This window comes from Pedobacter psychrodurus (assembly GCF_032678585.1).
In the GTDB taxonomy this organism is placed as follows: Bacteria; Bacteroidota; Bacteroidia; order Sphingobacteriales; family Sphingobacteriaceae; genus Pedobacter; species Pedobacter psychrodurus_A.
In genome coordinates, this window is the sequence record NZ_JAVTSN010000007.1 from 57,672 (window position 1) to 115,342 (window position 57,671).

General features: G+C 39.6%; 50 protein-coding genes, 2 tRNA genes and 1 pseudogene (2 of these 53 cut by a window edge). 18 read left to right on the forward strand and 35 right to left on the reverse strand.

What is annotated here, in order from left to right; all coding sequences use genetic code 11:
• Window positions 1–765, forward strand: the 3' portion of a protein-coding gene (locus R2S57_RS06465; RefSeq protein WP_316844233.1) for an SDR family oxidoreductase. Its footprint begins 42 nt before the window's first position; 765 of the gene's 807 nt are visible here — the last part of the coding sequence; its start codon lies off the left edge, out of view; it ends in the stop codon at window positions 763–765.
• A gap of 88 nt (window positions 766–853) precedes the next feature.
• Here R2S57_RS06465 and R2S57_RS06470 read toward each other — a convergent pair whose 3' ends face one another.
• From R2S57_RS06470 to R2S57_RS06525, 12 genes are all read right to left on the reverse strand, one after another.
• Window positions 854–4,267, reverse strand: coding sequence for a DEAD/DEAH box helicase (locus tag R2S57_RS06470; RefSeq protein WP_316844234.1), 3,414 nt, complete (start codon window positions 4,265–4,267; stop codon window positions 854–856).
• Between the two features lie 27 nt (window positions 4,268–4,294).
• Window positions 4,295–4,600 (reverse strand): helix-turn-helix transcriptional regulator, encoded by a 306-nt coding sequence (locus R2S57_RS06475; protein ID WP_316844235.1) that lies wholly within the window; start codon window positions 4,598–4,600, stop codon window positions 4,295–4,297.
• A complete protein-coding gene (locus R2S57_RS06480; protein WP_316844236.1) occupies window positions 4,581–4,934 on the reverse strand; it encodes a type II toxin-antitoxin system RelE/ParE family toxin in 354 nt (117 codons plus the stop codon). The genes R2S57_RS06475 and R2S57_RS06480 overlap by 20 nt, the downstream gene beginning before the upstream one ends.
• Window positions 4,935–5,215: 281 nt before the next feature.
• Window positions 5,216–6,247, reverse strand: coding sequence for a GntR family transcriptional regulator (locus R2S57_RS06485; RefSeq protein WP_316844237.1), 1,032 nt, complete (start codon window positions 6,245–6,247; stop codon window positions 5,216–5,218).
• Window positions 6,248–6,289: 42 nt separating this feature from the next.
• Window positions 6,290–7,675 carry an FGGY-family carbohydrate kinase gene (locus tag R2S57_RS06490; RefSeq protein ID WP_316844238.1) on the reverse strand — a complete coding sequence of 462 codons (1,386 nt, stop codon included), beginning with the start codon at window positions 7,673–7,675 and terminating at the stop codon, window positions 6,290–6,292.
• Between the two features lie 14 nt (window positions 7,676–7,689).
• Window positions 7,690–8,970: a TIM barrel protein gene (locus R2S57_RS06495; RefSeq protein WP_316844239.1), complete on the reverse strand. Its 1,281-nt coding sequence runs from the start codon at window positions 8,968–8,970 to the stop codon at window positions 7,690–7,692.
• Window positions 8,971–9,316: 346 nt separating this feature from the next.
• Complete coding sequence (locus tag R2S57_RS06500; protein WP_316844240.1) at window positions 9,317–11,437, reverse strand: bifunctional aldolase/short-chain dehydrogenase; 2,121 nt, start codon at window positions 11,435–11,437, stop codon at window positions 9,317–9,319.
• 28 nt (window positions 11,438–11,465) lie between these two features.
• On the reverse strand, window positions 11,466–12,560 hold the full coding sequence (gene rhaT, locus R2S57_RS06505; RefSeq protein WP_316844241.1) for an L-rhamnose/proton symporter RhaT: 1,095 nt from the start codon (window positions 12,558–12,560) through the stop codon (window positions 11,466–11,468).
• A 498-nt stretch (window positions 12,561–13,058) separates the two neighbouring features.
• Window positions 13,059–13,910, reverse strand: a complete 852-nt coding sequence (locus tag R2S57_RS06510) for an alpha/beta hydrolase (protein WP_316844242.1) — start codon at window positions 13,908–13,910, stop codon at window positions 13,059–13,061.
• Between the two features lie 18 nt (window positions 13,911–13,928).
• On the reverse strand, window positions 13,929–14,396 hold the full coding sequence (locus R2S57_RS06515) for a nucleoside triphosphate pyrophosphohydrolase family protein (protein ID WP_167293229.1): 468 nt from the start codon (window positions 14,394–14,396) through the stop codon (window positions 13,929–13,931).
• Window positions 14,397–14,502: 106 nt separating this feature from the next.
• Window positions 14,503–15,237 carry a LytTR family DNA-binding domain-containing protein gene (locus R2S57_RS06520; RefSeq protein WP_316844243.1) on the reverse strand — a complete coding sequence of 245 codons (735 nt, stop codon included), beginning with the start codon at window positions 15,235–15,237 and terminating at the stop codon, window positions 14,503–14,505.
• 87 nt (window positions 15,238–15,324) lie between these two features.
• Window positions 15,325–16,332 carry a sensor histidine kinase gene (locus tag R2S57_RS06525; protein ID WP_316844244.1) on the reverse strand — a complete coding sequence of 336 codons (1,008 nt, stop codon included), beginning with the start codon at window positions 16,330–16,332 and terminating at the stop codon, window positions 15,325–15,327.
• Window positions 16,333–16,537: 205 nt separating this feature from the next.
• Between R2S57_RS06525 and R2S57_RS06530 the strand changes: the two genes are divergently transcribed.
• On the forward strand, window positions 16,538–18,955 hold the full coding sequence (locus R2S57_RS06530; RefSeq protein WP_316844245.1) for an outer membrane beta-barrel family protein: 2,418 nt from the start codon (window positions 16,538–16,540) through the stop codon (window positions 18,953–18,955).
• 163 nt (window positions 18,956–19,118) lie between these two features.
• Here R2S57_RS06530 and R2S57_RS06535 read toward each other — a convergent pair whose 3' ends face one another.
• The 9 genes from R2S57_RS06535 to R2S57_RS06575 all read right to left on the reverse strand — a co-directional run bounded on the left by R2S57_RS06535 (window position 19,119) and on the right by R2S57_RS06575 (window position 32,157).
• Window positions 19,119–20,414 (reverse strand): esterase-like activity of phytase family protein, encoded by a 1,296-nt coding sequence (locus tag R2S57_RS06535; RefSeq protein ID WP_316844246.1) that lies wholly within the window; start codon window positions 20,412–20,414, stop codon window positions 19,119–19,121.
• A gap of 365 nt (window positions 20,415–20,779) precedes the next feature.
• Complete coding sequence (locus R2S57_RS06540) at window positions 20,780–21,682, reverse strand: metallophosphoesterase (protein WP_316844247.1); 903 nt, start codon at window positions 21,680–21,682, stop codon at window positions 20,780–20,782.
• A 125-nt stretch (window positions 21,683–21,807) separates the two neighbouring features.
• Window positions 21,808–23,667, reverse strand: a complete 1,860-nt coding sequence (locus R2S57_RS06545) for an alkaline phosphatase (protein ID WP_316844248.1) — start codon at window positions 23,665–23,667, stop codon at window positions 21,808–21,810.
• Window positions 23,661–25,184, reverse strand: coding sequence for a RagB/SusD family nutrient uptake outer membrane protein (locus tag R2S57_RS06550; RefSeq protein WP_316844249.1), 1,524 nt, complete (start codon window positions 25,182–25,184; stop codon window positions 23,661–23,663). The genes R2S57_RS06545 and R2S57_RS06550 overlap by 7 nt, the downstream gene beginning before the upstream one ends.
• A gap of 15 nt (window positions 25,185–25,199) precedes the next feature.
• On the reverse strand, window positions 25,200–28,502 hold the full coding sequence (locus tag R2S57_RS06555; RefSeq protein ID WP_316844250.1) for a TonB-dependent receptor: 3,303 nt from the start codon (window positions 28,500–28,502) through the stop codon (window positions 25,200–25,202).
• Window positions 28,503–28,663: 161 nt separating this feature from the next.
• Window positions 28,664–29,611 (reverse strand): FecR family protein, encoded by a 948-nt coding sequence (locus R2S57_RS06560; RefSeq protein WP_316844251.1) that lies wholly within the window; start codon window positions 29,609–29,611, stop codon window positions 28,664–28,666.
• A gap of 63 nt (window positions 29,612–29,674) precedes the next feature.
• On the reverse strand, window positions 29,675–30,238 hold the full coding sequence (locus R2S57_RS06565) for an RNA polymerase sigma-70 factor (protein WP_316844252.1): 564 nt from the start codon (window positions 30,236–30,238) through the stop codon (window positions 29,675–29,677).
• A gap of 290 nt (window positions 30,239–30,528) precedes the next feature.
• Window positions 30,529–31,533, reverse strand: a complete 1,005-nt coding sequence (locus R2S57_RS06570) for an LLM class flavin-dependent oxidoreductase (RefSeq protein ID WP_316844253.1) — start codon at window positions 31,531–31,533, stop codon at window positions 30,529–30,531.
• 141 nt (window positions 31,534–31,674) lie between these two features.
• Entirely contained in the window at window positions 31,675–32,157 is a 483-nt protein-coding gene (locus tag R2S57_RS06575; RefSeq protein ID WP_316844254.1) for a GNAT family N-acetyltransferase, read from the reverse strand.
• Window positions 32,158–32,405: 248 nt separating this feature from the next.
• Between R2S57_RS06575 and R2S57_RS06580 the strand changes: the two genes are divergently transcribed.
• Window positions 32,406–33,008, forward strand: a complete 603-nt coding sequence (locus tag R2S57_RS06580; protein ID WP_316844255.1) for a hypothetical protein — start codon at window positions 32,406–32,408, stop codon at window positions 33,006–33,008.
• Window positions 33,009–33,074: 66 nt separating this feature from the next.
• On the opposite strand, the gene R2S57_RS06585 is transcribed toward R2S57_RS06580, so the two are convergent.
• Window positions 33,075–34,676, reverse strand: a complete 1,602-nt coding sequence (locus R2S57_RS06585) for a S41 family peptidase (RefSeq protein ID WP_316844256.1) — start codon at window positions 34,674–34,676, stop codon at window positions 33,075–33,077.
• 282 nt (window positions 34,677–34,958) lie between these two features.
• On the opposite strand from R2S57_RS06585, the gene R2S57_RS06590 reads away from it, so the two are divergent.
• Together R2S57_RS06590 and R2S57_RS06595 are read left to right on the forward strand one after the other, a co-directional pair.
• On the forward strand, window positions 34,959–35,315 hold the full coding sequence (locus R2S57_RS06590) for a DUF1801 domain-containing protein (RefSeq protein ID WP_316844257.1): 357 nt from the start codon (window positions 34,959–34,961) through the stop codon (window positions 35,313–35,315).
• Between the two features lie 17 nt (window positions 35,316–35,332).
• On the forward strand, window positions 35,333–35,776 hold the full coding sequence (locus R2S57_RS06595; RefSeq protein ID WP_316844258.1) for an SRPBCC domain-containing protein: 444 nt from the start codon (window positions 35,333–35,335) through the stop codon (window positions 35,774–35,776).
• Window positions 35,777–35,830: 54 nt separating this feature from the next.
• Here R2S57_RS06595 and R2S57_RS06600 read toward each other — a convergent pair whose 3' ends face one another.
• The 5 genes and pseudogenes from R2S57_RS06600 to R2S57_RS06620 all read right to left on the reverse strand — a co-directional run bounded on the left by R2S57_RS06600 (window position 35,831) and on the right by R2S57_RS06620 (window position 38,031).
• Window positions 35,831–36,763: a HipA domain-containing protein gene (locus R2S57_RS06600; RefSeq protein WP_316844259.1), complete on the reverse strand. Its 933-nt coding sequence runs from the start codon at window positions 36,761–36,763 to the stop codon at window positions 35,831–35,833.
• Window positions 36,756–37,016, reverse strand: a pseudogene (locus tag R2S57_RS06605) (HipA N-terminal domain-containing protein); the annotation flags it as partial. The pseudogene R2S57_RS06605 and the gene R2S57_RS06600, both read right to left, overlap by 8 nt.
• A 61-nt stretch (window positions 37,017–37,077) precedes the next feature.
• A complete protein-coding gene (locus R2S57_RS06610; RefSeq protein ID WP_316844260.1) occupies window positions 37,078–37,335 on the reverse strand; it encodes a helix-turn-helix transcriptional regulator in 258 nt (85 codons plus the stop codon).
• Between the two features lie 173 nt (window positions 37,336–37,508).
• Window positions 37,509–37,581: transfer RNA gene (locus R2S57_RS06615), tRNA-Phe, on the reverse strand.
• A gap of 377 nt (window positions 37,582–37,958) precedes the next feature.
• Window positions 37,959–38,031, reverse strand: a tRNA-Phe gene (locus R2S57_RS06620).
• Window positions 38,032–38,260: 229 nt separating this feature from the next.
• On the opposite strand from R2S57_RS06620, the gene R2S57_RS06625 reads away from it, so the two are divergent.
• Genes R2S57_RS06625 through R2S57_RS06635 form a run of 3 tightly spaced genes read left to right on the forward strand, consistent with a single transcriptional unit; the run spans window position 38,261 to window position 40,951 of the window.
• Window positions 38,261–39,556 carry a (Fe-S)-binding protein gene (locus R2S57_RS06625; protein ID WP_316844261.1) on the forward strand — a complete coding sequence of 432 codons (1,296 nt, stop codon included), beginning with the start codon at window positions 38,261–38,263 and terminating at the stop codon, window positions 39,554–39,556.
• A 9-nt stretch (window positions 39,557–39,565) separates the two neighbouring features.
• Complete coding sequence (locus R2S57_RS06630) at window positions 39,566–40,117, forward strand: TPM domain-containing protein (RefSeq protein ID WP_316844263.1); 552 nt, start codon at window positions 39,566–39,568, stop codon at window positions 40,115–40,117.
• 45 nt (window positions 40,118–40,162) lie between these two features.
• A complete protein-coding gene (locus R2S57_RS06635; RefSeq protein ID WP_316844264.1) occupies window positions 40,163–40,951 on the forward strand; it encodes a (Fe-S)-binding protein in 789 nt (262 codons plus the stop codon).
• 171 nt (window positions 40,952–41,122) lie between these two features.
• On the opposite strand, the gene R2S57_RS06640 is transcribed toward R2S57_RS06635, so the two are convergent.
• On the reverse strand, window positions 41,123–41,629 hold the full coding sequence (locus tag R2S57_RS06640; protein WP_316844265.1) for a hypothetical protein: 507 nt from the start codon (window positions 41,627–41,629) through the stop codon (window positions 41,123–41,125).
• A gap of 50 nt (window positions 41,630–41,679) precedes the next feature.
• Here R2S57_RS06640 and R2S57_RS06645 point away from each other — a divergent pair, with 50 nt between their 5' ends.
• The 3 genes from R2S57_RS06645 (at window position 41,680) to R2S57_RS06655 (ending at window position 44,968) form a co-directional block, all read left to right on the forward strand.
• Complete coding sequence (locus tag R2S57_RS06645; protein ID WP_316844266.1) at window positions 41,680–42,159, forward strand: ABC transporter ATPase; 480 nt, start codon at window positions 41,680–41,682, stop codon at window positions 42,157–42,159.
• A gap of 6 nt (window positions 42,160–42,165) precedes the next feature.
• The gene (locus tag R2S57_RS06650) at window positions 42,166–42,453 is read left to right on the forward strand and encodes a YciI family protein (protein WP_316844267.1); all 288 of its coding nucleotides are present in this window, start codon (window positions 42,166–42,168) and stop codon (window positions 42,451–42,453) included.
• A gap of 100 nt (window positions 42,454–42,553) precedes the next feature.
• Window positions 42,554–44,968 (forward strand): AsmA family protein, encoded by a 2,415-nt coding sequence (locus R2S57_RS06655; protein WP_316844268.1) that lies wholly within the window; start codon window positions 42,554–42,556, stop codon window positions 44,966–44,968.
• 67 nt (window positions 44,969–45,035) lie between these two features.
• Here the strand turns inward: R2S57_RS06655 and mtgA are convergent, their stop codons facing one another.
• Window positions 45,036–45,764, reverse strand: a complete 729-nt coding sequence (mtgA, locus tag R2S57_RS06660) for a monofunctional biosynthetic peptidoglycan transglycosylase (RefSeq protein ID WP_316844269.1) — start codon at window positions 45,762–45,764, stop codon at window positions 45,036–45,038.
• 64 nt (window positions 45,765–45,828) lie between these two features.
• Between mtgA and R2S57_RS06665 the strand changes: the two genes are divergently transcribed.
• From R2S57_RS06665 to R2S57_RS06675, 3 genes are read left to right on the forward strand one after another with little or no spacing between them, the layout of a single operon-like run.
• Entirely contained in the window at window positions 45,829–46,545 is a 717-nt protein-coding gene (locus R2S57_RS06665) for a hypothetical protein (RefSeq protein ID WP_316844270.1), read from the forward strand.
• 37 nt (window positions 46,546–46,582) lie between these two features.
• Complete coding sequence (locus R2S57_RS06670) at window positions 46,583–47,392, forward strand: DUF1080 domain-containing protein (protein WP_316844271.1); 810 nt, start codon at window positions 46,583–46,585, stop codon at window positions 47,390–47,392.
• Between the two features lie 30 nt (window positions 47,393–47,422).
• Window positions 47,423–48,121, forward strand: coding sequence for an SDR family oxidoreductase (locus tag R2S57_RS06675; protein WP_316844272.1), 699 nt, complete (start codon window positions 47,423–47,425; stop codon window positions 48,119–48,121).
• 346 nt (window positions 48,122–48,467) lie between these two features.
• Here the strand turns inward: R2S57_RS06675 and rplI are convergent, their stop codons facing one another.
• The 4 genes from rplI to R2S57_RS06695 form a co-directional block, all read right to left on the reverse strand.
• Window positions 48,468–48,911, reverse strand: a complete 444-nt coding sequence (rplI, locus tag R2S57_RS06680; RefSeq protein ID WP_025144599.1) for a 50S ribosomal protein L9 — start codon at window positions 48,909–48,911, stop codon at window positions 48,468–48,470.
• A gap of 12 nt (window positions 48,912–48,923) precedes the next feature.
• On the reverse strand, window positions 48,924–49,187 hold the full coding sequence (gene rpsR / locus R2S57_RS06685; protein WP_010599582.1) for a 30S ribosomal protein S18: 264 nt from the start codon (window positions 49,185–49,187) through the stop codon (window positions 48,924–48,926).
• On the reverse strand, window positions 49,187–49,543 hold the full coding sequence (gene rpsF / locus R2S57_RS06690; RefSeq protein ID WP_316844273.1) for a 30S ribosomal protein S6: 357 nt from the start codon (window positions 49,541–49,543) through the stop codon (window positions 49,187–49,189). The genes rpsR and rpsF overlap by 1 nt, the downstream gene beginning before the upstream one ends.
• Window positions 49,544–49,806: 263 nt before the next feature.
• Entirely contained in the window at window positions 49,807–50,400 is a 594-nt protein-coding gene (locus tag R2S57_RS06695; protein WP_316844274.1) for a hypothetical protein, read from the reverse strand.
• A 181-nt stretch (window positions 50,401–50,581) separates the two neighbouring features.
• Between R2S57_RS06695 and R2S57_RS06700 the strand changes: the two genes are divergently transcribed.
• The 4 genes from R2S57_RS06700 to R2S57_RS06715 all read left to right on the forward strand — a co-directional run bounded on the left by R2S57_RS06700 (window position 50,582) and on the right by R2S57_RS06715 (window position 56,406).
• Complete coding sequence (locus tag R2S57_RS06700; RefSeq protein ID WP_316844275.1) at window positions 50,582–51,445, forward strand: AraC family transcriptional regulator; 864 nt, start codon at window positions 50,582–50,584, stop codon at window positions 51,443–51,445.
• A 75-nt stretch (window positions 51,446–51,520) separates the two neighbouring features.
• Window positions 51,521–53,605, forward strand: coding sequence for a TlpA disulfide reductase family protein (locus R2S57_RS06705; RefSeq protein WP_316844276.1), 2,085 nt, complete (start codon window positions 51,521–51,523; stop codon window positions 53,603–53,605).
• 11 nt (window positions 53,606–53,616) lie between these two features.
• Entirely contained in the window at window positions 53,617–54,372 is a 756-nt protein-coding gene (locus tag R2S57_RS06710; RefSeq protein WP_316844277.1) for a DUF1570 domain-containing protein, read from the forward strand.
• Between the two features lie 219 nt (window positions 54,373–54,591).
• Window positions 54,592–56,406 (forward strand): DNA polymerase III subunit gamma/tau, encoded by a 1,815-nt coding sequence (locus tag R2S57_RS06715; RefSeq protein ID WP_316844278.1) that lies wholly within the window; start codon window positions 54,592–54,594, stop codon window positions 56,404–56,406.
• Between the two features lie 35 nt (window positions 56,407–56,441).
• On the opposite strand, the gene R2S57_RS06720 is transcribed toward R2S57_RS06715, so the two are convergent.
• Window positions 56,442–56,852, reverse strand: coding sequence for a hypothetical protein (locus R2S57_RS06720; RefSeq protein ID WP_316844279.1), 411 nt, complete (start codon window positions 56,850–56,852; stop codon window positions 56,442–56,444).
• Window positions 56,853–57,355: 503 nt separating this feature from the next.
• Window positions 57,356–57,671, reverse strand: the 3' end of a protein-coding gene (locus R2S57_RS06725) for an NADP-dependent isocitrate dehydrogenase (protein ID WP_316844280.1). It continues 1,904 nt past the right edge of the window; the window shows 316 of its 2,220 coding nt (coding positions 1,905–2,220); its start codon lies beyond the right edge, outside the window; the stop codon is at window positions 57,356–57,358.

The following is a 57,671-nucleotide window of genomic DNA, read 5'->3' on the forward strand; positions in this document are numbered from 1 at the left end:
GGCTGGTTTGGTTTTGCGCTGGCAAAAAAACTAATCGGGCTAAATTATACGGTTAAAGGTTCTACCACAAGTCCGGAGAAATTGGCCACGATTTCAGCTGAAAAAATACAACCGTATTTAGTTAATTTCACAGCAGAAAACATTGAAGCAGATCCGGTTTTTTTTGAGGCAGATACCCTGTTTATCTGCATTCCCCCAAAGCGGAACTCAACTGAACTTCTTGATTATCCGCAAAAGATAAATTCAATTTTAGCAGCTGCAAAAGATAAATCGAAACATGTAGTGTTGATCAGTTCGACGAGTGTTTATGCGGATGAGAATAAAATAGTAAATGAAACCAGCGAAACAAATCCCGATACTGATTCAGGAAGAGTGGTTTTAGCTTCAGAAATGCTATTTAAGGAACTATTCCCCGAAAACTGCACAATAATCCGCTTTGCGGGCTTAATTGGCCCTAATCGTAACCCTGCTAGGTTCTTTGCCGGAAAAAGTGATGTGCCAAATGGTTTAGCACCTGTAAACCTGATTCATCAAACAGATGCTGTAGGGATTGCAGTCAAACTTTTGGAAAAACAAGCATTCGGCAAAACCTACAATGCCTGCTCGCCAAATCATCCTGCAAAAATGGATTTTTACATCAACGCTGCTAAAACTACAGGACTCCCCGAGCCTGATTTTATTGCAGAAAAGAAAGATTGGAAAATTGTAGAAAGCTTAAATGTACCTGAGTTTTTGGGTTACAAATTTGAGGTGTATTTAATCTGACAACCTATAGTAGTAAGATTTCTTCCCCGAAAAGTCGGGACAGGCTGTCGGCTGAAAAAGCCTTCCCGCAATGACGAATTGTAGTAACCTAACTCAGCAATCCCAATAATTCTTTTTTGGTTAAATTCTTAAACAAACTTCCATCGGTCTGGATCAGGTCTTTTACCAGATCTTTTTTAGTGGCCTGAAGTTTCATGATTTTTTCTTCAATGGTATCCGGGCAGATCAAACGCACGGCCATTACATTTTTATGCTGACCAATCCGGTAGGCCCGATCTATGGCCTGGTTTTCTACAGCAGGATTCCACCAGGGATCAACCAGATAAACATAATCGGCTTCAGTTAGGTTCAGTCCTGTTCCACCAGCTTTTAAACTGATCAGGAAAACCGGAATATCGGCATTCTGCTGAAAAGAGGTTACTACTTCTGCCCTTTTACGTGTTTGTCCGGTAAGGTATTCGTATCTGATTCCACGGCTCTCCAATTGTTTTTTGATGAGATCGAGCATGGTTACAAACTGAGAGAAAACCAATATCTTATGATTCCCGGCTTTGCTTTCGATCTGCTCCATCAGCACATCAATTTTTGAAGACGCCTGTAAATACGATTTCCCATCGGCCAATAATGCTGCAGAATTACAGATCTGGCGCAGCGTAGTAATACTCTTCAGCACATGCATCGAACTTTTTGGCAATTCATCTTCCTGTTTACCCAAAATAAAATCCTGTATTTCCTTTTTATTGGCTTCGTACACTTCGCGCTGCTCGGCTCCCATTTCGCAATACAGTACAATTTCTGTTTTATCGGGAAGTTCCTTTGCCACCTGTTCTTTAGTCCTGCGGAGAATAAACGGCCTGATTTTTTTCTGCAGCTCCTCTGCCCTTCTGCTATCCTTAAACTGATCAATCGGGGTCGAATATAAATCGGCGAACTGCTGTTTACTGCCAAACAAACCCGGACAGGCGAAAGAAAGCTGCCCATATAAATCAAAGGTATTGTTCTCTATCGGTGTTCCCGTCATGGTTACTTTGTTGCGCGACTGCAACATGCGAACGGCTTTATAACGTTGCGAATCGGGATTTTTGATCAGTTGCGATTCATCTAAAAAGATGTAATTAAAACGGTAATCCTTTAAAAAACGGATATCAGATAACAGCGTTCCGTAAGAAGTTAAAATGATTTCATAATCATCGAAGGTATCAGTCGTTTTGGTACGTTCGCCTGCGTAAATGGTTTTCACTTTTATAGAAGGTGCAAATTTCTCCACTTCAGCCTTCCAGTTAAAAATTAATGAAGCCGGAACCACCACCAGGTTGGTATTGTGTTTTACTTTTTCGCGTTGCGATAAAATGAAAGCCAAAACCTGAATGGTTTTACCCAATCCCATATCATCGGCCAAACAAGATCCGAAATTAAAATCATCCAAAAAGTTGAGCCAGTTTAAACCGTCTTTCTGGTAATGACGCAGTGTTGCAGTTAAACCTTTCGGTACTTCAACTTCCTGAATCGAATCAGTCCCTTCAAACTTCTGTTTATACAATTTCAGCTCGTTTTTTACATCCCCATCCAATAAAGCATCTTCATAAAGATCGTTTATAGAAGCAAATTTAATTTTTGGGGTAAGGATGGTATCTTCAGTTACTTCACCAGCACTAAAATAAGCCGCAAATTTTTCGATCCACTCATGTGGCAAAATACCCTGCGTTCCATCATCAAGGGTTACAAACTTACTTTTGTTTCTGATTGATTTATGGAGGAGTTTCAGCGCAACCTCTTGTTTGCCAAACTTCACTTTTACTTTGGTCTCAAACCAATCCGTTCCACTTAATACCTCAATATTAATTTTAGCCTGAAATTCGCTCAATTTATTGTTCTTCAATTGATTGAATCCTAAAATATGAATGTCTTTGTTGCGCCATCCTTCAAAAGCTTCAAGAAACCAGGCTTCTTCTAAAAAACGTTTGCGGTGCAGGTAAAATGAATCGTAATTATTTTGCACAAATAAGAAATCGTTTTCCATCTGTTCATAAAAGTACGAATGCGACCTGATCACATTTGAAATAAATTGAAGTTCTGCTTTTTCATCACGGTCAAGCTTAAAAACATTTCCCAATTTATCTTTCGCCTGGATCTGCTTTTTAGACAGCACAGGGATTTCCAGGTTTCCATACCGCATTACCGGCGTAAGAAGGATAAAATCTTCAGATTCTGAAAGATAAATCAACTGTTCATTTTCGAGATCGAAACCTTTTTCTTCAATCTGACTTTTGGTAGCCGGTTTTAGATAAGAATAATCTACGTGAATGCTTCCTTCTAAAGGCACGAGAATGGCTTTTTGAAATTCTTGATACTTGGTTTTATGCAGGATTATTCGATTGCTCTGTTTTTTGAAAAATCCGATTACGCGCAAAAAATCCAGTCTGCCAATTAAATAAAGCTGATCGTTAAGTTTAACAAAGTACTGGTGTACCAATACCAGGTTATCGAGTTCGTAAGGTTTACCTTCAATAATCAGCCGGCCTGTAATTTCGTAATAATCATCGCGCTGGTTTACCGACAGGCGTAAATCGACATCCAATAAATGGACATCAACAGCTGCAATAGTGGAAGCTTGTATTGCTACAGACTGTTTGCTATCCTGCAAATAAAATGGAATTTGCCTGGGATTTTTTACAATCGCTTTTAAGGCTTCTACTTCGGCCTCACTTTGATCGTTATTGTAATTCTGCTGAAAAGTGGTAATGCCGCTGTAAAACTTAACCAACTCATTATCATTTGATTTAAAGAGCAGATCTGCCGGATTAATTCCTTTTATTGGATTTTTAACCTTCCCATTTTTAGTGGTTTCGGCTTCGAACAATTCAACGGTGAGATTATTGTAATAGCGATGCTGACCAAAAACCAAGATCATTTTACCCTGATCATTTTTAGACTGTAATTTCGCTTTAGGCTTTGTTGATGGCAGTAAAAGTTCCTGTAAATTTTGCTGGGCTTCTTTATTGAATGGTTGCAGGGCATCCATTTTTGGACGGATAGCTACCTGACCATTTTCATAGCGGAGATTAAACAGAAGATCAAGATTTTCTTCCTTTTCCAATCCATAATCGGCTGCAATTTTTAAAAGCTTTTGCCTCCTCAGGTTAGCATCAAAGAATATCAATAAATCCTGCCGTTGGAGAATATTATATAAAACCCTTGCCTGGTGTTCGCAGAGTTTATGTTTTGGTGTGGCGCAACGACAAGAAAGTTTTACCGAATTTGAGTGCTGTTGCAGCTGAACAATTGGAAATGTTAATCCAGATGCTTCATCGCTAAAAGCAGCAAAATCGATTTCAATCTGCTCGGGAAACAGCTGGTAAAAGCCTTTAACATCCGTATGGATCAATCCGCCTAAATGTTTGAGGATCACAATCTGGCTCAGATTCTTCAGATTAAAATCTTTTAAGATATAATCATAAGGATTTTGTTCTGATACGAGATGCGCGCTTACCTGTTCACTCATTTAAACTAAAATAGGAAATTCTGTCTTTTATAAACTTACATTTAGATTTAAGTGCCCACCAAGTCCAACCTTGATTATTCTCATTAACGTCGATAATCTAATGTCGCTTGCATTATTTTCGATTCGAGAAATATAGGTTTTAGTTGTACCACATTTTTCGGCAAGCTGTTCTTGCGTCATACCTTTTTCTTTGCGAAGTTCTTGAAGCATGGCTCCTAGTTTAAAACTTTCAAATTCTTGTTCGTAAACTTCTCTATTTTCAGTTCCACGTTTACCATATTCACTGTCCAGGTGATCAGCAAATGATGTAAATTTATTTTTTGTCTTTTCCATCGAAATATTTCTTTTTAAGTTTTTCGGCAAGCTCTATTTCGTTTTTAGGTGTTTTTTGGGTCTTCTTTTGGAATCCATTTACAAGAATGATTAGTTTTCCCTTGTCGAAAAAACTAAACACCCGAAAAATATCCGAACCAACTTCAACCCTAATTTCAAAAATCCCTGTCGAACCAGTAATGTGCTTAAAATATTTCTCAGGAACTTTTTCAAGTGTAGCGATTAATTGTAGTGTCCAATTGAATTTTTTCTTCACGCCAGGCTTAAGCTGTTCGTAAAAATCCAAATAGTACTCTTCAAAATAGAAAATGTCTCTGATAAATCCTTCGTTCATTAACCAATTTTAAGCTAAACAAAGTTAGCTAATTAGATAACAAATTCCAAACGGATATGATTTATAAAGCCTGCTAAAATATATAAAGGAATTGAACGACAACTCCTTATCTTTTGCCAACCGTTAGAAGTCTTCAACGGTACTATCCATTGACAGATTCAGCCGAAGGATCGTCATCTGAACTGGAGCATAGTAAAGTGCCTGCCCGTACAGGCGGGGAAAGATTTATGCGCCATATGGATAGATTTCTCGGCTGCGCTCGAAATGACGACTCTCCTATTTTACAGCGATTTACGCAGATTCAAATAAAAAGGCACCTCAATCTTTTCGGTTTTACCCGATAGGATAAACTCGGCTGCCTGTACACCCAGTTGGCTGAAATCAGTGGAAATGGTGGTAATTCCATCTAAAATAATCCTTTTTAAGGGTGTTTCGTTATAAGAAATTACCCCAACATCTTTCCCAATTTTAAGTTTTTGTGCAATCAGGCGCTCAATTAACATCACCAAATCATCTTCCATGAGGTTGATATATACTTCACCCGGATTAATTTCTTCGTCTTTGATGTTGTGGATTACTTTATGATCAAAAGCATATTGCTGGCAAAACCTGTAAAAACCTGTGAGTATTTCGTGTGGGAAATAACTGTTTTTTGGAAAGATAATTTTCAGGGTACGGTAATGAGAGAGCCGATCCAGCGCCTGCTCCAGGGCAGCATAAATATCCTGCGCAAAGTTTTCATAAGCCGCAGCATAATCGCCTGTTACCCCAGGCAATAATTTATCGAGGATAACAAGTTTTTCTTTAGGTATCGTATTGATAATTTCGTGCGCATTTTCTCCCCCTTCTATAAAATGTGGAATAATTACAAAGTGCGAATAATCATCGCGCTTGGCTACGATCATTTTTTTGAATAGGGCAAAATCGTTGTTGTAGATATAAAAATCAATCGCCGCACGCTCGCCCAATGTTTTGGTGAACGAATCGTAAATGATTTTTTTATGTGTACTGAGTTTATTAAATAGCAGACAAACCTTTAGCTTTCGCGAAAAGTCGGTATTGATAATGAAATAACCCTTTCCTGGCACAGAATCGACCACGCCAAGCTTCCGAAGGTTACGGTAACCTTTTTCGGCGGTATCTCTCGACATTTCCAAACTGAAACTCAGCTCATTAATCGATGGCAACAAACTATTTTTCAGAAGTTTACCACTCTCAATAGCCGCCAAAATAGCATTGGTTAACTGCTTGTATTTTGGTGTCGACGAATACTCGTCGACGTTAATATAGGGTATTAAATCTTCTGGTTTCAAAATGGCTGTCTTGGTCTAAGGATTTCGAATATAAGGAAATTCCTAAAAATCTAACGTGCGCTGAATGGCAGAATAGTATTTTAGGTGAATCATATCCGTTGGTGCAGGGTTTTCGTTCCAGGCATCATTTATCGCCAAAGCCGTTCCTATAGCGGTAGCTTGCGACACTGAAGAAGCATAGACCTCAATATCGGGGATAGAAGTGGCAAGGAGGTGCATATAAATTGCATTTTTACCAAAGCCCCCATCTACAAAAATTCTTTTCACCCCTGAATTTAAAATCAGCTTTAACGAATAAATCTGTTGTTTGATCAGATCGAATATCAATTGGTGATAAGCTTCTTCTGCGGTTTGGAAAAGATTTAAGTCACGATCAGGGAAGGCAGAACTTGCTGAAAAGCCTTGTTGCTCTTCTCGATTTTCTGGAATTTTATTGGCCAGTTTTAAAATCATTGACGGATTAAACTTCAGGTGTTTAAACAGATAGGCAGCACGATCGAAATGTTCGGCAATCCGCTTAAGCTGTACCTCATGTTCATAACCCGCAAAAATACGCGATGCTTTAATCGCTTTACCTTTAAAATGCATGTAACACAAACAATCTTGTTTAAGCTCTTCGGCAGTTAAGGCTTCCTGGTTAAAAGGGTTTAAACTGATGCACCAGGTTCCGGTGGAGATGAGTACAAAGGCAGTGTTAAAATTCGCCAGATAAGGGATCAGTGCGGCAGAACTATCGTGCAAACCAACACCAACTTTTACGCTGTTTCCTTCAAAATCAGTCTCCAGACTTGAATCTGCGGGGGTAAATTTGCCGAATTTTTCATCGATTTTTTCTGTGGTAACCCAGTTGTGATATTCACTTTTATTGAAATCCCAAAGCTGTGTGTGGCAACCGATACTGGTAATATCGGCAACCGCCTTACCGGTAATTAAATAGCTTAAATATTGAGGCAGGTGTAAGGCCCACTTCACTTTTTTAAATATCTCGGGCTTTTCGTGCTTCAGGCGGTAGAGCTGCATGCCCGAATTTAGACTGCCCAAAATTGGTGAGGCGGTTTCTAACGAAATCTTATCCTCACCTCCGTATTTTGCGTAAAAGGCTTTTTTAAGTGCCTCCGGATATTCCTTTAAATAATTATAAAGCGGTGTTAGCGGTTCGCCATTTTCGTCCAGGTAAACAAAACTGGCACCATACGTAGAAAAGTTGATGGCTTTAACATCAAACTCTTTTAACTGCAAAACCTGATGGAGGGAATCGTACACTGAAGAACGCAGGCTTTCGAGGTTTTCGCATGGCTCACCATCTTCATCAACGGTTTCTACAAAACGTGCAGACCGCTCGTAAACGATACTGTAATTTTCGTCGATCAGAAACAGTTTTTTATTCGTTTTCCCAACATCAAATATGGCAACAACAGGTTTAGGCATTTCTATCTCTCTATTTACAAACCTGTGGCAACAGTATTTCCGCGGTGATTAACTAATTGATTTCTTACTTCTAAACCGCGGTATAATGCAATCGGTGATAGCGCTGCTCCGGCCCTTAATCTGGCTTCGGCTACCAAAGCCCTTAAATCGCTACGGAAGGTATGTTGTAAAATCTCCTGTGCTTTGGCTACATCATTATTGTTCTGCGCTTCGTTTAATGCTTTTCTATCCACCAACAAAGCTTGTGCATAAGCAATCATAATGGCTTCTACAGATTGTAATAAATCCTCTAATGGGTCTTTTACGTTATGCGAAGCATCGATCATCCAGCCTAAATCTTTTGTATGATTCATGCCTTTTGCATCCATACCTTCTACCAGTTCGTTAAAAATCAGGAACAATTGGTAAGGCTTAATACTTCCGGCGGTTAAATCATCATCACCATATTTAGAATCATTGAAATGGAAACCACCCAACTTTCCTTCCATTAACAATAAAGCAACAATCTGCTCGATGTTTGCATTTGGTAAATGGTGACCTAAATCAACCAAAGTATAGGCTTTTTTACCAAGTTTGCTCGCATACAGCAAAGATTGTCCCCAGTCGCCAACCGTAGTGGAGTAAAAGTTAGGTTCGAAAGCCTTGTACTCCACAAATATTTTCCAATCTTCTGGCAGGGCTGAATAAATTTCCTGTAAACTTTCTAAAGTATTTTCGAAGGCTTTACGAAAATTAAGCTGTCCGGGGAAACAAGAACCGTCGGCAAGCCAAACAGTCAAGGCATCAGAGCCTAGCGCGATGCCGTGTTTAATTACTTCTATATTGTGTTCTATCGCTTGTTTGCGGATATCCTTATTTACATTTTGAAGTGAACCGAATTTATAGCTGTGTGCAGCACCTTTCTGATCCTGGAACGTATTCGAGTTCATGGCATCGAATTTTAAACCATAGCTAGACGCCAGGGTTTTTAAAGCTTCAGCATTTTGTGGGATATCCCAGGGGATGTGAAGCGAAATTGCACCACTGGCACCGTTTAGGGCATGCAACAAACCTACATCTTCAATTTTTTCTTCAATCGTACGGGGTTCTCCTCCGGTAATGGCAAAACGGCCAAAACGTGTTCCGCCGGTACCCAAAGCCCAGCTCGGAATGGCAATCTGAAAATCGATCAGTTTCTGGATTACGCTTTCCAGATCAACATGTAACCAATCTTCTTTTAAAAAAGAAAGTTTGCGCTGATGTGGAGTTAAAAGGGAGTCGTTATGTTTTTCTATTTGGTTCTGCTCGATATTCATGAGAATATTTGGTTTTCTTAGGTTAATTATTGTGGCGATACAATCGCCTTTATCACTCATCCTCGTGATTCCGAAGGAATCCCTTTGGGAAAAACGAGGACGATTATAAAAAAATTAAGGTTAATTATCGTGGCGATACAATCGCCTTTCTCACTCATCCTCGTTACAAACGAGGACGATTATAAAAAAATTAAAGTCATTTTCGGTCTGCACAATGTACAGACCGGTTAAACAACTTAAAAAACTATTTTGCCATGGTCTGTGTCACCACAGACTATATACTTCTTTTTTAGCCACAGATAACACAGATAAGCATAGATCTGTGTGCATCTGTAGTTACTCTTTATTATCTTACAAAGGCCATGGCTACTCCCCCATCCACATTCAGTACATTTCCGGTAGACTTTTGCAATAAGCCGCCTACAAAAGCGAAACAAGCATTGGCAATATCATCTGGTAATATAATCTGGTTCAATAAGGTACGTTTGGCATAATACGCAGGTAACTCGGCAACGGTAACACCATACGCTTTTGCACGGCCTTCGGCCCATCCACCAGCCCAGATATTGCTATCGCTGATTACCGCATCCGGATTAACCACATTTACACGGATATTATCAGCACCCAGTTCGGCAGCGTTTAATCTGCTCAAATGCAGCTGCGCAGCTTTTGCACTGCCATAACCTGCATTATTTGGTCCGCTTACCAGGGCGTTCTTACTTACAATATTAATGATATCACCACCAATATTCTGCTTTTGCATCGTATTTGTTGCAGCCTGAGTGATAAAAAACTGACCTTTTACCAAAACATCGTACAATAAGTCCCAATCCTTTTCGGTATGATCGGCAATGGTTTTAGAAATGGATAAACCAGCATTGTTTACAATAATATCTACTCCACCAAAAGCCAGGGCTGCCGAATCGAAAGCGGCTTTAATATCTGTCTCGCTGGTTACATTTAAAATGGCGGTGCTGTAAGAATCTTTACCGTACAGGCTTGCAAATTCTTTACCTGCTTCTTCCAAACGCTCGGCGTTCATATCGTTTAAAATAACCACACCACCTTCTGCAACAAACTTTTTAGCAATGGCTTTACCAATACCACCCGCACTGCCCGTTATCAGGGCAATTTTACCGGTTAAAGGTTTTGGTTTTGGCATACGCTGTAATTTAGCTTCTTCCAATAACCAGTATTCGATATTAAAAGCTTCCTGGTGTGGTAATGAAGTGTACTCAGAAACTGCCTCAGCACCTTTCATTACGTTAATGGCATTGATGTAAAATTCTGCGGCTACCCTAGCTGTTTGTTTATCTTTAGAGAAGGTAAACATTCCGATCCCTGGATATAAAATCACCACTGGGTTGGTATCGCGGATAGCTGGACTGTTTGGATGTTTACAAGCTTCATAATAAGCCGTATACATTGCCCTGTATGCTTCAAAAGCAGGTTCCAATGTTTCTTTTAAAGCTTTAACATCCGATAAATCGGCATCGCTAGCTAGAGTTAACACCAATGGACTGATTTTGGTACGTAAAAAGTGATCTGGACAGCTTGTACCCATCGGCGCAAGACGGTCGAGGTTATTAGAATTGATAAATTCCAATACACGGCTATCATCGGTAAAATGACCGATCATGTGTTGCTTAGAAGAACATAAACCACGTAAAACAGGTGCTAAAGTTGCTGCTTGTTTTTTACGCGCATCTGCAACTGCACTTTCAATTTTCTGTCCGCCAAAAACCGGACCTTTTTTACCATAGTTCTGATTAAGGTATTCAGAACAGATTTCGATTACTTCTAAAGTATTCAGATAACTTTCGTAAGCCGTATCACCCCAGGTAAACAAACCATGAGAACCCAGCATAATGCCACGGATACCTGGATTTTCATCTAAACATTGTTTTAATTGCAGACCCAGTTCAAAACCTGGTTTTTTCCATTCTACCCAACCAATTGTTCCTCCGAATAGTTCTTCAGTAATTTTTTTACCGTCTTTAGCCGCAGCGATGGCGATGGCGGCATCCGGGTGCAAATGATCGATGTGTGCAAATGGCAGGAAACCATGTAAAGGTGTATCAATTGATGGTGCTTTAGAGCTTAAATCGAAAATACAGTGGTTAAACAGTTCAACCATTTCATCTTCGTGTTCTACCCCACGGTAAATATTTTTAAGGCTACGTAAACGGTCAACATATAAAGCTGCGAGGCCACTTTTCTTTAAAGTACCTAAATCACCACCTGATCCTTTTACCCACATTACTTCGGTTTCCAATCCTGTAAGCGGATCTTTTTCCAATAATTTGCATGAGGTATTTCCACCCCCATAATTGGTTAAGCGCAAATCAGCACCCAATAAATTAGAGCGATAAATTAAGAGGGCAACTTCATCTCCAGCCAGTTTTGCGGCTTCCTCTTCATCCCACAGATAGCTTACATGCTTATAACTTTTCGTATCGATTGACATTCTAATCTTATATTTAAATTTTTATTTATTATCCTTTAATTGAATTACCATAACCAACAATGAGTACCGAAATGATCATGGTTAAAATACCCGCTAAAACCGTAATCAGGGTTTTTCTGGATACGCCTTTCCACTCTTTTAATACAAGCCCCCAGATGTTGGCAATTAAGATGATGAAGGCCATGTGTAAAATCCACGAGCTGGCACCATTGCCCATTTTGCTTTCGCCCATGCCGTAGAAAAAGAACTGTAAAAACCAGGTGGTACCGGCCAGTGCAGAAAAAATATAGTTTTTTAACAGTGGTGTTTTTGCATTGGTATAATCGCCAAATGTTTTGTTTCGTGCATTCAGCACCATACACCAGATAAAGTTGGTGCTTAGGCCGCCCCAAAGCACAATGATATAGGTTACATTGTTTGAAAATAAGAAATTACCGGTTTCGGCAGGATTTGCCGCTTTCCAGATCGCGTTTGCAGCATCGGCCATTGGTTTTCCGGCTTCGATACCGAAATTAAAACAGGCACTTAAAACACCCGAAACAATACCTACGAATAAACCCAGACCGAATTTAAACTCTGTTTTCACCTCCATCCCGTGAGGATCGGTAACGCCGGTTTTCATCTCTTTTTCTTTCATCATGCCTGCTTTACCGCAGATGATGATACCGAAAACACAGACCAATAAACCCAGCAATACCATACGGCCCCAATCGGTATGCAGAAACATGCTGAAAGTATCTTTACCTGCTTGCGGGAAGAAATCGAAATAAATGGATGGCAGGATGGATCCTAAAACCATACAAAGACCTAAAATGATACTGCTTCCCAATGATACACCAAGATATCGAACGCCTAACCCGTAGGTTAAGCCACCAATGCCCCAAAGGATACCAAAGAAATAAGTTAACCATAAAATATTACCATGTGTAGCACTGATAATGGCGCTAAAATTTGGAACAGTTAAATAAGCGGCAAGTGGTGGAACGATTAACCAGGAGAAAATTCCTCCAACGATCCAATAACTTTCCCAGGCCCAGCCTTTAACTTTTTTGTACGGAATATAAAAACTTCCGGAGGCAAAACCACCGAAGAAATGAAAAATTACACCTAGAATTGCTTGCATCGCTATTAATATATTTGGTTGGTCTAAAATAGAATTTACGGTAATTTAAACTGTTATGCACTGTTATGGATAGAGATAATCGCTTAGAATTTTAACCACGGATGAATAGGATAAACACAGATTAGAGAGTTATATCAAAAAAGGCTATTTATAAAATAAATGTTATCTAGAAGTTTAGTTTTTTAGAAAAACATTGTTATGCAGATTGATAGCTTGCTTAGAATCGTCATCCGATAGCTATCGGATGACGATACTTTAAAGATTTAGCGCAAAGTTACTTTGAAACCTTCCTGCAGTGTGCAGCGACCAATCAAAGTTACTTTGAAACCTTCCTGCAGTGTGCTGCAACCAATCAAAGTTACTTTGAAACCCTCCTGCAGTGTGCAGTGACCAATCAAAGTTACTTTGAAACCCTCCTGCAGTGTGCAGCAGCAAATCAAAGTAACTTGGAAACCTTCCCACCGTAGGAGGCGGCAAATTATATTAAAATTAACTAAATTAGTTCAAGGCTTCGATTTTGCGGACAACATCTTCGATCACATCAGCTGATTTAAGGATTTTATAGTGACCAACGTCTTCAAATGATTTTGAGTTTATGGCAGGGAATTTACTAAGGAATTCTTTAAGATAACTATATGGAGAAATATGATCGGCAGGATCGAATGCCAGGAAATGATCAAGATCTGGACTTAACTGATAAAGATTGGTCAGGTTAAAATGGCTGGCCGGTACAGGAAACTCTTTGGCAAAATTGTTAAAAAAGATATCCTGGTGTTGGGCATTAATATTTACCGAATCTAAACTCTGTTCGAAGTTTTCTTTTAGTCTGATTAATGGTGCAATGCTGATGAGCAGACCGGGAGTTATTCCCAGCTCCTGTAAAGCAATTACATTGGCCATGCCGCCCAATGAATGCCCTATTAATACATCGGGTTGCGCATAGTTTAAGGCAATAGATTTTACCGAATCGGCATAAAGCATTAGGTTGGAAAACTCAGAAACCGAACTTCCGTTTCCGGGTGCATCAAAAGCAATAATCTCGAGGTCTTCAATCTGCTGAAGTGCGATAATCAGCTCGTAAAAATCTAAAGCTTTTGAGGCCCAACCGTGTGTGAGCAGTACTTTACATTTGCCATTGCCCCAACTGAAGCAGTTAATACTAACATCGGCATGGGTAAAATAGGTGTCAAAAACGTTAAGGCTAAATTGTTTTGATGTGGCAATAAGCTGTTCCTGATGCAGGCGTAAAGGCATTTTGGGTGAGTAAAAAATAAACTCACGCATTAAAGCTGCATCAGGATCTGCCTGTGTTAATTTAAGCTCGTTTACAATTTGTTTTAGCCTTTTCAATTCGAGCTTATTTATGGGTTAAACCAAATGAGATTTTAAATCTGCAGGAGAATAGTTGATCGATTTTAAGGTTTTGTCGTCAGATTTTCTGAAGACCAGAAACAGCCCGTCGATTTCTTTATAATACGACTCGGTTTGATCTTTATCTAAATAAAACTGGATGGTTTGCTCTGCTTCTTCTACCGTTTTACAGGCTTTACTCATGTTAGAACGGTGAACTTCATCAAATAAAGTCTTAAATTTTCCGCCCAGTCCAAATTCGTGGATGGCACCTGCAAGCACATATTGCAGATCACAAAGGGCATCGGCCACTTCTACCAGGTCATCGTTTTCTACGGCTTCCTGTAATTCTTTCAACTCTTCTGCCAAAAGCGAAATGCGGAGATTGGCCCTTTGTTTTGAAGGGATAACCGGATTTTCCAGAATAGGATGTTTAAAGGTAGTGTGAAATTCTGCAACCTGATTAAGCGAATTCGTTTCTTGCATGGTGATGTATGATTTAATCTTTACGCCGCAAACTTAAAAAAAACGAAAGAAATATTGGGGAGAATTTATGCACACAGCTGGTTAATTGTTGAAACTGGTTAATCGGTTAACCACCTTTCTTTCCTTCCCGCACCACTTTAAAAAACTCTTCCTTATAGGTTTCGCCGATTGGAATAGCCTGATCGTTGATGTAAACGGTATTACCATCAATCATTTTTATTTTTTCGAGCGAGATGATGTAAGATTTATGGATGCGGTAAAAAGGTGGTTGAGGCAGTTCGGTCTCCAGCTCGCGAAGGGCCTGGTAAGTGATAATTCTTTGGGTTGCCGTATACACCGAAACATAATTTTTCAAACCTTCAATATAAAGGATATCGTCATAATTTACCTTGATAAATTTATTCTTGGTATCGCCTTTGATGAAAATGAAATCGTTCCCCTGCGCAGCCTGCTGAACAATCACTTCTTGCTGTACCGGGGCCACGGGTGCCAGAATCTGCTGTGCTTTGGTTGCTGCTTTATAAAAACGTTCGTAAGAGATTGGTTTAAGCAGATAATCCACTACATCCAGGTCAAAACCTTCCAGTGCATATTCGGGATAGGCCGTGGTTAAAATCACCTTACATTTACCGCCGCAGATTTTTAAAAACTGGATACCGGTTAATTCAGGCATTTGGATATCCAAAAAAACAAGGTCTACTTTTCCCTCCTGTACCAGGTTAAGCGCTTCAAAAGCATTCGTAGTGGTGCCTACCAGTTCTAAAAAAGGGGTTTTATTGATAAAGGCAGCAATTATATCGGAGGCGTACGATTCATCATCAACAGCAAGGCAACGGATCATGGTTGGGGATTAAGGGTTAGGGGTTAGCGTATAGGGTTAGGCGGTTAGCGTAAATTAAAATATGATATTGGTTTCCAACGGTACAAATTACAGATTTAAAATCAAAGTGCTTTTATAAGTATTGCCATTGTTCGAAATGAGCAATTCGTGTTTATCAGGATAAATCAGATCCAATCTGCGGTGGATGTTTACCATACCAACGCCACTAGAGTGGTCTTTTTGCGCATGACTGATTTTATTGCTTACCTCGAAACTTAAACGTTTGTTCTGTATTTTCAGTTTAATGCGTACAGGTTGTGTTTCATCATTTACCACGCCATGTTTAAAAGCATTTTCAACAAAAGGGATCAATATCAGTGATGCGATTTTTTGATCGGCAATGCCTTCGGTGGTAAAATCGACATAAAATTTGGGTTCGAAACGCATTTTAAAAAGCGCCACATAACTTTCCAGGTACTCAACTTCTTTATCTAAACTCACTTTACCATCCGGACTATCGTTCAAGGTATAACGCATCAGATCAGACAAACGCAAAACGGCATTGGCCAGTTGATCCGAAACCGGAATAGCCAGTGAGTACACGTAATTTAAGGTGTTGTACAAAAAGTGCGGATTGATCTGCGATTTAAGGAATGACAATTCGGCTTTAACCACTTCTTCTTTAAGTTTTCTATTCATCTGCTCCGATTTAAAACTCTGTTCAATACCATAAACCGCAGCGGGAACTACGATAAAAGCCAAACTCCAGTATATATTATCAGAAATGTAATGCCATGCTGTTGTACCGTCTCCATAATTATGAAAACCAAACCATTTTAAATACAGTACTTCTTCTATTAAATACCTCAGGGCGATAAATATGCCTATAGTAAACAAAATGCCACCGATTAACTGAAGCATTTTACTTTTTTTCAAAAAGCTTGGGTATACCAAGAGGTAACAGATATAAAATTCTACAATCTGGATAAAATTCATGGATATGTTAAAAGCCGATTGCCTTAAAGTGACGCCTTCTATAATTGCTCCACCATAGAAATAGCCTAAAACAAGTACCCAGCAAAGTATATGGATGGAAATGATCTTTATTGTTTTCATGGCCTAAAACTATACAAAGCTTTTTTAACTGCCTATTTTCTTATTCCAAACCTGCAAATAATTATCCCAACCTGTGCATTTTAAGGATCAACACCTTTTATCCATCAAAAAAGCATTCGGATAATATTTTAAGGGGTTGGGATTATATAATTTTTAGGCTGATGCAACCTTTTCATCTTTGAAGCATCAACATAAAACAAACACGATGATGAACTTTTTATTTAAATCAGCTCTTTTTGTACTACTTCTTTTCGGCTTTAAAACCAGCTTTGCTCAAAACATTAAAGTAAGCGGAACCGTTACCGATAAGAGCAATAAAACACTCGATTATGCTTCGGTAGCCTTAATCCATTTACCCGATTCGGCTTCGATTGCATTACAGGCAACCAACCAACAGGGAATCTACGAATTCAACAATGTTAAACCGGGCCAGTACCTGATCAAAGCATTGATGATGGGTTACGATAAAAATCAATCTGCTCCATTCGACGTAAAAACTGCAGCGGTTAAAGTGGCTCCAATTATATTAACAGACCGTTCTCAAAACCTGAAAGAGGTAAATATCAGATCTAAAATGCCGGTGATCGACCAAAAAGCAGATCGTGTAATTGTAAATGTAGAACAAATGAATACCGCCGGAGATAATGCACTGGAGGTGATCAGCAGATCGCCAGGGGTAAAACTGGATAAGGACGATAATATTGTGCTCAAAGGTAAAAAGGGCATTAACGTCATGATTGATGGCAAATTGAGCTACATGTCGGGGATGGAATTAACCACTTACCTAAAATCATTGCCAGGCTCGGTACTGAGCAAAATAGAACTGATCTCAAATCCCCCTTCCTCTTTTGATGCTGCCGGAACCGCAGGTATCATCAACATTAAACTGAAAAGAAACACCATGCAGGGTTTTAACGGAAACATGAATCTTGGTGGTGGTTATGGCCGTTACGAAAAAATTTATGGAGGAACCAACCTGAACTATAATATTGGCAAGGTAAGTACCTATGTGCGTTTAAATGCTGGCCACTACAACTCCTACAACAGGTTAACCCTAAACAGAAGCATTGGCGAGGAACAATACAACCAGCTTAATTTCTGGCACCCTATAACGAACAGCTTAAATTACTCTACAGGTGCCGATTATTTCATCAACGATAAACATACACTTGGTATAATGGTAAAAGGTTTCACCGCGCCCGAAGAGACCAAGGTGAACAGCAATTCGGTAAACTATGATGCAGCGGGGATAAAAATGGGTGGAACATCAATGTTTAATCCACAAAGCAATACCGAAAAAAATAGCGCCGTAAACTTAAATTACCGTTTTAAAACCGATACATTGGGTGGTGAACTGGGTTTTGATGCCGATTATGTGCAGTATGATAACAGCAAAAATGAAACCTTTACCAACAACTATCTCGATGCCAACGATCAGTTGATCGGCAATCCGGTTGATCTTCGTAACAATGGTATGGGCAAGGTATCCATCTACTCGGTTAAGGCAGATTACAGCCTAAACTTTAACAAAACATTAAAAATGGAAACAGGATGGAAAAGCAGCTGGGTAAAATCGCAGAGCGATGTGCGTTTCGATTCGTTAAAAACCGCTGGCTGGATTAACGATCCACGCCGCACCAATCAATTTTTATACAATGAAAACATTAATGCGGGTTACCTATCGCTCGATCAGAGCTTTAAAAACTTACAGATCAAAGCAGGCTTACGTGCAGAGCAGACGCTGGGCGATGGCAGTTCTTCGGGCACGAATACCCTCATCGAGAGAAAATACTGGAAGCTTTTTCCAACACTGTTTGTTTCCTACAAAATCGATTCGAACAACCTAATTACCGGAGCTTACCGCAAAAGTATCAATCGCCCATCTTATAGTAGTTTAAACCCCTTTACCTTTTACACCGATCCTTATACCGCATTGCAAGGCAATCCGCTGTTACAGCCATCTTATGCAAACAGCTTCGAATTTAATTATTCGTTAAAAAACTTCCGGGTACTTACCTTGAGTTACTCAGTTGGCAACGAATCGATATCAGAAGTGATTTACCAGAACAATACCACAAAAGAAAGTATCTCCAGACCAGAAAACCTAAACCGTACAGTGAGTTTTTATGTGGCTACCGGAAGTCCTTTTGATGTAACCAAATGGTGGAACAATAATAGCGAAGTTTCTGCTGCTTATAACCGTACTACATCGCCGGTACAGGGTGCAAATTATAACGCTTCTTCGTGGAGCTGGTCTTTCAGTTCCGATAACACGATCACTTTACCTAAAAACTATAGCCTTTCGTTATACGGTTTTTACGAATCCCCTTCAGTTTCTGGCTTGTTTCACAGTTTGGAAAGTTACCAGATTAACGTTGGCGCTAAAAAAAGCTTTTGGAAAAAGAATGCTACGCTGGCTTTTAAGGTAAACGATGTTTTTAACACCAGCAAATTCAGGGCAAATTTGGCTTACAACAATATTAACACCTTTTGGCAGAACGAGTGGGAAAGCCGCAGGGTAAACCTCAGTTTCACCTATAAATTCGGCAACATGAAGATCAAAACTGCCCGTAGTAGAAGCACCGGAACAGCTGACGAAGAAAATAGGGTTGGGAAGAATTAAGTCTTAAAAAGATCGTCATCCAGACTTAGTTGTACTTCACTATCAATGACAGTTTTAATAAAAAGAGTCGTCCTCTCGACTGAAGCGCAGCGGAATGGAGAGATCTATCTCGTTAGATTTCTCGACTTCGTTGCACTTCGCTCGAAATGACGATATCTCTGAATTAAAGCTTAACTTTCACAAAATACAATCTGTTCCGATCAACTGAATTGGTGAAAGGCAAAATTTTCTGTGCAAAACCACTGGCACCATTGTCTACCACACCAAAATCATCATCGTTAGAAATGACCAGGATATTGCCCGGTAATAAGGCCAAACCCTCTGCTTTGTCGTGCGGATAAATGGAAGGCAGGTCTTTTAAAAGATCTAAAACAACGGTTTTACTTACCGGAGTGATGCCTGCACCACTTAAGCCTGCCGCATTATTTAACTCTTCAACTGTTTTGCCTCCATACAATTTACCTGTAGCACCATTTCCGGCGTCAGAAATATCGGTGGCTGCGCTAAGGTCGATTTTAAAAACCTTTTTAAATGTTGCCGGATTGCTTGTTGCACCGCCATACAATCCATCACGTTCGATGGTTAAAAAAGTAGTACTGTTAACGGCAACAATGTCGCTTACCCCCGTTAAGGTGGTATTATCCATTAGATAAGCATATTGTTTTGTTGCACCTGAAGCAATGTCGAAAGTTAAAATTCTCAACACAACCGAGTTGGTAACAGCTGCTTTAGAAGGATTGTACATTGGCGATTGCATCATGCCCACCAAGGTTTTTCCATCAGGAGTAATAGCCAAACCTTCCATACCACGGTTTGCTCTTCTATTGGCAAATACCGCTGGAAGTTCACGTCCTCCTGTTCCTGTTCCAAATGGATTGATGCGTTCTATTGTCTTTCCCGTAGCATCGAAATGTGCAATATGCGGTCCGTATTCGTCGCTGATCCAGAATGATCCGTCTGCAGCCCTTACCAAACCTTCAGAATCGATCCCATCTGCACTTGGTGCAATTACCTGTCCGTTTAAGTCGTAAGCGGTTTCTCCCGAAGCACCCATTCCGGCTGGATTTGGAAGACCGTTTAACCTCACACCACTCGCATTTTTAAGAAATATCGTTTCTTCGAGTATTAATTTTCCGTCTTTCAATCTAAATTTCCCAATCTGTGGATCAAAATCCGGCTTTCCGATGATGATCGAGTTGGCCAACTGCCCGGCAACGTTCGAACCTCTATCGGTTAACATGTAAAAAACATCCGGCGAATTGGGATCGGCAGCTACCGCCGAACCAAAACCTCCATTATATACTTTTACGCCGGCAGCGGTCGTGAAAAGCACAGGTGGATCGGCAACTTCTGCAATGGATGGATAAACAATTTCGGCAGGGGTTTCTTCGTGGTTCTTTTTACAGGATACCATACCGATAGACGCGGCAGCAATTAAGACAAGTAAATCTTTTTTCATTTATTTTTTTTGAACAAAGCAAGCATGTAGATATGAAGCCCATGTTAAGGGAATAACAAGAATAGTTCTAGAGGATTATTGTGAACAATCAATTTTTGTTTTTAAGCAAAGGGAATTGGGAATAAGGCATAAAGTTAAATGATATTGTCGCTCTTACCCGATAGCTATCGGATTTATTTATGGGTCTTCGACTCCGCTCAGACTGACAAAGCTTAATTGACAAAGCTTAATATTTACATCACGACCAACTTAATTGAGAATTTTACTGTCATAGCATTAGGATCCCGCATATGCGAGGAGGACGAAGCACTAAAAAGGTATTCCGTGTTAATCTGCGTTTCCGTGGCAAAAAAACAAAGAAATGATCAGTAATTCACGTAATGCTCTTCAAAACTTCCATCATCGTATAAATCGATCAGTCCGTAACCGGGTGCAGTTTCTCTTCTGTTGCCCTCCCACCATGCACCCGATACAGCACCGTTACAGAGGTAGGTTACACCATTGTACACCACTTTATCGCGCATGTGCAAATGGCCGCTTAAACAAAGTTTTACATTGGGATGCTGATAAAAAAGATTAATGATTTTGGCGGTATCGGTATGCATGTTGCCGCCCAGCATGGTCCATTTATTTACAATATCATCTTCAATCATTAAAAGTGCGGTAAGGATGGGAATATGCGACATCACCATTATAGGCATCTTAACACTTGTGGTTTCGAGTTCGTTTTTTAACCATGCCAACTGTTCTTCGCCCAATTTGCCAATATACCAGGTGTTATCGATATCCAGATGGGTACTGTCCAGCACGATAATTTTCCAACCCTTTTGCACGAAGCTATAATATGGCTTAACGAGCTGTAACTTATCCATGGCATATTTTTTACCATAAAAAACATCGCCTTTTGTATTTTCGTTCCACCAGATATCGTGGTTACCCAAACAATAACGTACGGGCAAACTGCATTCATTCTTCATCGTTTCGCCTACCAGTTTCCATTGATCGTTAATGGTACCGATATTTTCCTTGTTCATATCAAAAACGATATCTCCCCCATTTAATACCAGATCTACTTTTGGCGATTGACCCTGCACATGGTGCAGACATTTAACGAACTTTGCAGGTGCATTAAATTGGTTCTTCAGGTGCACATCCGTAATATGAGCTACCCTAAGTACTGGCTTCTTTTCAACTGCCGCCGAAAGGGCCGGAAGCGTTGGCAGCAAAAACAGGCCACCTATATTTTTGAGTGCAGATCTTCTTTCCATGATATTCTTTTTATTGGTTCCAAAATTAACATTGCAATGTTGCCTTAACATTAAGCAAAAAAAAAGCGGTGCAAGTGATTGTACACGTGCACCGCTTTGTTTATCAAAATTTATCCTTTTATTGATTACTTCGCTAAGCGATAAGCCTGGATGATTTTATGAAAAATCTGATTGTTGGGATAAATGCCATTGAAATTTTGCGATCCCGGTCCGTAGGCAAAAACCGGAACCATGATCCCTGTATGGTCGTTGGTGCTAAATTCGCCCCTAACCATTCCCTTTTCTGCTGCACCATCCAAAAGTGTTAATCCTCCTGTTTCGTGGTCGGCGGTAACGATTACCAGTGTTTCGCCATCCTGATCGGCAAAGCGGAGTGCTTCGGCAATGGTGCGGTCGAAATCATGCAGTTCGGTAACGAGATAAGGCAAATCATTTACATGCCCTCCGTAATCGATCTGTGCCCCTTCTGCCATGATGAAAAAGCCCCGTTTGTTTTTCGTTAACATTTCGATGGTATGCAGAAGCGATTGTTTCAGCATATCGCCTCGGCCTTTTATTACCGGCCGTGTAGCAGCATCATCAAGCAATACCAATTGTTTACCCTGGTTTTGCTTTGCAAAATCGCTTAACTGATTGCTCAGTTGAAAACCTTTACTTTTAAGTGCAGGCAAAAGATTCGTGTTTTTATTCTGCTCAAAAGCTTTACGGTTTGAACCGACCAAAATTTCAGCTTTGCTGGTTAACAGGTCGTTTGCAATTGCGCCATTAAAAGCGCGATCGAGCTGATGGGCATAAAAAGCTGCTGGTGTGGCATCGGTAAGGTCGCCCGAACTGATGATCCCACCTTTAATACCAAAACCGGCCAAGGTATCTACCAGATTGGTTTTCTTCTGATCATCTGGTCCCATTCCAATATACCGGTTATTGGTTTTAAAACCTGTGGCCATTGCTGTACCCCCCGCAGCCGAATCCGTATTTCCAGCATCGGCTGCAGCAGTTTCTGAAAATCCAATGGCGTGGAACCTTGCCATATTTAGATCACCATGATTGGCAATCAGCCCCGCATGAATTGCTGCTAGCCCCATGCCATCTCCAATTAATAAAATAACATTTTTGGCGGGTTTATCTGCTCCATCGCTTTTATAAGTAGGTGTATAAGGTGTATATGGGCTTGGATTGGTATAACTTAATTTATCCTGATGAAAATAAAAGTCTCTCAATTTATTTGGATTATCGGTATTGATCCAATCTGCACCCAGCCGCTCTAACACAATCCAGGTATTCGGACTATCCTGCGTGGCCCAAAACCGGAAAGGTTTTCCCTTGCGGTGCGCCTGCGTGATAGCGGCTTTCATCTTTGCTTCATCGGTTTTGGTAGGGTTGCCTTTTCCATTCCATACCGTATGGTTTTTAAGGTCATCGCTAATCATCGCTACCCTCGCCAATTGTGCATCAGTATAAACGGTAGCCGGCCTGCCATCGAATGATAATTTCTCATCATAATCTTTAAAATCGGCAGGAACAGGCATATCGCCGCTGATTACTACTTTGATGGCATTGGCATTCTTTTTCGCATCGAAGACTTCCGCATAGGCCTCCAGTTCTTTCAGCAATACAGGCAAAACATGTTTGTAATCTTCCTTCACGTCTACAACCAACTGCAATTTCAACGCAGTATTTGCATAGGGATGGTTTCCATTTGCCTTAAAGCGTTGTGCAAGCGGATCGAGATATATTTTTTTTAAGGTAAAACCAGGTTTTATTTCTGAAACCTCGTGCGCTACATACAGTTCGCCATCTTTTAAAAACACATCCGCTTCTATAGATCCCATTCCGGCATAATATGCTGTAAGCAATGGAATGCCCTGTTTATAATCGTTGTGGCTATGCCCGCGGTTTGCATCGAGCTTAACCTGTGCAGATGCACTCTGCAGCCCCAGTAATATCACCAGGGCTACAAAGTTTATCCATAATTTATTTACCATCCTGCGTTCTGTTTGATTACCCCCGCACTATTATCAATTTCTCTTTGTGGCACCGCCCATACATCATGTACCTGTGGATTGAAGGTCCTGGCTGGCCAGATTACGCTTCCATCAAAATCATGCAAAGGTTTGGCGTAAGCTGCCTGTGCATCGCCCCATCTTACCAAATCTCTATGACGGTCGGCCCACTCGCCTGCCAGTTCGTTGCGGCGTTCGCGTTTAAGGTCGTCGATGGTCATTCCTGTCTTTGTACCCAAGCCAGCACGCACCCTGATTTTGTTCAGTTCAGTATCACCTGCTCCTGCACCGCTCAGGTTAATTGCTGCTTCAGCTTTGATTAACAACACTTCAGCATAACGCATTAAGGGTACGTTTAAATCTGTTGTTCCATTATCGCCGTTCGGATTAACATGCGTTGGAATTGGATTGGAATAAGAAAACGGCTCCATGTATTTTTTAAACTGGTAGTTTGAAGTCGCTCCTGCATCTTTGGTAAAACTACGTTCAGCACCAAAAAACATAAATTTATCACCTGGTTTCAAAATGGTGGCTTCTCTGCGTTGATCGCCGGTTTCGTAAGAATCATAAAGCTCTTTGGTAGGCAGGTAATAACCCCAGCCATTGTAAATACCCCAGGCTTTATTGGTTAACATTACACCTGGAAGTTTGCTTCCCCAGCCTGTACCACCACCGCTTGGCGTACAAACCACCGACCAGATATACTCTTTAGACCAATTGTTTGCTGCTTTAAATACATCAGCAAAACCTGTATTCACTAAATCATGCTGACCAGAAGTGATCACCATATCGGCATATTTTGCTGCATTGGCATAGTCTTTTTTGTACAGATATACTTTCGATAGGTATGCCCAGGCAGCAGTTTTATGTGCCTTACCATAATCGGCAGGTTTCATTGCCGAAAATAACGGCAGGTTATCGGCTGCTTTTAACAAAAGTGAAATGATATAATCGTAATTTTCATTTACGTTTTTTGCACGGGCAATGGGTTGTGATGGATCGCTCTCTGGCGTAACGATCGGAACACCAGCTTTGTCGTTTCCATAATTTGCAGCCAACTGAAAATAAACCAATCCGGCATTAAAATAGGCATCGCCAATGATCTGCTTTTTCAAACTTTCGTCCATAGTAATACCTGGAACATTGATAATAATGTCGTTGGCGCGTTTGATAATGGCGTAACGCATGCTCCATTGGGTTTCGGTATAGCCTCCGCCAACATACGTACGGTTAAAGTTTTTAATGTTATCGGCCTCTGGTTTATTACGCCCGGTAACCATATCATCGCTGGCATTAATAAACCAGAACATACCGCGACCGTAAAAGTCTTCTGCATTGTAATTTTCATACATCCCACCTTCTGCTTTCAGTGCATCTTCTTTGGTTTTCCAGAAATTTTGAGCCGATGGAGATCCTTCGGGTACAATATCAAGCTCTTTTGTACATGAAGAGAAAAAAGCAAGAGCGGCAAATGCCATATATTTTAAATTCGTTTTCATTGTTTTGATTGATGATTATAGATTTACACTTAAACCAAGGATAAAGCTTCTTGCCTGTGGATAACGGCCAACATCCAGTCCGTTATTATCCATTCCGATTTCCGGATCGAAGCCCGAATAATTTGTAATGGTAAAAAGGTTGTTTGCCGTGGCATAAACCCTTACTCCTCCGGTTTTCAATTTATTGGTAAGCGATTTTGGCAAACTGTAACCTAGCGTTACATTTCGGATACGCAGATATGAGCCATCTTCAACATAAAAATCGGAAGCATTGAAGTTTCCATTGGCATCACTTGTCGAAATAATCGGCACTTTACCACCTGGGTTCTCTGGCGACCAGGCATCAAGAATACCGACCAGTTTGTTGTATGATGGTCCGCTGGCACTGTATGTGGTTCGTTTTACGGCATTAAACAGTTTATTGCCTTGCACACCCTGAGCAAAAATATTGATGTCGAAATTTTTGTAGCTGGCATTAAAACTCAAACCATATGAAAAATCAGGATAAGCGCTACCGGCAAAATAACGGTCGTTTCCATCTATCGATCCATCGCCATTGATATCCACGAATTTAAAATCACCTGCTTTTGCATTCGGCTGAATTTTAGTTCCTTTTGCATTTTTATAATTATCAGCTTCTGCCTGGCTTTGGAAAATACCATCTGTTTTTAATACATAATAACTGTATAATGGTTGACCTACCCTGATGGTAAGTGGCGCAAGTTCGTTACGGAAATTGGTTCCCACGGCAATGTTTTCCAATCCTGGTGCCAGTTCCTGTACTTTGTTGTTGATTTTGGTTAAGGTCGCATTTACAGAATAGGTAAAAGCTGCATTTTTATCGCTATTATAGGTTAAACCCAGTTCTATACCTTTATCTTTTACAATACCGGCGTTAACGGTCTGGGTATTTAAACCTGCTGTTCCAGGCAACGAACGGGTCAAAATCATCTTATTGATTTCTTTTACAAAATAGTCGGCATTCAGACTTAATCTGCCCAGAACGGCTACATCAATCCCTAAATTGGTCTGTTTTGATTCTGCCCATGTTAAATCTTTATTGGCCAGAACCGTTTGTACATAACCATTTTGCAAGGTTGGTGTTTGCCCGAAATAACTTTGAGTAGGACTTAACAATGGATTTACTGCAGAAGCATTTAGCGAACCTAAATTACCCAGTATACCATAACTAGCCTTTAGTTTCAGTTCGTTTAACCAGGATGCATCTTTAAGAAAATCTTCCTTACTTACTACCCATCCCAGTGAAGCTGAACCATAATTTCGGGTTCTGTTATTTTCACTCAACAAGGATGATCCATCACGACGGCCAATTAACGATACCAGGTATTTTTCTTTATAGTTATAATTGGCCCTAAAAAACAGGGAAGAAAGTGCCTGAGCATACATGGCACTGGCTGAAGGTTGTATCACTGTTGCATTAACCAGGTATCTGTACTGAGGAGATTCGTCATCAAAACCAGCGCCAGAAGCTGATAGGCTGCTGCTTTTTGTTCTCTGAAAAGAATAACCACCGGTAAGATCGAGCTGGTGGCTACCAAAGCTCGTTTTATAACTCAATACCTGCTCTGCAAGGAAATCATTATTGCGGCTACTGCTTTCCTGTAGGCTGTTGCTCAATACTGGTTTTCCTACCTCAGGCCTTTTGGGCGTAAAACTTTTAAATGCAGCATCTGATTTGGTGATACTTAGATTAGACCTAAAAGTTAAGCCTTTCACCAATTTAACATTAACATAAGGATTAACCACCAAAACATTTACAGGGTTATTGATATCGATGCGTTGTAAATCGGCAACAGGGTTTACGATATCACCATAATCTCCTGCATATTGTCCGCCTGGTAAACCTGCAAAACTGCCATCGGCATTGTAAGGCGTTCCGTTGGTTGGATAATAAATTGCCGAAAGTAAAGCACCTGTATAATCGCTGCTGGTATTGGCGCCATTTCCATTGGTACTGCTGTACGATAAATTTTCACCTACTTTTAACCAATTGGTCACTTCATGTTCGGTATTGATCCTGAAATTATAACGTTTGGTCTGGGTATTTAAAACAATGCCCTCTGCATTGCGGTAATTAAAACTTAAATAATAATTAGATTTTTCACTACCACCGTTTATGGCAGCGTTATAATCCTGTACCATTCCATGTCTAAAAACTTCGTCCATCCAGTTGGTGCGTGTTATCTGTCCGTCAGGGTATTTCGAAGCATCAAAAGCAGGCAATATAGTGGTACCACCGTTTTTGGCTGCAGTTGCCGCCACCTGGGCACGTTGCTGGGCATTTAAAGGTTCTAATTCTTTCCATACACTTTGTTGTCCAACTTTCGCATCAAAACTGATCTGCATTTTACCACTTTTACCTTTTTTAGTGGTGATCAATACGACACCGCCTGAAGCCCTTGCACCATAAATAGCTGCCGATCCGTCTTTTAATACCGATATAGATTCGATATCATTAGGGTTAAGCTGTGGTGTGCCCGAAAAGATAGATCCATCGATTACATACAGTACACTTTCTCCATTGATACCGCCAGCACCACGGATATTGATACGTGGTGTTGAAGTAGGATCGCCACCCTCGTTGGTAACGATTACCCCAGGCGATTTTCCGGCAAGTACCTCTCCTACACTATTCAGTGAGCGCGAGGAAAGTTTGTCCAATCCAACAATGGTAATTGCGCCTGTTAAGGTTTCTTTTTTCTGCGTACCATAACCCACTACCACTACATCGGCAAGCATAGAACGTTCTTCGCTCAATACCATATTGATGACCGGACTTTCACCAACTTTTACTTCTTTGGTACGGTAACCGATCATCGAAAATGAAAGTACAGCATCGGCACCCACTTCAATGCGGTAAGCACCATTGCCATCGGTTATGGTTCCACTTTGTGTACCCAAAACTTTAACCGAAACGCCTGGTAAAGAAACTCCGGAAGAATCGCGTACCACTCCGGTTACAATACGGTCGGGTTTATTCAAAACCGCATTGTTTAATATCACATAAGCGCCTTTTTCCAAAACCTGTAAACCTAGCCTATCGAGCAATGATCTTACGGGCTCTGTGGTGAAATCGCCACTTACAAACATATTTTTCTGCTGCAGCTGGTCGGGATTATATACAAAGCTAAGCCCTGTGCGCGACTCAATTTCTTTGATAATTTCGGTCATTTTACGGCCTTTGCTGATCGTAATGTTAACCGTAGTTTTCTCTAGCTTTTGCGCCATACCAGCCGAAGCGAGGATTGAGCTGCAAAAAACACAGAGGATTGTAAATGTTAAACATGCGTATTTCATGATCTTATAAAGAGCTGGTGTCCTCTTATGGGAGGTTGTTTTCATTGTTTGATTTTATTTATTTGTAAAGCTTTAATTATGCCGGCGCCAATGGCCGGAAAGAAAAATGACGGCAACTAATCTGATCAGTACCGCAGACGATTTCTATATCATATCTTATCTCATTTGTATATATTAAATGTTTTATGATTTTTTGATCCGTTAAATTTGAGGTGATGGAGGCTACAGATGATATCCAGAATCTCTTCTGGCGATTGCCTGCTGCTAAAAGTAGCTGTGCTTTTAAGTTTGCTCAAAGTGCTGTCGCTCAGCGAAATTTTGATGCTGTATATATACTGGAGTTTGCTGATTACCTGCTCCAGGGTAGCACCATCAAAAGCAAGCTCTATAAAGGCCGTAGTTTTCATTTTACGGATGGCTGCACGGCCTGCATTTTTATCGTAGGTTAAAAACTCATCCTTAATCAGCGTTCCCAGATTTCCTTTTTTGTTGCTTACCGAAACTTTTCCGGTAACTACTGCAACCTCGATATGTTTGCTGGCCTGGTAAGACCTAACCTTGAAGGAGGTACCCAGTACCCTGATATCAATCCCTGATGTAGTATGTACCGTAAATGGCCGTTTCTCCTGATGGGCAATATCAAAGAAAGCTTCACCTTCTTTTAATGCAATCTGGCGGTTGTTTGAGGCAAATACTTTGGGATAACTGATTTTTGCAGAAGGCCCCAACAAAATCACCGAGCCATCTGATAAGGTAATGCGCTTCCGTTCTGCACCGCCCGTAGTTACGGTAAGCTGATTTCCATTCGAACTAACCGGCGCACTGAGTTTCCAAATGCCCAGACCCACTGTAATGATGATGATTATGGCCGCTGCAATCCTGACAAAAGACTGAAGTTTGAATACTTTGTGGTGTTTGGTTTTTTGCTGCATGGCCGCCTCAAGATGAGCAAACATCTGCGCTCCTATTGCTGCTTTGCGGTCTGCAGCCAGTTCAACATTCTCCTGATGGAGCGCGGCATACCACGATTCAACTTTATTTTGTTCTTCCGGATTTGCCTGCTGATCGAGATATTTCTGCAGCAGCTCCTTTGCCTGTTCTTCTGTCATTTAAATACATGTCAGTTGAAAAGCAGGTTGGTACTAACCAAAAATGTTATCGATACATTAACTTTATGTTAAGCCAATCAGCGCAGCGATGAACAGGATGTATGAAAGACTTTTTTTGAGCAGTTTCAGAGCTGCCGAGATCTGATTTTTTACCGTTTGTACAGATACATCAAGTTCTGTGGCGATTTCTTTGATGGATTTTTCCTGTTTACGGCTCATCGAAAATACCAGTTGCATTTTCTCTGGTAAGCGCGCTATGGCGGCATCTACTTCTAAATGAAGTTCTTTTAAAATCAGTTTATCATCCGCGGCAACAGTATGTTGTTCATCCATAAGTGTGCTAAGTGCAGTTTGGTGCTGCGCTTTAATACTACCCGACCTGAAATAATTAATCACTTTGTATTTTACTGCGCCATGTAGGTACGCACCCATACTTCCAGTCAGGCTAATGGCTGTCCGGTTTTCCCAAAGGGAGATAAAAATTTCTTGTGTAATATCCTGTGCGAGTGCCGTATCACCCGTTTTTTTTAGGGCAGCATCAAAAACGTCCTCCCAGTAAGCCTGGTAGATTTCTGCCATAGCCTCATGGTTTCCCCGTTGTAAAGAAGAAAGTAATGAATTGTCCAAGGGATGCTGTTTTATAATGGACAAAGCTAACGGCCCAATATTCCCTTAGTATTAATAAATCTTAAAGAGTAGAAGTTACTGATGTAAAATGGACAATGGGTAGGATTCCGCGTGCATCAACAATACCTGCAGGAAACATCATACGGATGGTTTCCCGCAGATTTAAGAGATTGTCGCAGCGCCTGAATTGGTTGAATTCTGTGTCCTCTCTGATCTTTTCACTATGAACCCGGTGGTTAATGATGAAAAGATCAGATAGAAAACCGATGCTCGAAATGACGACTTGTCTTTTACCCAAATAAGCCCGCAAAAATTTTATTGGAATGTAATTTTGCCTGATGATCGTAGATATGCGAGGTACTCATGATCTCATTTACACCATACTTCGCCACAAAAGCTTCTAAATTTTCTTTGATGCTTTCGGCACTGCCGATAAAAGAATAATACAACATCTGTTCCACTGCTTCTTTTTCCATACGGTCCCAATACTGATTGATATCGTCTATTGCAGGTTTTAACAGTTCTCTTTTACCTGTAATTACCCCCAGGAACATGCGTTTTACCGAACTCGATAAACGGTCGGCCTCTTCATCGGTATCGGCAGCAACTACATTTACACAAGCCATTACATAAGGTTCTTGTAAAAATGCCGATGGCTTGAAATTATTTCTATAAATAGAAATCGCCTGTTCGAAATAGGCTGGTGCAAAATGACTTGCAAAAGCATAAGGCAGTCCTTTTTCAGCAGCTAAACGTGCACTATCGGTACTCGATCCTAAAATCCAGATCGGAATATCCAATCCTTCTCCAGGGATAGCCCTTACACTTGCCCGGTTATTACCCGCAGAAAACAATTGCTGTAAGCGCTCTACATCTTTTGGGAAATTATGGGCAGCATTAAAATTTTCGCCACGGATAGCCATTGCCGTAACCTGATCGGTGCCAGGCGCCCTGCCCAAACCTAAATCGATCCGGTTAGGGTAAAGCGAAGCCAATGTACCAAACTGTTCGGCCACGATTAAAGGTGCATGATTCGGCAACATAATACCTCCCGAACCTACACGGATACTATTCGTTCCTCCGGCAATGTAACCGATAAGCACAGCTGTTGCCGAACTGGCTACACCTGCCATATTATGGTGTTCGGCAAACCAGTAACGGGTGTAACCTAAACTTTCAGATTGTTTTGCCAGATCGAGACTGGTTTTGAAAGTATCTGCTGCAGTATAACCGTCTAAAACGGTTGCAAGATCGAGAACGGAGTAAGGTATATTCTTTAATAAGGTATCAGCCATAAATCAAAAAGATAAAATCTAGGCTGCAAAAATATCCTTAATTAGACCAACTCCCGATTATCTCAGACATATATGACCTTGAACCAACACTAAAACATTGCGGTGATAAAACAGAGCTCTGTTGATTAAAAAAGGTAATGATTAAAGCACCAGCAACATCCAAACATTACAGGCAAAATGACCTGAATTGCCCAAAGGAGCGGATAACCTTTTAAATCCTGTTTTTTCATACATTGCAATAGCAGTTGTAAGTTCAGGAAACGATTCGAGGTAAATTTCATTATAACCAAAGTGCTGGGCCGATTCAATACTTTTCTCCATGAGCATTTTGCCGATACCTTTTCCACGCGAGGCTGCTGATGTATACAATTTAACAAGTTCTACACAGCCAGCAGGCAAACCTTCGGTTGGATAAATACCGCAGCCGCCAATAATAACCCCATCCTCTTCTGCAAGCCAATAAGCAGATTGAGGGTGCTCAAAAACAGTTGATAAATGATCTGTTGTGGGGTCAGTATAAACCGTACCAGGTCTGTCGATCTTAAATTCCCGTAAAATCGTTCTGATCATCTCTGCTGTAGCCGCATTATCTTCTGCAGCTATTTTTCTAATGGTAACGGCCATATTGTTTAACTTTTTTCGGTAAAGTTAATGGTTTAGGTTGAAGGTTGGTTAACTCCCTAGCGTTGGTTAACTGTATAAATCGGTTAACTGGTTAATTGCGGGATTGATCTCAGTTAACCAGGTTCAACAACTAACCGATTAACCATTCCCCCTCGGTTAACCAGTTTCAACAGTTAACCGATTAACCATTCCCCGCAATTAACCTAAGCGATCTGAAATAGTTTTACTATTTTGGCGTTATGAATAACATGAAAGAAAAACTATTGCTTTTACTGGTTACCATCAGCATTTTTGGTTGTGGGGTAAACAGGCAGGCACAGCAGATAAAAGCCCTCGAAAACTGCACCTATAAAATTACGGGGGTACAACAGGTAAGTATTGCAGGAACCGATGTAAAAAAATTAATGGATCAGCAGAGTTTCAGCTTAACCAGTTTGCCGGGCGTGGCTTTGGGTTTATTAAGGAAAGACATCCCATTAAGGGCCAATCTGAATTTAGAGATCACAAATCCATCAAGCAGTTTAGCGGCGATCAATCAATTCGAATATAAAATATTGGTGAATAATACTGATCTCGCAGGGGGTACGGTGAACCAGAACGTAAGCATTGCACAGGGGCAAACCGTTACCGTTCCGGTTCAATTGGTGAGCAATATCTACGGACTCATTTCAAACGGGAATGTTTTTAACGATATCATCAAAGCTGCCCAAAGGGGTGCCTCGGCTAAAGATGAAAAACTGGGTTTATTAACCATTAAAATAAAACCAACCTTTATGTTGGGCAATACGCCGGTTAAATACCCTGGCTACATTACCATCAATAAAGATATTAGCAGTAAAATATTGCTTTAGGGGCTAATGCATACAAAAAATGCCCTGTTAACTCATGTTAGCAGGGCATTTTTGTTTAAAATCTTATTAGAATTTTTTATCAGGTGTCATCACCATGCCCTTAAATCCTTTTGGATCTAATTTTTCATCCACTGCTTTTAGCTCCGCTACAGATAATTTTGATGGCATTACAGTTGCCGTAGCCCTTAAACTTGCCGTTTTTGTCCCTGTAGTGACGAAATTTCCCGCTTTGGCATATAATAAAGCGTAAGCCAACAGGGTTTCTGTTTCATCGCCCCAGGCCTTAGTTAAATCCTCCGGAGAAACTTTATCAACCGTTAGGCCAGAATAGTAACCACCAACGCCAAGTTTATTTTTGGTTTCAAATTCCGGAATATACATATCCACCTTATCTATTCTTATTGGAAAGAAACCAACTGGTTTCCCATAGGTGGTGCTGCCAATTAATTTTACATCCATTACCGGTTTCAAACTGTTAATCGTAAGCTCACTTGCAGATGCGGTAGATCCTGTTACAAGAAAATAAATCCTGTTTAAGGCTAAAGATCCTGATTTCGCAAATTTCTCAATGTTATCCGCAGCTGTTGGGGAAAAATCTAAATCCGCATAAGTGGCATACGCTCCGTTTACACCGGAAGTGAAGGTCTGTAATTTACCGGCATCATCAAGCAGGGGCTGGTGTGCCAAAACAGAGGCCTTCCGCTGTGCACTGGTAATCGATTGAAGATAGCTATTGTAATAAGAGGTAAACATGGTATTGCCAGTTTCGCCTGCTGGTGCTGCCAAATTAATAATCTGTGTAGCAGTAGAAACATAACCGCCACCGTTATAGCGTAAATCAACAATCAGTTCACTTACACCCTGTGTAGCGAAACTGGCAAAAGCGGTATTCAATTCTGCAGAAACATTGTTGGTAAAACTATTGAAAACAATATATCCCACTTTTTTTGTATTAACTGTATAAACATGTGTATATAAAATGGGGTTGACAGTATAAAGGCTGCTGCTTACAACCGCCGTTTTTGGATTGCCGTTAATATCATTAAAAGCCAGGGTTATAGTTGGATTGGTGCCAAAAATGGCACTATTTAAAAAATTAACAGCAGTAGGATAAGTAAGATCTGTTCTTCCATTTACACTCGTTAACCTACAGCCACGCGTTAAGCCCTGCTGCGCAGCTGGTGAGTTTGGATAAACATATTTAACCCTCAGATCTGTATCGTTATTATACTGAACAGAAAAACCATAATCATTTGCCGAGCCGTTTACATCTGCTTTAAGCGCCCCTGTTTTACCAGTGGTAGCTGCATTATAATCAAAAAAGGAGTACTTTGGCTCTCTAGCATTACTCACATATTCGTATGGTTTCCCAGTTAATGGATCCATTGAATATTGTGTCATGGCGTATAACTCCGTTTCGTTCGAACTAAAATCACGTGGCTTAAACACCTCATAAGTTGGTAATGAAGTATTCCAATAATAAAGTTCCTTACCATATAAAAAGATCGAATCCTTAGTCAGTTCATCCCGGGTTCCAGAGGGAGTAGTTGTTGTGGTAACTGGAGGGCTTACAGGCTCTGGCTCAACATTGTTCTTTTTACAGGCAGTAACCATAGCCAAGCTTAAAAACACTGGTATCGCCAATAGGGTGAATTTGTTGTTTCTCATAAATTTTTGTAAAAGCATTATTAATACATACGAATTAGTCGATGGTTAAGTTGTTCGAAGTTAAATTTGTTTACCAATAAACTAAATTTAATTCAAAATATTGTTTAGACAAACATATGTACCGTCCAATTATGTAAATCTACCGATTAAATTACTTTATTCTGGGATCATTATGTTAAAATACATTAAAATCAAAAGTCCTTATGCCCCCATAAATTGTCGCCTTTGCACCGCTTAATTCAATCAAATCCTGTGCAAATTTGTTATACTAAATTATCAGTTATGAGCATTACGAAAGTCAATACTTTTATGGATCAGCTTGATCATCCTTTAAAAAAGGAAATGGAAAGAGTGATCGATATCATTAGCACTGCGAACCCGAAAATCGAAAGCGACATTAAATGGGGCGGACCCAGTTTTAAGTACAAAGAAGATATGGCGACCTTAAGCCCTAAAATTAAAAACTATGTAGTCGTAGTTTTTCATAAAGCATCTTTGCTGAATGATGATTTCGGATTTCTCGAAGAGCAGACAAAGGGAAAAGCTTACGCCAAATTTTATAATATGGCAGATGTAGAGAAACACGAACAGGCTTTGAAAAAAGCTGTAAATGCCTGGGTAAACTTAATGGAAAATTGATAAAAAAATAAAAAACCATGGAAAAGATTGAATTTAAAACCACAATTAACGCCACAGCAGAAAAAGTTTGGGATGTTCTTTTTGGCGTAAAAACCTACCCAAAATGGACTGCCGTTTTTGCGGAAGGATCACAGGTAAAAACCGATTGGAAAAAAGGAAGCAAAGCATTGTTTCATGATGGCAAAGGAGATGGAATGGTAGCGGTTATCAAAGAAAATATTCCTAATAGATATATGTCTATCAAGCACATTGGCGAAATAATGGATGGTAAGGAAAAGTTACACGACTGGGGCGAATCGCTAGAGAATTATACGCTAACGGAAAAAGATGGTAAAACGGAACTGCTCATCGACATGGGAATTACCGAAGAGTGGCTTGACTATTTTGAAAAAACCTGGCCGAAAGCTTTGGATAAAGTTAAAGAAATAGCCGAAAAGCCAGATGACCACATCGAAACATAAAAATAACGAGCCTCTTATCAAATGGAGGCTTTTTTTACAATAGTTTCCTTACGACTATAAACTCTTTAACCGGCCTGTCCGCTCTATCCAGATCATTTTATATCTTTCCTTATACGCTAAAGAGAGGAAAGAACTGTCTATCATATCGAATACCTGACTTGAGTGGATGGTAAATTTATCAATCACTCTTTTAAATACTTTATCACTAAGTCCGAGAGTTATCGCTAGATTTTCAAAATCTTTTAATTTAATATTTACTCTACGACCGCTTAGAAGTAAAGCCATATCATCTTTATCGGCAGGAAAAACCAGTGCGCTATTGATTAGGTCGTATGCAGGAGAAAGATTAATCTGATCTCTTGAGTAAAGAATAGAAAAATTTTTCATGTGCATGTCATTGTTTCCACTTAAAAAAGAAAAAACAAGGATTTCAAAATAATTGGTTAGGTCCAATCCATTGTTCGTACAATACAGATTGATCAATTTACCACAACGCTCATAGGAGCTATGGTATTTCTGCTCTGTTTGAAAGCCACCAAGCTGACAAAAATCTTCCATATGTATTTTTGTTTTCCCCACCCTATCGAACCTTTTGGCTACATAGGCAAGCTTCCCGCCCAATACAGGTATCAATGCATGCCCACAGGTCCTTATTTTGAACAACCCAGCCAAATGCATAGTCAGATCTTCTACTTCTGGCATAAATGCAATTGCAGCGTTCTGTGGCTTTAATATGTATTTTCCCCAGAGTCCTACTATCGTCAATCTTTTACCCGTGCCTATATTTTCCAGATCCAGTGATAATTTAGGTTGCACCCCTGTTACCGCAATCCGTTTATTTACAGTTTCCTGCGCAAGATCATCCAGCAACTGCTGATCAAGTTTAAGGTCAGGTAACTCAGCTGTTCCAAAAAACTTTTTACAACAGGCTGCATGATAACGCTGTGTTCCTTCCAGCGCTTTATAACAAAAAAAGCAATTAGCCATTTTCTTCCTCCATTGGCAAAACAGTTACTGCACTTATAGTATCCCTGCAAAGCGTAATCAACAATTCAAACCGGTCTGACCCCTTGATCTTCCAATGGGTACGTGCAAGGTTCAAAAGCCACCCCTCAGGGATCAGCCCATCGAAAAAAGAAAAAAGGATTCGGCTATTGTAAGGATATTCACTTAGAGGCAATGTTTGACTTATCGGTTTTGAATGCTCACTTTTTAAATAAGCCATATCGTAAACATAACTGTAACCGTTATCGTTCTTTTAGAGATAACCTGCCAATTGTTCGCTATAAAAAATTTTTGCCTTATTGATCATGTTCTGGTTCTTTATCTATTACACCGAGCTGCTTTCCGAACATTTTCAACACATCGTTCACTTTATCAAGCTGAACGGTTGGTTTACCTCTTTCTAATTCGCGGAGAAAACGCAGCCCAACGCCCGCTTTAAACGCAAGCTCTTCCTGAGATAAACCATTTTTTTTTCTTGAGGCTCGTATAAATGTTATTATCGGATCCATATTAAAATACCCTTTCGGGTACAATATAGTGATTTCTACAATCAAACAATACCCTTTAGGGTATAAAAAAGCTATAAAAATCCAAAAAAGCACCCGTACGGGTACAACAAAGGCAAGAGGCAAACAAATTATACCCGAAAGGGTATATAATGAGTTTAAAATCGCGCATATAAATTTTAAACCAAAAAAGCCTCACATTTCTGTAAGGCTTTTGGAAGTGGTGCCACCTGGATTCGAACCAGGGACACAAGGATTTTCAGTCCTTTGCTCTACCGACTGAGCTATGGCACCCCCTTTTGGGAATGCAAATGTAGTATTCTTTTTCTCAAATCCAAAAAAGGATTCCAGGTTTTTTCTTCAAATCAGCACCATTAAGCCACATCCTTTTGATAAGCAAGAAGATGCATTGAAAAAATATTTTTATTCCTGGAGATTCTGATTCATCAAAAAATGCGTTTCCTTCAATCCCCCTTCACTAATTGTTAAATATTGTATAAATCCAAGATGTTTTCAGGTGATTCAGGTGGTAAAAAAAAACAAAAAGAAACTTAATCAGCTTGATGATCGTGTTTTGTTATTGCAACGTTTCCAAACTCCTGAAGATTGAAGGATTTCTAAAAATGGCATAAAACCAAAAAAGCCTTACATTTCTGTAAGGCTTTTGGAAGTGGTGCCACCTGGATTCGAACCAGGGACACAAGGATTTTCAGTCCTTTGCTCTACCGACTGAGCTATGGCACCATCCGTTTGGGATTGCAAATGTAGTGTTCTTTTTTCAAAAGCAAAACTTTTTTTCAATTATTTCAGTGTACCTCTGATTATCAATTAATTAATTTTTCAATATTTTAAAAACATGCCTTAATCATTGCTTAGAATGAGTACAAACAAACAATTTTATATATTTTTTTATGCATGCATAGTATTTTATTTAGATTAATATCCTAATTTAGCGTAAACAATCTAATATTGCATGGTGGCACAGATCCTCTTTCTAGTACTTACACTTGCAGCAATTGCGCTGTTTACGGTTAACCTGCGTAAAATAATCCGCAATATCCGCTTGGGTAAGCCGGTCGATCGCAAAGATCAGCCGCAAAAAAGGTTAATAACAATGCTACGTGTGGCTTTCGGTCAATCTAAAATGGTTGTCCGCCCCATCCCAGCCTTTTTACACTTCTTCGTTTACATCGGTTTTGTGATCATCAACCTCGAAGTGATGGAAATTATGATCGATGGGCTTTTTGGCACACACCGTATTTTTCATGGTTTGGGCGGTTTATACAACTTCCTCATCGGTTCTTTCGAAATCCTGGCTTTTACTGTTTGGGTTTCTTGCGCCATTTTCCTGGTGCGTAGAAATATCATCAAACTTAAGCGTTTTAGCGGCGTAGAAATGAAAAGCTGGCCAAAATCTGATGCGAATTATATTCTGATTACAGAGATTTTATTAATGAGCGCTTTCCTGCTCATGAATGCTGCCGATGCGAAATTACAGCTGTTGGGTGTTAGCCATTATGTTAATGCAGGTGCCTTTCCGGTAAGCCAATATTTAATAAATATACTGCCTTCAACAGAAAGTGCATTGGTTATCGTAGAACGCAGTTGTTGGTGGTTCCACATTATCGGTATTTTGGCGTTTTTAAATTACCTGCCTTACTCTAAACATTTTCACATCCTTTTTGCCTTTCCAAATACTTATTTTTCTAATCTGGAGCCTAAAGGTGAGTTCACCAATATGGCCTCGGTTACCAACGAAGTGAAAGCCATGCTCGATCCATCATTTGTTCCGGCAGAAACCGAACCTGGTAAATTTGGGGCAAAAGATGTAACCGATTTGAGCTGGGTAAACCTGATGAATGCCTATACCTGTACCGAATGTGGAAGATGTACTTCGGTTTGTCCTGCCAATATCACAGGGAAACTTTTATCGCCACGGAAAATCATGATGGATACCCGCGACCGCATTACCGAAGTGGGCCAGAACATTGATAAACATGGTGCTGAACATCAGGATGGAAAATCTTTATTGGATGATTATATCAGCAGGGAAGAAATCTGGGCCTGTACCAGTTGTAATGCCTGTGTAGAAGCCTGTCCGGTAAACATCGATCCACTTCAGATTATCATGGAACTGCGCCGTTTTGCCGTAATGGAAGAATCGCAGGCGCCTGGAAGTATCAACGCCATGCTGGGAAATATCGAAAATAACCAGGCACCCTGGAAATACTCGCCAGCTGATCGTTTTAACTGGGCAGAAGAAAAATAGTTTCAAGATATGAATACCAAAGCTTTTTGGATTTTATCCATTTTGATCATGTTAACCGGCCCTTTCAGCACTGAAGCGCAGGAGCAGAAAGAAACGGCAAAAGGAAAGCTTGAAGATTATAGAAAAACGTTTTGGGACAACATTCCGAAGCCTAAAGGTTGGGTAAATGATTACGAACGGGATTTTAATGAACAGCAGATCGCTTCACTAGAATACGTGATTTTAAAATTTGACAAAGAATCTAGTATACAGATCGCCATTGTGACCATTGATACCATGATGACCAGCAAGAAAAAGTTTAACGACCTTGCTTTAAGGATTGCCAATAGCTGGAAACCCGGAGAAAAAGGAAAAGACAATGGAATTTTGATTGCCTTTTCGCGTAAACACAGGTTAATCAGAATTTGCAATGGATACGGGATTGAAAAACTGATATCCGATAAGGAAACAAAAGAAGTGATAGACAGGCATATCATCCCTAACTTTAAAAAGGATGATTATTATGCCGGCACATTTACAGGCTTAACGGAGTTGATTAAATTATTAAAGACAAAACAATAGTACACATCTGGTCTTGATACCGGATACTAACTAATGAATATAAAAATGGAATTTAAAGTCCCTACAATGGCCGAATTAATGGCCGCAGGTGAAGAACCGGAAATATTATTTTGGGTTGGATGTGCAGGAAGTTATGATGAACGGGCGCAAAAAATTACCCGCGACATCTGTAAGATCCTGCATCATGTAGGCATAAAATACGCTGTTTTAGGAACCGAAGAAAGCTGTACAGGTGATCCCGCTAAAAGAGCAGGGAACGAGTTTCTGTTCCAGATGCAGGCCATGACCAATATCGAGGTGTTGAATGCCTACAATATCAAAAAAATTGTAACGGGCTGTCCACACTGCTTCAATACCATTAAAAATGAATATCCTGGCTTAGGTGGTACTTATGAGGTAATCCACCATACCCAATTGATCCAGGATTTAATTAATGAGGGCAAATTAAAAGCCGAAGGTGGCGAAAGTTTTAAAGGCAAAAAAATCACCTATCATGATCCTTGTTATCTAGGACGTGGAAATGGCATCTACGAAGCACCAAGAAAAGCGCTAGAAGTTCTGGATGCACAACTGGTAGAAATGAAACGGTGTAAAAGCAACGGTTTATGCTGCGGCGCTGGTGGTGCACAGATGTTCAAAGAACCCGAAAAAGGGAAAAAGGATATCAATGTAGAACGTATTGATGAGGCTTTAGAAACCAACCCACAGGTGATTGCAGCAGGCTGTCCTTTCTGTATGACCATGCTGAGTGATGGCATTAAATTAAAAGATAAAGAGCAGGAGGTTAAAGTATTGGATATCGCCGAAATTACCGCCAGGGCGAATGGATTGTAACTCATATTAAATTACGCTATCCAAAAATCCCCTTACGGTTCGTCATTTCGAGCGGACCCGATAGCTATCGGGTGCAACGTAGTCGAGAAATCTAAGTGTAATAGATCTCTCCCCGCCTGTACGGACAGGCATTCCGCGATGCTCCAGTCGAGATGACGACAAATGGCAACCCTAATCTTCTGACTTTACTTCTACTCTGGGAGTTTCTGCAGGGGGCAGCTTAACAATCTTATCCAGGTTATCGCGGATCAGGTTTAACTCTTCTGCTTCCATATTTTTTAAGGGGATTATAATCTGGGTCGCCATCGAATCTACATCGCCTCCCCTGTCTTTATAGGTCTGCACAATTACATCATCGCCCTTGGTATGGATATACAATTTACCGGAATTGGTAGTTCCATAATAATCCATATCTTTAAATTTCGACAGCTTAAATGCGAAATACTCCGTTTTACCGCTATTAAAATAACGCTTATAACGGCAAAAACCATTGTTGGTAACATTTAGTTCGTAACGTTTAACCTGGTTGCTTTCCTGACCGGTATCGTAATGATCAGTTAATGATTTTTGCAGAAAGCTTGTGTATTGTTCTAAGGATGCCGGATCGGAAAAAGCGCATAAAAACATACAAAAAGCCGAAATAAGGGATATTTTCAAGCAGAGTGTAAACTTTTTCATCAGGTTAGCGTTTTAAACACACCAATTTAATTAAAATCATAAATTTGTATATGAGTTTTTCTCCACAATCAAGAGTTTGGGTATACCAAAGCGATCGTAAGTTTACTTCTACTGAAGAAAATGAGATCCTGAACAAGTTATCGTCTTTCACTAACCAATGGAAAGCACATGGAAACGAACTGCTGGCAAAAGCAGAAATCCGTTATGGCTTTTTTATTATCCTAACGGTTGATGAAAGTCAGGCTGGGGTTACCGGTTGCTCTATAGATAGTTCTGTAAGGCTGATCAAAGAAATTGAACAAGAATACCATATTGATCTTTTTAACCGTTTTAACATGGCCTATAAGGTAAACGACGAGGTTGTGGTAAACAGCAAAGAGGATTTTGAAACTTTGGTAAACATTAAACAGGTAACTCCTCAAACCATCGTGTTTAACAATATGGTACAGAATCTGGCAGAATTGGAAAGCAAATGGGAAGTTCCTTTCCAAAATAGCTGGCACTCTACTGTTTTTGCACATTTACTGTAAAATACCATGTTCATTGTAGACCTTAAATATATTGTTCCGTTGGAAGAATTGGACGAGCATATGGAAGCTCATGTTCAATATTTAAGGAAATACTATGATAAAAATATCTTTGTGGCTTCGGGGCGGAAAGTACCCCGAACCGGTGGAATTATTTTAGCGCTGGCTAAAGATGAAGAAGCACTAAAGAAAATCCTGATGGAAGATCCTTTTTATAAACACCGCCTGGCCGACTTCACCATTACACAATTTTTAACTTCACAATTTCATACAGATCTTGAAAACCTTTTAGGCTAAGCAATCTTAAAACCTGTAGTGCTAATACAGATTATTTTTCGTTATCTATCAAACAATTAGCGATCAAAAAACATTATATTGGTTAAATCAAATAATGTGTATGAAGCGCTGGCTCAAAATCTCTTTAAAAATCGTATCGGTTCTTGTTATCCTGGTGATATTGACCTGGCTGGCAGGTGCATTTTATATCAGCAGAAATAAAAAGGAAGTGCTGGCCTCCATCCTATCGCAACTGAATAAAAACCTAAACGGGAAAATTACCGCTACGAGCATGGAACCCACGCTTTTAAAAAGTTTTCCTGGTGTTTCTGTATCCTTAAATGGCGTTTTATTGCGGGATAGCTTGTGGGCGCAGCATAAACACGATCTGTTAAAAGCACAGGATATTGATGTTTCGCTAAATGTACTTTCGCTAATTGTAGGGAATATCAATATCAAACAGATTGCCATTAACAATGCCGATATCTATATCTACACCGATACTACAGGCTACAGCAATACGAGTATTTTTAAAAGCAAACCTAAAACGGAGAAAAAATCGTCAGCCAAATCATCGGCACTGGAGATCAAGAAAATAGATTTTAATAAAGTGAATTTAGTTTTAGATAATAAAAAACGCTTCAAACTTTTCAATTTCAATATCGATCAGATTCAGGGCAGAATGGAATACCCTGATAGCGGCTGGACAGGTAAAATTAAACTTTCAACCAAGGTAAACAGCTTTGCATTTAATACCCGAAAGGGAAGTTTTTTGAAGGATAAAACCTTAGCTGGAACCCTAAATGCACATTATAGCCGCGATATGGATGCAGTAATACTGAGTCCCGAAATTTTAAACATTGGTGGTCATCCTTTTAAAATCGGTGCAAAAATAGATCTGGGTAAATCTGCTTTTGCCATTAGTATTGCAGTGGACGACATTTTATTCAGAGATGTAGCGATGCTCCTTTCCCCAAATATTTCTTCTAAACTCTTAAAGTTCGGGATCGAAAAACCGATCAATATTAGGGGGAATATTATTGACGATGGTTCAGGGAAATATGGTGATCCTTTGATCAAGGTGGGTATAACGGTGAGGGATAATGTGGTTTCTATTCCGGCGGGTCAGTTAACAGCCTGTAATTTTGATGGGTCCTTTACCAACCGGGATACTGTTGGTGGCATTATCGGCGATGAAAATTCTTCCATCAAGTTCCATAAACTTACCGCGAAGTATTTTAATGCACCACTTAAGATTGACACTTTTACCGTGAATAATCTCTCACGTCCCATCGCTACCGGGTTAGTTACTTCTCAATTCCCCCTGTCGAACCTGAACAACTCATTGGGCACGAACGATTTTGAGTTTAAAAACGGAACAGCAAACTTAAGATTATACTGCCAGGCCGATATTGATAACTTCAGGTTTACCAAACCGGTTGTTTCGGGCAAGATACAGATTGCAGATGCCGACATCCTGTACATCCCAAGAAAACTTCATTTGGTAAAAAGTGCACTGAATATCAATTTTAACCAGAATGATTTATCGATACAGAACGGGCATTTTCAACTGGGAAAAAGCGAGCTGAACGTAAGTTGCAGCATTGCCAATTTTGCCAATCTGTACTACACTGCGCCCGAAAAAATATTGGTTAACCTAAAAATGTCGAGCCCTCAGCTCTACCTTAAAGAATTTTTACCATTCTTAGGACCAAGAACTGCAAAAAAGGCAAAAACAAGTGGAAATAAAAAAGTAGTTTCCAAAGAACTAAGCAATGTACTCGAGGTTTCGAAAATGAATATCCGTTTAACCGTTAATAAAGCGATTTATGATAATTTCCTGGCCAAAAACCTCGATGCTGATATCTCCTTGCGCGGTGGCGGCATTTTCTTCAATAAAATAAGTGTGGCGCATGCCGGCGGACAATTGTCGCTCGATGGAAACATCATGCAAGAGGCTGCCTCGAACAGCTTTAAAATCAACTCAAAAATCAGCCATGTGAGTGTTAAAGATTTCTTTTATTCCTTCGACAATTTCGGGCAGAATACCATTACGAACAAAAATTTAAAAGGTTATCTGTCTTCGCTGGTCAACATTTCGGGCAGAATATCCCATACCGGAAAAATCCTTCCCCGTTCAATCAGTGGAAAAGTAGTGTTTAACCTGAACAATGCAGCCCTTGTTAATTTCGATCCGATGGTTAAGGTTGGAAAGTTTGCCTTTGCCAACAGAAATTTATCAAATGTGGAGATCAAAAATCTGGATGGTACGCTGAATATAAAAGGTGATAAAGTAGAAATCAGTCCGATGCAGGTCAATTCAAGTGCCTTAAATTTTAACGTGAAGGGCACTTATGCTTTGGGTGCAGGTACCAATGTAGCCATGGATATTCCATTAAGAAACCCTAAAGGAGATGAAAACCTCACCAAGGCTGAAAAAAGAGAAGCCCGTATGCGTGGTATCGTACTCCACTTAAAAGCGGTTGATGACGAAAAAGGCGGGATCAAGATCAGATGGAATAAGGATCATGATTAGTTTTAGTCCTAAGTCTTGAGTCCAAAGTCCTTAGTCGATTGATAGACTAAAGACTTTGGACTGTTGGCTAAAAATCAAGCGGTCCCAATCTATTCATATTTCTTAAAATCAGATATTGACGGTGCCTGATGTAAGGTGTGGCATTTTTGGGTGTCCACCTTCTTGGGTTTGGAAAACAGGAAGCAATTAATGCGGCTTGTTTTTTGGTTAGTTTCGTACACGATTTACCATAATATTCCTGGGCAGCGGCTTCGGCGCCATAAATACCATCTCCCATCTCGATAACATTTAAGTAAACCTCTAATATTCTTTCCTTGCTCCAAAAAAGTTCGATCAATAGTGTAAAATAAGCTTCAAAACCTTTTCTGATCCATGATCTGCCCGGCCATAAAAAAACATTTTTAGCCGTTTGCTGCGAAATGGTACTTCCACCCTTTACCTTTTTGCCTTTGGCATTACTGGCAAAAGCTTTTTCGATGGCTTTCATGTCGAAGCCAATATGTTTTAGAAAAAGTTGATCCTCGGCAGATACTGCAGCACGTTTCATGTTATCAGACATATCTTCAAACTTCACCCACTTTTTCTCCGTTTTAAAAGGCTTTCCATCGGCTTTACGTTCAATGTTGCGCAACACCATTAAAAGTGTGATTGGTGGGTTAATGAAACGTAATGCAATTACCCAAAAAACAGAAACCAGCAAAAAGTATAAAAATACCTTGGTAGCAATGTTGGTAATCTTTTTTAGAAGAGGATTTTTTGTCTTGCTTTTTGTTCTGCTTGTCCGGGTTTTCGCCATGGCGCAAAGGTAACAAAAAAGCATATTGTAAATTAATGCTCCTTCATTTTCCTATCTTAGATTTATGATAAAACTGCTTTCCGCCCTACTATTATCCTCTTGCTTCATTGCGTGTAGAAATCCAGAACAATCAAAACAGACTAAAATTACTCCCATTACCGTTGTAGTTAAAAACAAAGCAACCCATAAAACAGATACCACTTATAGCCCGATTATCATTAAAATAGACCGTTCTAATAGTATTAGCATAAAAAGAATATATTTTGACCCTAAGAATTACGAACGCTATCATCAGGCAATTTTACTGAACCGTAAACAGATTTATTTAGATAATACACATTACTTTATTTATGAAAGTAAATACAATAGGGTGATCAAAAGTAAAGATAAACTTTTGCTGTTTTTAGAAGCTGATGGACGACCGAATTTTAATTACATTACCGCATATTCGATAGTTGGGAACAACAAAGTAACCTTTATTGCAGACTGTGTATATAACGACAAAAAACAGGGCGGAGGCCCAGCGCCATTCACCGACATCGACCATGACGGTTTTTTAGAGTATGGCGGTTTTGACTTAAATGAAGTACCCGAACATCCTGATTCGATTTATTACAATCCATCTAAATTTTATGAAGTCAGAAATGGGCTAGTCAAGTTCGACAGTTTATTGGCAAAAAAGGCTGATATAAAAGAAAATGGGATATACCTATCTAATTTCATGGATAATAGCGGTAATTGCTGCAAGGTTATAAAACAACCAAAACGATACATCAAGTGAATAATTAATACCAATACCAGAAAACAATTTGAATCAAATGAAAAAACTAAGCTACCTCTTTCTTGCTGTTACCTTATGGAGCTGCAGTACAAGCAAAAACATCAACAACCGTTCAGAAAAATGGATTACACTCTTTAATGGGAAAGATATCAAGGATTGGAATGTAAAAATCCACCACCATGATTACAATGTAAATTTTGGGAATACCTTTAGGGTTGAGGACGGGATAATACAAGTTCGTTATGATAAGTATGGCGATTTTAACGACCAGTTCGGCCATCTTTATTATAAAACACCTTTCTCCTATTATCATCTTAAGCTGAAATATCGTTTTGTTGGTGAACTGCAAAAAGGCGCACCAAGTTATACCCTACGCAACAGTGGTGTAATGTTCCATTCGCAGGACCCGAAAACGATGCCTAAGGAACAAGACTGGCCAATTTCAATCGAGATGCAGTTTTTAGGTGGCTTGAGCGACGGAAGACCGCGCCCAACAGGAAATATGTGCTCACCTGGAACCGATATTTTTTATCAGGGCAAGTTATATGATGGCCACTGCCTGGATTCTAAATCAAAAACCTACGATGGCGACCAATGGGTATCCGCAGAATTGATTGTAATGGGCGATTCGCTGGTTACGCACATCATTAATGGTGATACCGTTTTGCAATACAGCAAACCCCAGATTGGCGGAGGTGTAGCCAACCGTTACGATCCAAAAATTAAAATTGATGGCAAAGCACTTAAACAGGGTTTTATCGCTTTACAAAGTGAAGGACAGCCGGTAGATTTCAAGGATATCCAGATCATGGAACTTCCTCACACTGGCCATAAAAAATCTAATTAAACATTTTATCATATCATACGTTAGAAGAGCATGAAAGTTGCACTAATTACAGGAGGAAGTAAAGGAATCGGTTTCGGTATTGCCGAAGCCCTTTTAAAAGACGGTTACAAAGTAGCCATAACCAGCAGAACAATTGCAAGCGCAAACCAGGCCGCATCACATTTGGTGGCGCATGGCGATGTACTGGCCATTGAAGCAGATGTTTCCAATTTTACTTCACAGCAGGATGCCGTAAAATTAATCCTTGAAAAGTGGGGGCAGTTGGATGTACTTATTGCCAATGCAGGCATCGGTCATTTTGCACCTATTGACGAATTGGATATCAATTTATGGAAAGAGACTATTGATACCAATTTAACCGGTGTTTTTTACAGCATCAAAGCTACGGTTGAAGAAATCAAAAAAGCCAAAGGACATATTTTCACAATATCGAGTTTGGCCGGAACCAATTTCTTTGCAGGAGGCGCTGCCTACAACGCCAGCAAGTTTGGTTTAACAGGGTTTACCCAATCGGTAATGCTCGATTTAAGAAAATATGGCGTAAAGGTGAGTACCATTATGCCAGGATCGGTAGCCAGCCATTTTAACGATCATCAACCCGATTCGGAAAACGACGCCTGGAAAATCCAGCCGGAGGATATGGGTAAACTGATTGTTGATCTTTTGGCCATGCCAGCCAGAACATTGCCAAGCAAGGTAGAAATCAGGCCAACAACGCCGAAAGGGTAATGGAGAATGGAAGAGATGAGATGGATGATGGACCAAATCAATTTCATTAATCATTTATAACTCTGGGAGATCAATAATAGCTTCCCAGAAATCCTTCAGGTTTAATGTTCCAACGGGTATTTCCAGCCAACAATAAACAATCAATTAAACAAAATACCCTTACTTTATTACAAGCTAAACTCTTTTTCTAGAGTGGTCATCTTGTAGATCCGATAGCTGTAGGATTTATTTCAATATTTTCCAGCTAAAAAAGATGCTGAAATAAATTCAGCATGACGATATAATTTTTTTCATAAAAAAAGTCCCGATTTTCATCGGGACTTTTTAATGATTCTTTAAAGAATGCTTATTCAGCGATTACTTCAAAAGGAACCTGAACTTTAACTTCTTTGTGTAAGTTTAAGTTAGCAACATATTCGCCAACAAATTTAGGTTCAGTTTCGAAAGTAATACGACGACGGTCTACATCAAAACCCTGAGCTTTTAATGCTTCAGCAATCTGGATGGTATTAACCGCTCCAAAGATTTTTCCGCTTTCGCCTGCTTTAGCACCGATTGAAAGTTTAACATCAGTTAAACGCTCAGCAACACCTTCAGCATCTTTTTTAATTTTATCTTGTTTGAAAGCAGCTTGCTTCAAGTTTTCAGCTAAAACTTTTTTAGCAGAAGAAGTAGCCAATGCTCCAAATCCTTGAGGGATTAAATAGTTACGGCCATAACCTGGCTTTACTGTAACTACATCATCTTTCTCGCCAAGGCCTTTAATATCTTGTTTTAAAATAATTTCCATATCTCTAGCCTCCTATTTTAATTGATCAGCAACGAAAGGTAACAAACCGATATGACGGGCACGTTTAACTGCCTGAGCCACTTTACGTTGGAATTTTAACGAAGTACCAGTTAAACGGCGTGGTAATAATTTACCTTGATCGTTAATAAATTTCAACAAGAAATTTGCATCCTTGTAATCGATGTATTTAATTCCGTTTTTCTTGAAACGGCAATATTTTTTACGGTTATCCTCTACTTTAGGGGCGGTTACGTATTGTATTTGTTCTCTTGCCATTACGCTGCAACCTCCTTAGTTTTTTTGTTAAAAGCACCACTACGCTTTTTCTCATTGTAAGCAATTGCGTGTTTGTCTAAACGGATTGTTAAGAAACGTAACACACGCTCATCGCGTTTTAATTCAAGCTCTAATTTTGCGATCAACTCACCTGAACATTTGTATTCGGTTAAGTTGAAGAATCCGTTTGATTTTTTCTCAATTGGATACGCTAATTTTCTCAAACCCCAATTATCCTCTTGGACAATTTCGGCTCCGTTATCTACAAGAATTGCTTTGTATTTGGCTAATGCCTCTTTAGCAACTTCTTCCGATAACAAAGGGGTTAGAACGATAACAGTTTCGTACTGATTCATTGTTATAAATTATGTTTTTAATTTTTAATCCCGAGGTATATTACGGGGATGCAAAAGTAACAATATATTTCTTAAAATCAAAGGATTAATAAGAAAAGGTAAAATGTAGGATGGAAAATGGACGATGGAACAACAAAAGCACTGTAATTCCATGATCTCACATCATTCCTCTCACATTTTACATTATCCATCCTACATTATACATCAAAAAAAAAGGAGACTATCTATTAAGACAATCTCCTTACATCAATTAGCTGTAATGTTTAATACGTTTGTATCGTTTTAACAAAACTCTCATCTTTAAACTTAACCACAAAGGTTAATTCTTTTGAATCTGTTTTGCTGATGTTGAATTTTTTGGTCAACTGCGCTTTATCTTTAAATGTTTCGTTGTAAACCTCATCATTGTATTCGTTGTATACTTTAACTTCGATCGGGTTTTTATCAAGGTTATCCAGGTTAAGGGTAACTACCTTATCATCTTGAGTATAAACCGGTTTAAATACGTTCGATATTTTTGGCTCCGAAACAAGTGCTTCACCATCTTTGATCGTTACTGTATATTTTGCCAATTTAACATCAGACTCTACTTTAAGCACATAGTTTCCGTCAGGAAGTGCATTTAAATCATAAATTTTGCTTGAGGCCGCTGAGGCATGGATGTTTTCTTCGAACAATACTTCTTCATCTGAACCAATAAGTGATAAATTAACATCTTCTGCTTTATCTACAGAAAAACGGATAAATTTATCTTTTTCGCCTTTTACTTGTAGTGTAAAATTATCATCGTTAGCGTGAACACCCGTAGCAGTAAAAAACAACGCTGCTATTAAACCGATTTTTAAGAACTTTTTCATAACCAATATTTTTAAAGAGTTAATCATTATATGATGGCACTAAGGTAAGGCGCTAATTGGGATATAGTGAGTTGCATATTTTCCACTTTCTATGCTATATTACCCCAACAATACGCTCATTTGACAAAAAGCTATAATAAAGCATATTTTTTATGTATTTTGGTGAAATAATTTAGCAGATATGAAACCAAGTTTCGAGGTTGTTGAACCCTCTTTCGGGAGTTCGTTCTATTATTCGAAGTATGTAGAAAACGCCAACAATATGGCACACCTCTGGCATTACCACCCAGAGATCGAAATGGTATTTGTAAATGGCGGCGCCGGAAAAAGGCAGATCGGCAGTCACGTTTCCTATTATACCGATGGTGATCTGATCCTGATCGGCAGCAACCTCCCCCACTGCGGTTTTACCGATACCAATACCGGAAATAAAAATGAAACCGTTATCCAGATGAAGCCGGAATTCCTTGGCGACATCTTTTTAGGTCTGCAGGAAATCAAAGGCATCCACGAGTTATTCGATAAAGCAAAGGCCGGAATCGCTTTTGGGGCCGAAACCATGCTTGCGGTTGGCGACAGGATCGAAATGATGGATGACCAGCCGCCATTCGAAAGACTGCTCACATTACTAAGCGTTTTAAAGGATCTTGAACTGACCGATGATTATAAAATCTTAAATGCCGATGGCTTTTCGATGGAAATGCAGGTACAGGATAACGACCGCATCAATATGATATTCAACTATGTGAAAGACCATTATCAGGAACAGATCAGTTTACAGCATGTGGCAGAAATGTCGAGCATGACTGTTCCTTCCTTTTGCCGTTATTTCAAAAAAATCACCAAAAAAACCTTTACACATTTTGTAAACGAATACCGCGTGGTGCATGCCTCAAAACTGCTGGCCGAAAAACCCATCAGTATTGCCAACATTTCTTATGAAAGTGGCTTTAACAACTTTAGTCACTTTAATAAATTATTTAAGGAATTTACAGGTAAAAGTGCTTCAGAATATAGACATGAGCTGAAATCGGTGATTAAATAATTCGCACCTCTTATTTAACAGAATTAGCGGGCAGTAACCAAATTTTTAGTTATACTTGTTTTTCAATCTAAAGCAATGAAAAACAGTTCTCTCCATCAAAAAATTGTATTAACCTTCTTTCTATCTATAGCTACAATTGGCCTGCATGCAAAAAAAACGATAAACAATCCCACAAGAAGTTTTAACCGTACTTCCCAGAATTTTAAAATTACAAAAATAGCCACACCAGATACAGAAAATGCCTGGAAAATCAATGAGGGTGTACAGGAAGAAAATAAAAACTTACTACCGGCTACACTTTACACAAGTTGGTACAATAAAAACAACAGTAACCTCGAAATTTCCTTTTATGATGAATCCGTAGTATATAACAATATAGTTTGGTTGTATAAAAACGTTGTTAAAAAAACGAACAGCAGCAATACATCCATCACCATTACCAATGGCAAAAAAACCAGACAGTTATCGGTTAGCGAATCAAGCAATGGCGAAATCAGTCTAACCATTAGCAATAAAACCATGCAGTTAAGCCGAAATCAGGAAAACTGCAAAAGAATCATCAGTAAAGAACGTTACCAACTTCCTATCCTTAAAAACGATAGTGCCATTTTTAGTGGCTATATCAAAAATTACAAGCCAGAAAAAGACATAAAAACAATGTTGCTCTATGCATCAAATATTATTTCAGGCAAAGAGGAAAAGACGTTAATAAAGATTCAGAAGAATGGATATTTTACTACAAAAGTAGGAATTCTCCACCCTACAAGACTTTTTCTAAGTCCGAAAATTAATACCGGTTACAACATTTATCTTGAGCCCGGCAAAGAACTGTTTGTCATTATTGAAGAAGAAAAAATAAAGTATGCAGGTGCACTGGCACAGTTAAATGAAGATCTTTCTAAATTATCCAAACTTAATTCATTTGACTACTTCGAAATGAAACAGAAGATCGTCAACATGACCGCGAATGATTATAAAGCTTACTGCTTAGCCCTTCAGAAAAAAGAAATTATCCAATTAGATTCGATACATCAACTTGGAAACCTTTCGGAAAAAGCTTACCAGATCACAAAACTGGATATTGTATTCAGCTACGCAGATAACATTATGCAATATAATGCGAATTATGAGTCGGCTACTGGCGATCAGAGCGAGGAGGTTAAAAAGAGGTCGAGGCGTTACCCGAACGATTATTATGATTTTTTCGATAGAAAAATGATCAATGACGAACTTTCTTTAATATCCGGGAATTACTACATTTTCGTAAACAGGGTTAAATTTCTACCTGGAACTAGACCTGACAAAGGCAGTCACTTATTCAACTATTTGGAAATGTTTAATGGGCTCAAAAAAGGAAACATTACACTTACAGCAAATGATATTGCTTTCGAAAAATTAATTTCGGTACATGGCGACTCTATTATAACCGACAGCAGCACCGAGCACATACAGGATTTATGGTTTAAAGAGCGTAGTGATTACGTAGACATTTTCGGCATTAAAGAAGCCACGAATTCCTACGTTACCCGTGCTGATTCGGCCCTTAACCTAAAATCAGGCATCTTGTTGGATCTGATGAGGTCGCAGGAACTTCTAACACCGGTTATTCTCCAGCAAAGCCCTATTAACGATACCTATGTACTATACGCTTTATCTGATATAGACAATCAGTTTGTTAAAAACTATGTTAAATTCAGAAATAATGAAACTAAAAAACAACTGATTATCAATAAAAATAACATTGGTTATTATATAAATCAAACACCACAGGTGAAAGCGGATAAAGTTTTGGAAAGCATTATAAGCAAATATCCCGGCAAGGTTATCCTGCTCGATTTTTGGGCAACCTGGTGCGGTCCCTGTCTATACGGAATCGAGGAAATAAAACCGTTAAAAGAAGAAATGAAAGACAGCAACGTGGTATTTGTTTACATAACCGACGAAACCTCACCGCTAAAAACCTATGAGAACTTGGTACCCACCATAAAAGGACAGCACTATCGGTTAAAAAGTGATGAATGGCGTTATTTAGCTGATAAATTTAAAATTACAGGCATCCCACATCAGGTGCTGATTAATAAAGAAGGGAAAGTGGTAAACCCGGCTTTAGGATTTATGGATAACGAAGAGCTTAAAAAGTTATTGAAAAAACAACTTTAACAACAATAGAAATGCAAAAATTTCTCTTATTTATATTCGCAAATCTCTCAAGTTTATCGCTTTATGCCCAGTATGTTGAGATCAATCCGGTCAACTGCAAAATAAGTGATACCGAACAAAAGAAAATAGAAAAACTGATTGCTTACGAACGCATGTTCTGTAACGAAATTTTCGAAACCAGAGAAAACATCACCGTACCGGTTAAAATAAACCTCTATGGAAAAAACAAAGATTATCGCCTGGAAAAAGTCAAATATAACGCACCCTCACCAACAGGATTCTATGTTCCAGAAATAAATGAAGCTTTTATTATGAAAGGAGGTAATTTTATAGCAGTAGCATTGCATGAGGCCAGTCATAGTATTTTTCAGTTTAACTATCAAAAAGCACCAAAATGGTTAAATGAAGGTTTAGCGGAATTTTTCGAAACATTGGATTTTGACAGCGAAGGGAATTTATATGCCTCACCACAAAGCAACCGGATTAAAAGCATTAAAGCAGGTTTAGATTTTAAAGATACCGACCGGTTAAAGACCTTTTTTAAAATATACGACGGTACTTTTTATGGCCATGGCGTAGACGACAACTACGATACCGCCTATAGCGTGATCTATTATTTTGTAAAAAACAAAAGAACAGCTGCCATAAAAAACATCATTAAACTAACCGCACAAGGCTACGATACCGAAAAAGCCATCGAACTTACCTATGGCAGTTTTAATGCATTTGAAAGAAGTTATAAACAGTTTTACAACCTGCATCCTTAAATAATGAATGAGTGAGTGAATTGTAAATGAGTGAATTTTGAATGATTGAATGAGCGAATGCTTTCGATAGATCTAACTTTACAACCTTACAACTTTCAAACCTCCCAACATTCCAACTTCCCAACATTACAACTTTCCAACTTCCCCTCAAGCACCCAACTTTTCAACATTCCAACTTTTCAATCCCACAACACCTAAATTTTTCCTATTTTCGTGCCGATGGAAAATTTTATTGTTTCTGCCCGTAAATACCGCCCAGCCACGTTCGAAACCGTAGTTGGTCAGCAGCATATTACAGGCACCTTAAAAAATGCCATCAAAAATAACCAGCTTGCCCAGGCCTTTCTGTTTTGCGGTCCGCGTGGTGTGGGTAAAACAACCTGTGCGCGTATCCTGGCAAAAACCATTAACTGTACCAACCCTACAGCAGAAATGGAAGCCTGTGGAAAATGCGACAACTGTCTATCTTTCCAAAACGGGCATTCTTTTAATGTACACGAATTAGATGCGGCATCGAACAACTCAGTAGATGATATCCGTAGTTTAATTGAGCAGGTACGCATACCGCCACAAGCTGGAAAGTATAAAATCTATATTATTGATGAGGTCCACATGTTATCGCAGAGTGCATTTAATGCCTTTCTGAAAACATTGGAAGAACCGCCGTCTTATGCCATTTTTATATTGGCCACCACCGAGAAACATAAAATCCTGCCAACCATTTTATCGCGTTGCCAGATTTTTGATTTCAACCGTATCCAGGTAGAAGATATTGCCAGTCACCTTTCAACTATTGCCGTACGCGAAAATATTGCTTTTGAAAGTGACGGTTTACACATTATTGCCCAAAAGGCAGATGGTGGATTACGTGATGCATTGTCGATGTTCGATCAGATTGCCAGTTATGCAAACAAGAACATCACCTATAAAGCCGTAATTGATAACCTGAATATTTTAGATTACGATTACTTTTTCAAACTCACTTCTTATTTAACCGCAGCTGAAGTTAGCCAAACCTTACTCCTGTTCGATGAAATTCTGAACAACGGTTTCGACGGCAATAACTTTATTAATGGCCTGGCTTCCCACTTCCGTAATTTATTGGTGGGCAAAGATGCATCAACCATTAAATTGTTAGAGGTTAGCGAAAATATCAAGCAAAAATATCTTGATCAATGCAGGCAAACAGAACTCTCGTTTCTGTTAACAGCATTGAACCTGGCCAACACCTGCGATTTAAATTACAAAAATTCTAAAAACCAACGTTTACAGGTAGAGCTGGCACTGATTAAAATGTGCCACATCCGGTCGGTCGTCAATTTAGCACAACAGCCCTTAAGCCCTAATAACACAGCAACTGACGTAGATCAGGATAAAAAAAAAACTAATGTCGTAGCTGAAAGCCCAAAGCCGAAAGCTGAAAACGAAAAGACTGTTCCTGCCTCAGCACCTGCTGTTAGCGCTCCTGTTTTACCCAACATTCCTGCAGCAGAACAACCTAAAGAAACACCAAGAGTTGGTCCACCGCCATCGGCAACTTCCATCAGCATCAATATTCCGAAAGCGAATGCGTTAGGCACACTTATCCCTTCTTTGAATGATCTTGATCGTGTAACACAGGAAGATGAAAGTGATGGTCCGAAGAAGGTTACGGGTGATGCGAGAGATCCTTTTAGTTATGATCGCTTGCTGGAGGTGTGGAGTATCTTCACCCAAAGGATGAAGGCCACGGATAGAATCAATATTTATACCATCTTAAATAATTTTGCACCAACGCTTTTAACCCCTGAATTGATCGAAATTTCGGTTGAAAGTAAAACGCAGGAACATCTGGTACAACAGGAATCTGTAGAACTTTTAAACTTCCTGAGGAATGAGCTCCGTAACTTCGGCGTAGAAGTTACCTACAAACTGATGGAACGTAAAATAGAAAACCGCCTTTATGGCAACCGCGAAAAATACGATTACCTGGTAGGAAAAAATCCAAAACTCGACGAACTGCGCCGCAGGTTTAATTTAGATGTTAACCCGTAAGCAGTTTTCAATTCACAGTTTCCAACCGTGACCTGCTAACTGGTCTTGGGCGTATCATTAATCGGATAACCTTCTTCATCTAAATCATCGCGGTTATCTTCTGGTGTCCGGGCAAGAATTTCATCCTCAGGACTCAGCTTTACACTTTCTCCGTTATCAACATGCATGCCTAACTCTTCCAGGTTATCTTCAGCAACCTCTTCATCGCGTGCATATTCATCACCAACGTAAGGATTAGCTTCATCGTAGGTAGAATCATCGTCTTTGGCACCTGCTGCTACAGTTTCATATCCCATCGGATGATCATAATCCTCATCTGTGCCTTTTACGTCAAGCTCGTAACTTTGCTTATTTTCATCATAAGAAAGATTCTCTTTATTGATTTCGCTATTTTCTGTGGTGCTATGTATTTTATCCTGCGATCCTTTATTCTCGTTATTTGCCATGGTATGGGTCTCCTTTAATTTATATGAATATAACAAAAGGATATGGATAAGGTTTGTTTAATTTGAAGTACAATCTTAAAAATTAGCTAACTTTTTTTTTGTGGGAAAGCAATACCACTGCTACTTCGGTTGAACTAGCCCCGCCCTTTGCTTAATTCCGATGAAACCTGTGAAACAAGCAAGCGCACATAAAAAATAAAAGTGTGCTCAAATCGGAATAACGCTGTCGGTCGCCCACCTTTAACGGACAGGGGTTTATTTAACGTAGAATAGCAGTACTATTTAAGCCCCCTAAACTCCTGGCTGCTATAACCTAACAGCTTCTGCAATTGCTTTTCAAAAAAAAGAGTTGTAAACTTCCGTGCTAATAGCATATTAAAAGTTGACAACTCACAAAAAAGCGCCCCGATTTTATATCGGGACGCTAATACTAAAGAGTTGTCAACTTTCCTACCAGAAGTAATTAAAGTTGACAACTCAGAAAATTTAACACCTCAGATTCGCTACAAAGAAGCCAAAGAAGTATTCAATGTTTCGCTTGGACGCATTGCTTTACTTGCCAATTCATCATTAGGGTTATAATAACCGCCAATATTTTGAGGTTTGCCCTGAGAACCGATCAACTCTTGGTTAATTTTGGTTTCGTTTTCCAACAAGGTTTTAGCCAATGGTGCAAATCTAGCTTGCAAATCAGCATCCTTTGTTTGAGCCGCTAAAGCTTCAGCCCAGTATAAAGCCAAATAAAAGTGAGAACCACGGTTATCGATCGTACCTAACTTTCTTCCAGGAGATTTATCCGTTGCCAGGAATTTAGCATTG

Excerpts from the sequence above, each read along its gene's own strand:
- R2S57_RS06470 (WP_316844234.1), bottom strand. The coding sequence starts at position 4,267 with ATGAGTGAACAGGTAAGCGCGCATCTCGTATCAGAACAAAATCCTTAT.
- R2S57_RS06475 (WP_316844235.1), bottom strand. The coding sequence starts at position 4,600 with ATGGAAAAGACAAAAAATAAATTTACATCATTTGCTGATCACCTGGAC.
- R2S57_RS06480 (WP_316844236.1), bottom strand. The coding sequence starts at position 4,934 with ATGAACGAAGGATTTATCAGAGACATTTTCTATTTTGAAGAGTACTAT.
- R2S57_RS06490 (WP_316844238.1), bottom strand. The coding sequence starts at position 7,675 with ATGCCTAAACCTGTTGTTGCCATATTTGATGTTGGGAAAACGAATAAA.
- R2S57_RS06495 (WP_316844239.1), bottom strand. The coding sequence starts at position 8,970 with ATGAATATCGAGCAGAACCAAATAGAAAAACATAACGACTCCCTTTTA.
- R2S57_RS06500 (WP_316844240.1), bottom strand. The coding sequence starts at position 11,437 with ATGTCAATCGATACGAAAAGTTATAAGCATGTAAGCTATCTGTGGGAT.
- rhaT (WP_316844241.1), bottom strand. The coding sequence starts at position 12,560 with ATGCAAGCAATTCTAGGTGTAATTTTTCATTTCTTCGGTGGTTTTGCC.
- R2S57_RS06515 (WP_167293229.1), bottom strand. The coding sequence starts at position 14,396 with ATGCAAGAAACGAATTCGCTTAATCAGGTTGCAGAATTTCACACTACC.
- R2S57_RS06520 (WP_316844243.1), bottom strand. The coding sequence starts at position 15,237 with ATGATCCGTTGCCTTGCTGTTGATGATGAATCGTACGCCTCCGATATA.
- R2S57_RS06525 (WP_316844244.1), bottom strand. The coding sequence starts at position 16,332 with ATGAAAACAATAAAGATCATTTCCATCCATATACTTTGCTGGGTACTT.
- R2S57_RS06530 (WP_316844245.1), top strand. The coding sequence starts at position 16,538 with ATGATGAACTTTTTATTTAAATCAGCTCTTTTTGTACTACTTCTTTTC.
- R2S57_RS06535 (WP_316844246.1), bottom strand. The coding sequence starts at position 20,414 with ATGAAAAAAGATTTACTTGTCTTAATTGCTGCCGCGTCTATCGGTATG.
- R2S57_RS06540 (WP_316844247.1), bottom strand. The coding sequence starts at position 21,682 with ATGGAAAGAAGATCTGCACTCAAAAATATAGGTGGCCTGTTTTTGCTG.
- R2S57_RS06545 (WP_316844248.1), bottom strand. The coding sequence starts at position 23,667 with ATGGTAAATAAATTATGGATAAACTTTGTAGCCCTGGTGATATTACTG.
- R2S57_RS06550 (WP_316844249.1), bottom strand. The coding sequence starts at position 25,184 with ATGAAAACGAATTTAAAATATATGGCATTTGCCGCTCTTGCTTTTTTC.
- R2S57_RS06555 (WP_316844250.1), bottom strand. The coding sequence starts at position 28,502 with ATGAAATACGCATGTTTAACATTTACAATCCTCTGTGTTTTTTGCAGC.
- R2S57_RS06560 (WP_316844251.1), bottom strand. The coding sequence starts at position 29,611 with ATGACAGAAGAACAGGCAAAGGAGCTGCTGCAGAAATATCTCGATCAG.
- R2S57_RS06570 (WP_316844253.1), bottom strand. The coding sequence starts at position 31,533 with ATGGCTGATACCTTATTAAAGAATATACCTTACTCCGTTCTCGATCTT.
- R2S57_RS06575 (WP_316844254.1), bottom strand. The coding sequence starts at position 32,157 with ATGGCCGTTACCATTAGAAAAATAGCTGCAGAAGATAATGCGGCTACA.
- R2S57_RS06580 (WP_316844255.1), top strand. The coding sequence starts at position 32,406 with ATGAAAGAAAAACTATTGCTTTTACTGGTTACCATCAGCATTTTTGGT.
- R2S57_RS06585 (WP_316844256.1), bottom strand. The coding sequence starts at position 34,676 with ATGAGAAACAACAAATTCACCCTATTGGCGATACCAGTGTTTTTAAGC.
- R2S57_RS06590 (WP_316844257.1), top strand. The coding sequence starts at position 34,959 with ATGAGCATTACGAAAGTCAATACTTTTATGGATCAGCTTGATCATCCT.
- R2S57_RS06595 (WP_316844258.1), top strand. The coding sequence starts at position 35,333 with ATGGAAAAGATTGAATTTAAAACCACAATTAACGCCACAGCAGAAAAA.
- R2S57_RS06600 (WP_316844259.1), bottom strand. The coding sequence starts at position 36,763 with ATGGCTAATTGCTTTTTTTGTTATAAAGCGCTGGAAGGAACACAGCGT.
- R2S57_RS06625 (WP_316844261.1), top strand. The coding sequence starts at position 38,261 with ATGGTGGCACAGATCCTCTTTCTAGTACTTACACTTGCAGCAATTGCG.
- R2S57_RS06630 (WP_316844263.1), top strand. The coding sequence starts at position 39,566 with ATGAATACCAAAGCTTTTTGGATTTTATCCATTTTGATCATGTTAACC.
- R2S57_RS06635 (WP_316844264.1), top strand. The coding sequence starts at position 40,163 with ATGGAATTTAAAGTCCCTACAATGGCCGAATTAATGGCCGCAGGTGAA.
- R2S57_RS06640 (WP_316844265.1), bottom strand. The coding sequence starts at position 41,629 with ATGAAAAAGTTTACACTCTGCTTGAAAATATCCCTTATTTCGGCTTTT.
- R2S57_RS06645 (WP_316844266.1), top strand. The coding sequence starts at position 41,680 with ATGAGTTTTTCTCCACAATCAAGAGTTTGGGTATACCAAAGCGATCGT.
- R2S57_RS06650 (WP_316844267.1), top strand. The coding sequence starts at position 42,166 with ATGTTCATTGTAGACCTTAAATATATTGTTCCGTTGGAAGAATTGGAC.
- R2S57_RS06655 (WP_316844268.1), top strand. The coding sequence starts at position 42,554 with ATGAAGCGCTGGCTCAAAATCTCTTTAAAAATCGTATCGGTTCTTGTT.
- mtgA (WP_316844269.1), bottom strand. The coding sequence starts at position 45,764 with ATGGCGAAAACCCGGACAAGCAGAACAAAAAGCAAGACAAAAAATCCT.
- R2S57_RS06665 (WP_316844270.1), top strand. The coding sequence starts at position 45,829 with ATGATAAAACTGCTTTCCGCCCTACTATTATCCTCTTGCTTCATTGCG.
- R2S57_RS06670 (WP_316844271.1), top strand. The coding sequence starts at position 46,583 with ATGAAAAAACTAAGCTACCTCTTTCTTGCTGTTACCTTATGGAGCTGC.
- R2S57_RS06675 (WP_316844272.1), top strand. The coding sequence starts at position 47,423 with ATGAAAGTTGCACTAATTACAGGAGGAAGTAAAGGAATCGGTTTCGGT.
- rplI (WP_025144599.1), bottom strand. The coding sequence starts at position 48,911 with ATGGAAATTATTTTAAAACAAGATATTAAAGGCCTTGGCGAGAAAGAT.
- rpsR (WP_010599582.1), bottom strand. The coding sequence starts at position 49,187 with ATGGCAAGAGAACAAATACAATACGTAACCGCCCCTAAAGTAGAGGAT.
- rpsF (WP_316844273.1), bottom strand. The coding sequence starts at position 49,543 with ATGAATCAGTACGAAACTGTTATCGTTCTAACCCCTTTGTTATCGGAA.
- R2S57_RS06695 (WP_316844274.1), bottom strand. The coding sequence starts at position 50,400 with ATGAAAAAGTTCTTAAAAATCGGTTTAATAGCAGCGTTGTTTTTTACT.
- R2S57_RS06700 (WP_316844275.1), top strand. The coding sequence starts at position 50,582 with ATGAAACCAAGTTTCGAGGTTGTTGAACCCTCTTTCGGGAGTTCGTTC.
- R2S57_RS06705 (WP_316844276.1), top strand. The coding sequence starts at position 51,521 with ATGAAAAACAGTTCTCTCCATCAAAAAATTGTATTAACCTTCTTTCTA.
- R2S57_RS06710 (WP_316844277.1), top strand. The coding sequence starts at position 53,617 with ATGCAAAAATTTCTCTTATTTATATTCGCAAATCTCTCAAGTTTATCG.
- R2S57_RS06715 (WP_316844278.1), top strand. The coding sequence starts at position 54,592 with ATGGAAAATTTTATTGTTTCTGCCCGTAAATACCGCCCAGCCACGTTC.
- R2S57_RS06720 (WP_316844279.1), bottom strand. The coding sequence starts at position 56,852 with ATGGCAAATAACGAGAATAAAGGATCGCAGGATAAAATACATAGCACC.